Origin of the sequence: Mycolicibacterium canariasense (assembly GCF_002101555.1) — a bacterium.
Lineage (GTDB): Bacteria > Actinomycetota > Actinomycetes > Mycobacteriales > Mycobacteriaceae > Mycobacterium > Mycobacterium canariasense.
In genome coordinates this window covers 1-55,508 of the sequence record NZ_LQOL01000064.1, presented here as the reverse complement: position 1 = coordinate 55,508, position 55,508 = coordinate 1, and the positions used below count along the sequence as shown (strand labels likewise).

Sequence of the window (55,508 nt, the reverse complement as noted above, 5' to 3'; positions counted from 1 at the left end):
GGCATCGCCCGTCAACCGCAGGGCATACCGCCACAATGCGCCCGCGTGCTCGTCATACAGCACCCGCATCATTGCGGCCTCCGGATCGTCCACTACCAACCTCCGTCTCTGACACGACGTGGGTGGTGATCCGGTTCAAAGGTACGCGTCTGCCCTGAGATGGCGCGTCAAGCGGGCAGCAAGGTCAGGATGCGCGGTCCGTCCGCGGTGACCGCGACGGTGTGTTCCCAATGCGCGGCGCGGGAACCATCGGTGGTGACGACGGTCCATTCGTCGTCGAGGATCTTGGTCTTGGTGGTGCCCAGGGTGAGCATCGGTTCGATGGCCAGCACCGAGCCGACCGCCAGATACGGGCCCCGCCCCGGTGACCCCTCGTTGGGCAGGAACGGGTCCATGTGCATCTCACGGCCGATGCCGTGGCCTCCGTACCCAGCGACGATGCCGTACCTGCGATCGTGGCGGGCCTCCGCGGCGCGGGTGCCGGTCTCGATGGCGTGCGACACGTCGGTGAGCCGGTTACCGGGAACCATCGCCGCGATGCCGGCCTCCATCGACAGCCGGGTGGCCTCGGAGAGCAGTTCGTCGGCGGCGATCAAGGTACCGACACCGAAGGTGACGGCCGAGTCGCCGTGCCACTTGTCCAGGATGGCCCCGCAGTCGATCGACACCAGGTCGCCGTCGGCCAGCACCTCGCCATCGGACGGGATACCGTGCACGACGCGGTCGTTGACGGACGCGCAGACGGTGGCCGGATAGCCGTGGTAACCGAGGAAGGACGGCACGCCGCCGCCATCACGAATCACCGCTTCGGCGATGCGGTCCAGTTCGCCGGTGGACACCCCCGGCGCCGCGGCCCGCTGAACGGCCTGCAACGCCGCCGCGACGAGCGCACCGGCGGCCGCCATGGCATCGAGTTCACCGGCGCTGCGCTGCGCAACGGTCTTACGCCGTCCGGGCACCGAGATCACGATCGCCTACTTCAGCGGCCGAGCGCGTGCAGCGCCCGCGCGAACACCTCGTCCAGGGAACCCACGGCGTCGACGGTCTTGAGCTGGCCGGCGTAGTAGTCCAACAGCGGAGCGGTCTCCTCGCGGTACACCTTGAATCGGTTGCGGATGACCTCTTCGGTGTCGTCGGCACGGCCGCGGCCCTTGAGGCGCTCGACCAGTTCGTCCTCGGGAACCCGGAACTCGACCACGGCGTCGAGCGTCAGGCCGCGCTTGGCCAGCATCTCCTTGAGCGCCTCGGCTTGTTCCACCGAGCGCGGGAAGCCGTCGAGAATGAACCCGGCCGCCGCGTCGTCATCGTCGATACGGTCGTCGACCAGTGCGTTGGTCAGCGACGCGGGCACCAGGTCACCGGCGTCCAGGTACTTCTTGGCTTCCAGCCCCAGCGGCGTGCCGCCCGAGATGTTGTGCCGGAACAGGTCGCCGGTGGAGATCTGCGGGACCCCAAGCTTCTCGGCCAGCTTCTCTGCCTGAGTGCCTTTACCGGCACCTGGCGGGCCGAGCAAAACGATTCTCACTTTGGGGAACCCTCTCTCACTTCAAGAAACCCTCGTAGTTGCGCTGCATGAGCTGGCTCTCGATCTGTTTGACCGTATCCAGGCCGACACCGATCATGATCAGTACCGCCGTCCCACCGAACGGCAGGTTCTGTACCGACCCGGAGTTACCGATCTCCAGGAAGAGGTTGGGCAGTACGGCGATCACACCGAGGTAGATCGATCCCGGAAGAGTAATACGGCTCAGCACATAGCGCAGGTAGTCCGCGGTCGGCTTACCGGGCCGGATACCGGGGATGAAGCCACCGAACTTCTTCATCTCGTCCGCCCGCTCGTCGGGGTTGAACGTGATGGAGACGTAGAAGTAGGTGAAGAAGATGATCAGGCCGAAGTAGATCGCGATGTAGACCGGGTCGGCAGGGTTGGTCAGGTAGTTGGCCACGAACCGGTCCCACCAGCCGTTACTCGGCTCGGACCGGCCGCTCTGGATCAGCTGGGTGATCAGGTGCGGGATGTAGATCAGCGAGGACGCGAAGATCACCGGGATGACGCCGGCCTGGTTGACCTTCAACGGCAGGTAGGTCGAGGTACCGCCGTACATGCGTCGGCCGACCATGCGCTTGGCGTACTGCACCGGGATCCGGCGCTGGCCCTGCTCGACGAACACCACACCGACGATGATCGCCAGGGCGGCCACACAGACGGCGGCGAAGACGATCCCGCCGCGGCTGTCCAGGATCGTCTTGCCCTCGGACGGGATGCGGGCGGCGATACCGGCGAAGATCAGCAGTGACATGCCGTTGCCGATACCGCGCTCGGTGACCAGCTCACCCATCCACATGACGAGCGAGGCACCGGCCGTGAGCACCAGCACGATGACGATCAAGCCGAAGATCGACGTGTCATCGATGATGTCGAGGTTGCAGCCCTGCAGCAGGCCACCGTTGGCGGCCAGTGCCACGATGCTGGTGCCCTGCAGGATGGCCAGCGCGACCGCCAGGTAGCGCGTGTACTGCGTCATCTTGGCCTGGCCGGCCTGGCCTTCTTTACGCAGCTGCTCGAACCGCGGGATCACCACCGTCAGCAGCTGCACGATGATGCTGGCCGTGATGTAGGGCATCACGCCGACGGCGAACACCGTCAGCTGCAGCAGTGCACCGCCGGAGAACAGGTTGATCAGCGAGTAGATCTGCGCGGAACTGCCACCACTGACCTGCTCGATGCACTTCTGCACGTTGGGGTAGTTGACGCCGGGCGACGGGATCGATGCGCCGACCCGGTAGAGGATCACGATTGCCAGCGTGAACAGGATCTTGCGCCTGAGGTCGGCCGTCCGCAATGACGAGATGAAAGCCGAAAGCACTCTTCCTCCTGCGCAGCCGAGCACTTGTCGCGGCGTGCCAATGGGGCTGGTTGATCCAGCGTTTTGGTCAAGTCGTGCGCGGTGCCCGGTTCAGCTGCTTCCAGCCTGAACAGTCGCGCGTCAAACAGTCTACGAGAGTAACAGTTGGCCGCCGCTGTCCCGTCCCCGGTGGAACGGACGGCACCCGGCCGCACACCTCGTCATCCGGGCGATCATCGGGGCATCTTCGCCTCGATCGCGGCGGCGATGTCGGCGGCCGCCGTGACGGGCTGCTGTTGTTGCGGTTTGCAGGCCTGGACGTCGAGGATCAGGTTGGCGGCGACGGCCAGCGCGCGCTGGCAGGACCGGATCTGGTCGCCGGCCGTGCGGGTGTACGGCATCGCGAGCACGCTGTCCGACTTGTCCAGGGGGCCGCTCACCCACTTGGGCAGCGTCTGTTCGTTGAGCCGGATGTTGACGGTGTGGTTGGTGCACTTGGACCACCGGCCGGCCGAATCGTCGAAGAACGCCCGGGCTGCGTCGGCGGTGCGGTAGGTGACCGCCGACTGCACCACGAGGCTGTCCCATTGGTCGCTGTTGGGCGTGCGCAACATTTGCTGGCGCAGCGACTTGTAGTGGCTGGGGTCGTAGATCGGGGCCTCGTTGACCTGCCACACGCCGAGGCAGTTGAGGTTGGGCAGCAGGTTCCGGCGATCGCCCATCACATCGACCGGGTTCTGCGGTGTCATGCCGGAGGTCCCCATGATCGCGTCCACGTCCTTGGCGCTCAGCAGCAATCCCGGCAGCGCCGAGTCGGCCACGGGCTTGGGGGCCGCGACGGCACCCGACTCCGATCCCGACGAGCATCCTGTCAATCCGAGGGCGAGGGCGAGCGCCCCCACAACGATGATCTTCACCGGGTCAGGCGTGCGTCCCGGCCGCGGCGCAGGCTTCCTGGACTTTGGTGGCCTGGTTGTTCATCTCGGTGGCGGTGCTGTTGAGGCTGTCGCCGGGAATGCGCAACCCCATCTTCACCAGCAGCTTGGTGGCGCCCAGCGACCAGGTCCGCATCGGGTCGGAAATGTCCGGTGTCAGGCCCGGCGTGTTCGCGGCATCCATCGCCGTACCGGCCGCCTGGCGCAACGCCATCCGGCCGGTCGCGTTGCTGCTGGCCACGGCCGGATCGTTGTAGTCCGATCCCTCGAGCGAGTCGGCAAAGTCCCCGTAGTACTGGGCGGAACCATCGAGCACCTGGGCGAACTGCCCGCATGCCGCGACCGCCGCGGGATCGGCATTCTCCGAAGTGACCGCTCCGACCTGAGCCTGCACTGCCTGTGCCGCCGGCCCGGGCGCCGCGGTGTCGGAATCGGCATCGTCGGCGTGTGCGGTGACGGCGCCGGCCAGTCCGATGCCGAACGCGACGATCGACACCACCCCGGCCCTTCCGGTCCAGGCGACCAACCGAGATGACTTCACGACTGTTCCTCCACATACGTTCGGTTCACGGTCCCGGCCGGGTGAACCGGCGCCGAGACGGCAACTCGACACACGGTCCATTCACCACATGTCCGAACGGTGAACGAACACCCAACGGGCAGCTTCCATCTACCGTCCATTGGTTTGCGTCGGTCTGTGGAAATCATTGGGGCATACTGTGATTCCCAAAAGAACCCCAGCTCGAAGACGCTCACTCGACGGGAACAGGGCGTGAATTGTTCGCGCTCCGTTCACCGTTCGGAAACCCGGTCATTGGACGCTTCCTCGCGACGTATTCGTTACACATCCGTTGAACTCTGGATTCGACCACGAGAGGGCGATTTCACCACCATGATGAACCAACTTGCCGCTCTGGCTGCCTGCGTGCTGGTGCCGGTTGCGACTGCACCTCTCGCGCTGGCGGACCCGGTGCCGCCTCCCCCGGCCCCCGACTCTGCAATTGTGCCAGTGGATCCCACCAACCCCCTGCCGCCCGAGGGTGCGGTTCCGTCCGGCGCCCCGGGTGTGCTGAACACCCCGGACGGCTGGCACCTGGAGGTGTCCGGAAGCAACGAGACCCAGCTGCCGGTGGCACCGCTCACCACCGCCGTCTCGTCGCGCGAGTACCTGATTGCCGGCACCTTCACCGGCAAGATCACCGGCGGGGCAAGACCAAACTGAACGGCGGCACCCTTGAGGCCGGTGAGCAGATCGGCTGCGGCATCATCTCCGACGAGACCGAGATCAACCCCGGCGCCAGCCTCAGCCCGGGCATCAACCTCCCGTTCACCAACGCCACCACCGGTATTGGCGTTTCCCTGCAGGGCAAGATCTACCTGAAGCCGGGCACGGTGACCACGGTCGCCATCGACAAGAAGAAGTTCAAGGGCACCACGGCCCGCGTCACCATCACCGGCGTGCGCATCAAGACCGATCAGTGCGCCGGTCAGTCGTTCATCCGCTCGTACGCCACGCTGACGAGTTCGACCGACAACACCGACGACGTGATCACCTATCTCGGTGTCACCAAGGCCGTCTGACCACCTGCCAACCGGAACGGAAGAAAACATGTTGAAGCGTTTTGCCATTGCGGCCACTTGCATGGCGCTCCCGCTCGTGACCGCACCGCTCGCGCTGGCCGACCCGCCGGCCGGGGACGCCGGCCCGCCGCCGGACAACGGTGTCGTGGCATCGGCCGAGCCCGGCGTCGTCACCACCCCGGACGGCTGGGTGCTGACCGTCGCTGCCAAGGACGAGACCCAGCTGCCCGTCGCGCCGCTGACGACCGCCGTCTCGTCGCGCGAGTACCTGGTGGGTGGCACGTTCACCGGGACAGTCACCGGTAAGGGCAAGACCACGCTCAAGGGCGGCACGCTGGAGGCCGGCTACCAGATCGGTTGCGGTATCGAGCTCGGCCAGGTCCGCCTGATCGGCCAGGTCGGTGCCCAGGTCAACTTCGGCCTGGTCACCGGTGTCGTCCCGACCGGTGTCTCGTTCCCGATCTCGGGCACCCTGGAGATCCATCCCAAGCCGGGCACCGTGTCCAACGTCGTCGTCGACAAGAAGGAGTACAAGGCGGCGCCGGTGCGCGTCACCTTGAAGGACACGCACATCAAGGTCGACGGCTGCGTCGGTCAGTCGTTCCTGCGCTCCTACGCCACGCTGACGAGCTCCACCGAGGACACCGACGACATCGTGGCCTACTACGGCGTGACCAAGTCTGTCTGACGTCACCATGACCGTTACGCCAGATCGCTTTGTCCGCAACCGGTTCGCGGTCGCGGTGGCAGCAGGTTTGGCCGGACTGGCAACGGCGGTCGCCTTCCCGGCGGCCGCCGTTGCCGACCCACCGGCCCCGGATCCGCTACCCGCGCCGGGTGATCCCGCGCCGCCGCCACCGCCCGGACCGACGGTGCCCGTGATCGGTGCACCACTGGGCGCCGATGGTTTCAACGTGTTGGCACAGAACGGTCTACCGCCGGCCCCGGTCAGCGGTGCACTCGGTGCACCCCCGGTCACCGGGCTGGATCGGGATACCGTGCTCGGTCAGCTCCCGGTCCCCTCGGCCCCCGGCGCCAACCCGGGCACCCCGCCGAACCTGAACGTGTTCAACAACGCCTATGGACTCCCGCAGTGTCTGGTGCCCTCGGCGCCGGGCAAGTGCGAACAGTTCGATGTCGAACCCGGCCAGGAGAATGCCGATGTGAGCAAGCGGGAATGGTTCGGCCGCTACATCGACATGTACCGCGACGGCAGGCTCCGCGGTGGATTGCTCGGTCAGATGCCGCAGCAGCAGCTCGGCGAGCCACTGCCCGGTACCGCGCCACCCCCGGGCACCAATATTCCGCCCGGCCTCGTGCAGTACCTGCCCGATCCCCCACCGCCGCCGGACGGTGCGCCACCTGTTCCGGCACCGGCACCGCCGGGCTGATACATGACGACGAGAGAGGCCGCGCGCCAACAGCTTCGGCGCGACGGGGCGCGGCCTCCGCGTCGTCGCGAGCGCGACGGTGCCCCACGTCGTCGGCCCCGCCGCGAGACGTCCGGCAAGCGAACAGAATCTGTTTCAGCAAATACCAGACATCACCGATTCGTCATGCGTAAAACTCCCGTTCACCTCTTACCAAGATCATCCAATTCCCATAGTTCACAGGGTAATAACCGCCTCAAGGGCTATCGGTACCGTCGCTGACGACGAGCAGAACTCTTGCTAAAGTCAGCCATCGCAGCAAGTTTTCTTGCGTACATTCATCTCGATCAGTCGAGCAATCAATAAGGGGTTCCGGTGCGAACAGTCCTGCAGTTACCCGTTGCCGCGCTCACCGCGGTGTGCATTTCTGTACCAGCGGCCGGCGTACCGATGGCGCATGCCGCCGGTGCGCCCCCCGGGGCCGCGACACACGTCTCGACGGCGGAGGTCAGCCTCGCCGCGGCGCGTTCGGACCTGAGGCTGGTCTTCGCGAGGGTGGGTGACCAACCGGCCCTCGGCACCGCAATTGTGGAGGCGTCCGCGAAGCCGAAACTGGAGATCCTCGCACTTCCGCCAAGTGCCGCAGCCGAAGTCGCCACCAAGGGCGCGGGCGCCGTTCCCGCCGCGGTGGTCGAAGCCGGCCGGGTCGCCGCCACCAAGATCCTGGCCGACGCCAACGAGGCGTCGTTGACTACCGTGACGGCGAGCGCCACCCCGACCGATAATGTGCTTTCCCGTGCACTCCAAGGTGTTTGGAACTTCGGCCTGTGGACCGGATCCAGCAGCGTCCCACCGCTGCCCACCGGATTCGACACCAAGACCTACACCTCGATCCTCAAGGTGCTCTCGAACCTGGTCAACGTCGGCCTGCTGCCCTTCACCGTGGCCAACCAGGTACTACAGGGCCAGTGGAGCGCCATCCCCACCAACATCACCAACACCCTCAACACGTTCTCCACCTCACTGGGCCGGCTCCCCGGCTCCTTCCAGGAGACCTTGAACTGGATCATCAACGGCACGGTCCCCGCCGCGACGGTGACCACCGCCGGCGCACTGGCGGCCACCCCCGGCGCCACCTCGAGCGCCACCGCCACCCCGACCGACAATGTTCTTTCCCGTGCACTCCAAGGTGTTTGGAACTTCGGCCTGTGGACCGGATCCAGCAGCGTCCCACCGCTGCCCACCGGATTCGACACCAAGACCTACACCTCGATCCTCAAGGTGCTCTCGAACCTGGTCAACGTCGGCCTGCTGCCCTTCACCGTGGCCAACCAGGTACTGCAAGGCCAGTGGAGCGCCATCCCCACCAACATCACCAACACCCTCAACACGTTCTCCACCTCACTGGGCCGGCTCCCCGGCTCCTTCCAGGAGACCTTGAACTGGATCATCAACGGCACGGTCCCGGTCGCCACGGCAGCCACCGCCGGCGCCGTGCTGGCCACACCGGCGGCCAACGCGACGGTGTCGACCAATGCGGCGGCGTCACCCAACGCGACGGCCACCGACAACGTGCTCACCCGCGCGCTGCAGGGTGCCTGGAACATCGGCCTCTGGACCGGATCCAGCAGCGTCCCACCGCTGCCCACCGGATTCGACACCAAGACCTACACCTCGATCCTCAAGGTGGTCTCGAACCTGGTCAACGTCGGCCTGCTGCCCTTCACCGTCGTCAACCAGGTACTGCAAGGCCAGTGGAGCGCCATCCCCACCAACATCACCAACACCCTCAACACGTTCTCCACCTCACTGGGCCGGCTGCCCGGTTCCATCGGGCAAACCCTGCACTGGATCGTCACGGGGACCGCCACCACCGCCCCGACCGTCAAGCCGACCACCCTGGCGGCCGGGGCCATCACTCCCGTCGAGGGCGCGACGACGGCCGAAGCGGTGACCGGCAAGGCCGCCAAGAACCCGACGGCGACGGGCACGGGCGCCGGCACCAAGGAGACCGATACGGGCACCAAGGACGGCACCGAAGGTGCGGGCACCGGAGCCACCGGCGGCGGCACGGATACGGGCGGCACCACCGGTGGCACCAAGGATTCCTCGGGCACCGAATCCGGCTCCACCGGTGATACCAAGGCCGGTGACACCAAGCCTGGCGACACCAAGGCCGGCGACACGAAGGCCGGCGACACGAAGACTGGTGATACCCAGCCTGGTGATACCAAGGCCGGCGACGACAAGGCCGGTGACAAGGACGCCACCGACACCACCAAGGGCTCGACCACCAGCACGCACAGCGCCGGCAGCGCCAACAGCGGGACCTACGGCCGGCACGCCCGCCAGGACGATGGCAGCGGCTCGACAGCATCGGCTTCGACCGGCACGTCGACCACATCCTCGACCGGCGGCCGGCACCGCAAGCCCGAGGGCGGCAGCTCGACCGGCTCGTCGTCGTCTTCGTCGGAAGGTGGCGAACACAGCTCGGCCGCATAAAACCGGCCCTCTGTTCGACGAGGCCCTCAGCGCTGCGCTGGGGGCCTCGTTGCCGTCCGGGTTGCCGCCTGGATGGGCATTCAGTTTCGAGGCGTACAGTCGAGTTTGTTCATTACATCAGCTAACTAAAGTGGGACAGGGGGCTTGTGATGCCACGTGTAGACGGTGACACCTGGGATCTGGCGTCCAGCGTCGGAGCCACCGCGACCATGGTCGCGGCCGCACGAGCGATCGCCTCGGCGGCACCGGAGCCGGTGATCGATGACCGGTTCGCCGCGCCGCTGGTGCGGGCGGTCGGCGTCGACTTCTTCACCAAGCTCGTCGACGGTGAGATCACCGAATCGGATCTGGGCGACGACCCGCAGATGAACATCGTGCGGTTCGCCGACGGCATGGCCGCGCGGACCCGATTCTTCGACGAATTCTTCGAGCAGGCAACGGCTTCCGGGGTTCGGCAGGCCGTCATCCTGGCCGCGGGCCTGGATGCCCGCGCCTACCGGCTGGACTGGCCGGCCGGCACCGTGGTGTTCGAGATCGACCAGCCCGATGTCATCGAGTTCAAGACGCGGACACTGGCCGACCTGGGCGCCGAGCCGACCGCGGAGCGTCGTGCGGTGGCCGTGGACCTGCGTGAGGACTGGATGTCGGCGTTGCGTGCCACCGGATTCGACGCCTCGGCACCGACCGCATGGATCGCCGAGGGCTTGTTCGGCTATCTGCCGTCGGAGGCCCAGGACCGGCTGCTCGACCTGATCACCGAGAACAGCGCTCCGGGCAGCCGGGTCGCCGCCGAGGCCGTACCCGGTATCACCGACGCGGACCACGACGCGGTCCGCGAGCGGATGAAGTCGGTGACCGACAAGTGGGCCGAGCACGGATTCGACCTGGATTTCAGCGAACTCGTCTACCTGGGCGACCGGACCGACGCGGCCGCACACCTGGACAGCTTGGGCTGGGACACCTCGACGGCGACCACCAATGAGCTGCTGGCCCGCTACGGCCTTCCAACCCTCGACGAGGAGAACCAGTTCGGTCAGGCCTGCTACATCGCCGCGGTGAAGTGATGGCCCGGTCGGAAGCCGACAGCTGGGACCTGGCCTCCAGCGTGGGCGCGACCGCGACGATGGTGGCCGCCGCCCGTGCCCTGGCCACCGCGGAACCCGACGCGATCATCGACGATCCGTTCGCCGCGGACCTGGTGCGCGCCGTCGGTGTGGACTTCTTCACCCGTTTGGTCAACGGCGACATCGAGATCCCGGACGACACGGCGGCCGGCGGCATCCGGCTGATCACCGACACGATGGCGGTGCGTACCCGGTTCTTCGACGACTTCTTCGAACAGGCCACCGAAAACGGGGTACGCCAGGCGGTTATCCTCGCCTCCGGGCTGGACACCCGGCCGTACCGCCTGACGTGGCCGGCCGGCACCGTCGTCTACGAGATCGACCAGCCCGAGGTCATCGCGTTCAAGACGCAATCGATGGAGGCGCTGGGCGCCGCCCCGTCCGCCGAGCGCCGGACCGTGGCGATCGACCTGCGCGACGACTGGCCGGCGGCGTTGCGCCAGGCCGGCTTCGACACCTCCGCCCCGTCCGCATGGAGTGCCGAGGGCCTGCTGATGTACCTGCCGCCGGAGGCTCAGGACCGGCTCTTCGACCACATCACCGCGCTGTCGGCGGCCGGCAGCCGGCTGGCCACCGAGTACCACGGCGCCGATTTCGGGCAGTCGCTCGGCGAGCGGGCCAAGGAGATGTTCGACCGCTGGGGCCCGCAGGGATTCGACCTCGACCTCACCCAGCTGTTCTATCCGGGCGAGCGCAACGACGTCGTCGACTATCTGTCCGCCCGCGGTTGGCAGGTGCGCAGCCGCAGCCGCCGCGACGTCTTCACCGACTACGGGCGGGAGTTCCCCGAACTGGCCTCCCCGCTGCGCCAGTCGGTGTCCATCACCGCCATCCGTGACTGAACCACTCACCGAGGATTCTCCATGGCATCCAACACAACTCAACGCTCCGACGGCGACACCTGGGACCTGGCCTCCAGTGTCGGCGCCACCGCCACCGCCGTGGCCGCCGGCCGCGCCATCGCCTCCCAAGGTCCTGAGCCACTGCTGACCGACACGCTGGCCGAACCCCTGGTACGCGCCGTCGGCCTGGAATCCTTCGTCAGGCTCATCGACGACGAGCTTCCCCCGACCGACGATCCGGTGACAGACCGTCAGCGCATGCGCGAACAGATCACGGTGCGCACCCGGTTCTTCGACGACTTCTTCACCCGCTCGACCGCGGCGGGCATCCGTCAGGCCGTGATCCTGGCATCGGGACTGGACACCAGGGCCTATCGGCTGGACTGGCCTGCCGGCACCGTGGTGTTCGAGGTCGACCAGCCCGAGGTCATCGCGTTCAAGACCCAGACCCTGGCCGCGCTGGGCGCCGGGCCCGCCGCAGACCGCCGGACCGTCGGCATCGACCTGCGCGACGACTGGCCTGCCGCGTTGCGCGCGGCGGGATTCGACCCGGGCAAGCCCACCGCCTGGATCGCCGAGGGACTACTGATCTATCTGCCGCCCGAGGCGCAGGACCGGCTGTTCGACAACATCACCGCGTTGTCGGCACCAGGCAGCCGGCTGGCCACCGAGGAGATGGACCTGTCCGCGCTGCCCGACGACTGGGCCGAAAGACTCGCCGAACGGTCCCGGCGGTTCGGCACCGGGATCAATCTCGCGGAGCTGTTCTATCACGGTGAGCGCGCCTCCGCGGCGACGTATCTGGGTGGCCACGGCTGGCAGACGACGGTGCTCAAGGGTGCTGATGCGTTCGCGGCCAATGGGTTCGAGCAACCCGATGACGAATGGCGAACGCTCGGGGCAGACTCGGGCTATCTGTCCGCGACCTTGGGAGGATGATCATGGCCCGCACCGACGACGATTCCTGGGATGTGGCCTCCAGCGTGGGGGCCACCGCCACGCTGGTGGCCGCCGGCCGCGCCATCGCCAGCACCGACCCCCACGGTTTGATCGATGACCCGTACGCCGCGCCGTTGGTACGCGCGGTCGGCATCGATTTCTTCACCAAGATGGTCGACGGGGACCTCGATCTGGCCGATATCGCGCCGGACGCGGCGCAACGAGCCCGCGCCAACATCGACGAGATGGCTGTCCGGACAAGATTTTTCGACGACTACCTGACCACCGCCACGGACGCCGGCATCCGGCAGGTGGTCATTTTGGCCTCCGGCCTGGACTCCCGCGCCTACCGGCTGGCCTGGCCCGCCGGGACGGTGGTCTACGAGATCGACCAGCCGGACGTGATCGATTTCAAGACCCGCACGCTGGCCGGTCTGGGCGCCGAGCCGACGGCACAGCGCCGCACCGTGTCCATCGACCTGCGCGAGGACTGGCCGGCCGCATTGACGGCCGCCGGTTTCGAGCCGGCCGCCCCCTCGGCGTGGCTGGCCGAGGGCCTGCTGATCTACCTGCCGCCCGACGCCCAGGACCGGCTGTTCGACCTCATCGACGAGTTGAGCGCCCCGGGCAGCACCATGGCCACCGAATACGTGCCGGGATTGCGAGACTTCGACGCCGAGCGGGTCCGCGAGGAGACCGCCGCCCTGCGTGCCCACGGCCTGGACCTGGACATGCCGTCACTGGTCTACCCCGGTGAGCGGCATTCCGCGGTCGACTATCTGGGATCCCGCGGCTGGGAGATGACCGGAACGCCCCGGGCCGAACTCTTCGCCCGCTACGGGCTGCCGCTGCCCGAGTATGTCGAGGGCAACCCGATGGCCGAGATCATCTACATCAGCGGTACTCAGAAGCGGTAGTCGCCCAGCCACAGTGCCGTCACACCGGTGACGGCACCGTGCGCCTGTTCCAGCGCCCCGATCATCGACCGGCCCAGTAGCGCGCCCACCGCCTGCGGCAACGATGCCGCTGCCGGCTGCGAGGATGCCTTGGGCCGCAACATATCGAGCACCGACGACCCCGGATAGCCGACCAGTCGCACGGCGGCGTCGGGCGCCAGCCCGGCGAGCACCTTGGCCCGGGTCACGGCGGTTCGCAGACCGCCGAGTTCGTCGACCAGCCCGCGGTCCAAGGCATCGGCGCCGGTCCACACCCGGCCGCGGGCCACCGCATCCACGGCCTCGACGCTGAGGTCGCGGCCGTCGGCGACCCGCTGCACGAAATCGGTGTAGAACAGGTCGGCTTCGGCTTCGACGTGCGCATGCTGTTCCGCAGTGAACGGCGCGTTGACCGACCATGCGTCGGCATTGGCGTTGGTGCGCACCGAGTCCGTGCCCACGCCGAGGCGGCCCTTGAGCTCGCGGGCCACCAGCTTGCCGGTGACGACACCGATGGATCCGGTGATGGTGCCCGCGTTGGCGACGATCTCGTCGGCGGCCATCGACACGTAATAGCCGCCGGACGCGGCCACCGCACCCATCGACGCCACCACCGGCTTGCCCGCCGCCTTGGCCCGAACCACTTCGCGCCAAATGGTTTCCGATCCGGTGACCGAACCGCCGGGGCTGTCCACCCGCAGCACGATCGCCGACACGTCGTCGTCGGCCGCCGCCTCGCGCAGCGCGGCGGCGATGGTGTCCCCGCCCGTGCTGGAATTGCCGATCGGCAGCACCTGCGGTCCCCCGCGTCCGCTCACGATGGGTCCGTGCAGGGTGACCACCGCGATGGTGGGTTTGGGCTTGCGGCCCGGGACATTCGGCACCGGCTTGGTGGCGGTGGCCCGCGCATACCGGGACAGGAACAGTCGCGGCGGCGCGTCCGGCCCGTCGGCAACCGCTGCCCCACCGCTGAGTTCGGCGATGCGGGCGTAGGCCTCGTCACGGAAACCGATGCGGTCGACCAGACCGCCGGAGATCGCGTCGTCGCGTAGCAGCGGCGCCTTGTCGGCCAGTGCGTCGACCGCGTCGGCCTCGAGGTGCCGCGAGGCGGCAACCGCCGCCCGCACCTGGGCGTGCAGGCTCTCGATCATCGCGCTGTCGGCCTCCCGATGCGCGTCGGTGTAGCTGTCCTGGGTGAAAAGGTTTGCCGCCGATTTGTATTCACCACGAGCCACGAACTGCGCTTCGATGCCGGCCTTGTCCAGCGCATCGCGCAGGAACATCGCATTCGTGGCGAAGCCGACCAGCCCGACGGTGCCCGACGGCTGCATCCACACCTCGCGGAACGCCGAGGCCAGGTAGTAGGACATCGTGCCGGGATAGGTTTCGGCCCAGGCCAGCGTCGGCTTCACGGCACCGAACTCGGCAACGGCCGCGCGCAGTTCCTGCACCGGACCCGGTGCGGCCGCCGGGATCTGGACCCGGGCGATGAGCCCGGCCACCCGGTCGTCCTTGGCGGCGCGGTGGATCGCGGCGACGGCCTGCCGCAGGGTGACGGGCCTGCCGCCGGCCGAGATGAGCGCCAGCGGGTCGAATCCGACCGTCTCCGGCGGCACGGCCTGCAGATCGAGTTCGAGCACACACCCGTCGGGCACCCCGTTGTGCCGTGCGGTGTCCACCTTCCTGACGATGGCGCGCAGGTCCGCGGGGCCCGAAAGAAAACCGGGGAGAAAATCGGGGAGAAAACCGAACATCACCCGAGCCTACCGATCACCGCCCGGCACTCATCGGGACGTGATCCGCCGTACCGTGTGTGGGTGCGATTCTCCATCTCTGTGCCGCAGTTCGCCGGCGAGGCGTTCGACACCGTCGGGGTGCAGGACTACCTGGTGCGCGCCGAGGAACTGGGGTTCGACGGCGGCTGGACGCTCGAGCAGACCGTGGGCCCGGCACCGCTGATCGCACCACTGGAACTGCTGGCCTATGCCGCCGCATGTACGACGCGGCTGCGGCTGGGGGTGGCCGTGCTGGTCACCTCCCTGCACGATCCGCTGCAACTGGCGTCGGCGGTCACCGCCGTCGACCGGCTCAGCCACGGCCGCCTGGACCTCGGTGTGGCGCCGGGCGGCGGATTCCGCCAGTTTCCGGCTTTCGGGGTCGACGGTTCGTCGTTCATCGCCAGCTTCACCGAGGGCCTGGAATTGATGAAGGCCGCCTGGTCGGACGAGCCGCGGCTGACCTTCCACGGGCGATTCCGCGACGTGGACGACCTGCAGATCGTGCCGAAGCCGGTGCAGCGCCCGCACCCGCCGATCTGGTTCGGCGGCAGTGCGCCCGCCGCCCTGGCCAGGGCGGTGCGGCACGGGGACGCGTTCCTGGGCGCCGGCTCGTCCACCACCGCCGCGTTCGCCCAGGCGGTCCGCACGCTGCGTCGCGAACTGGACGAACAGGCAAAAGACGCGGCTCATTTCACCATCGGTAAGCGTGTCTACCTGATCGTCGACGACGACAAGTCGGTGGCGTGGGACCGAGTGCTGGCCGGGCTGCACCGGATCTACGGCCGCACGACGGAGCTGCAGGGCGTCGCGGTGGCCGGCACCGTCGATGATGTGGTGCGCGGCCTGAGCGAGGTGATCGCGGCCGGGGCCCAGACCCTGCTGCTCAATCCGGTTGGCGCGACGGTCGCCGAGGACCGTGAACAGATGGAACGCCTTGCTGCAGAAGTGATCCCGCGACTGTCCTGAACGATGACCCGACCCAGCGCACCGAGAGGGTGGTATTGGCCTGCCCGACCCCTCGCCCCCCGGCAGGCCAATACGCACGTATTGTCTCACGATACCGGCGTCCATGTCATCCCGGGCTATACGGTGGGGCGGTGACCCGCTGGCCGCCGGATCGGAAGCCCGATCCGGCCGCGTCGAACGTCGAGAAGATCCGCGATGCGGCACTCGTCAGTTTCGCTGCGCGTGGTGTGGATGCCACCTCGTTACGCGAGGTCGCGTGTGCGGCCGGGGTCTCCATCGGCTTGGTTCAGCACCATTTCGGCACCAAGGCCGGCCTGGTCGAGGCGGTGGACCGGCACGTAGCCGACGTGATCCGAACCAGCCTGGCCACCGGGGCCGGCCCCACCACCACCGAGGCCTTCGGCCGGCAGGTCACCACGCTGCTCGCCGAGCACACCACGGCGATGGACTATCTGGCCAGGGCGCTGGTGGAGGGCACTCCGATCGGGATCACGACCTTCGACGCGCTGGTCGCCGCGGGCGACGCACGCTGGGAACGACGGGCCGAGCACGGCCTGGTCCGCCCGGATCTGGATCGCACCTGGGCGGCACTGAATCCGCTGCTGCTGGTGCTCGGTGCGATCATCCTGCGAGCGCATCTGGACCGGCACCTGCCCGACCGATTCACCTCCGAAACGCAGTTGTCGCGCTGGGAGGACGCCGTCAACGATCTGCTTCGCCGCGGCCAGCTGCGGGCCGAGGACTGACAGACACGGGCGCCTGCCCACCGAACGACGACGGCCCCCGCCGAAGCGGGGGCCGTCGCGGTGGTACTTCGCTTACAGCTCGGTCGCCGAGCCGCCGGCAGCGGTGATCGCCTCACGGGCGCTACCGCTGAACTTGTGGGCGGTGACGTCGACCTTGGCGGAGAGCTTCCCGTCGCCGAGAACCTTCACCAGCACGTTCTTGCGCACCAGGCCCTTGGCCACCAGCTCGTCGACACCGACGGTGCCGCCCTCGGGGAACGCCTTGCCGAGGTCGCCGATGTTGACCACGGCGTACTCGGTGCGGAACCGGTTACGGAAACCCTTCAGCTTGGGCAGCCGCATGTGGATGGGCATCTGGCCACCCTCGAACGTCGCGGGGACGTTCTTGCGGGCCTTGGTGCCCTTGGTGCCACGACCCGCGGTCTTACCCTTGGAGCCCTCACCACGACCGACGCGCGTCTTCGCGGTCTTCTCGCCGGGCGCCGGCTTCAGGTCATGCAGTTTGATAACGCTCATGATCTCCTAGACCTCCTCGACCACGACGAGGTGGTGCACGGTCTTGATGAGGCCGCGAGTCTGGGCGTTGTCCTCGCGGACCACCGACTGGCGGATCTTGCGCAGACCCAGCGTGCGCAGACTTTCGCGCTGCTTCCAGCGAGCACCGATGGTGCCCCGCACCTGGGTGATCTTCAGTTCAGCCATTGTTATGCCGATCCTTCACGCGCGGCCGCAGCGGCCAGCGCTTCGCTCTCGCGACGGGCCTTGAGCATTCCGGCCGGCGCGACATCCTCGATGGGCAGACCACGACGGGCCGCCACCTCTTCCGGACGCTGCAGCAGCTTCAGCGCGGCAACGGTGGCGTGCACCACGTTGATCGCGTTGTCGCTACCCAGCGACTTCGCCAGGATGTCATGCACCCCAGCACATTCCAGCACGGCACGCGCGGCGCCACCGGCGATCACACCGGTACCCGGGCTGGCCGGACGCAGCATCACGACACCGGCCGCGGCTTCACCCTGCACCGGGTGGGTGATGGTGCTGCCGATCAGCGGCACCCGGAAGAAGCCCTTGCGAGCTTCCTCGACACCCTTGGCGATGGCGGCCGGAACTTCCTTGGCCTTGCCGTAGCCGACACCGACCATGCCGTTGCCGTCACCGACTATGACCAGCGCGGTGAAGCTGAAGCGCCGACCACCCTTGACCACCTTGGAGACGCGGTTGATGGTGACGACACGCTCGATGTAGTTGCTCTTCTCGCCGCGGTCGTCACCGCGGCCACGACCACCGCGGTCGTCGCGACGGCCCCGACCGTCGCGATCGCCACGACCGCCGCGATTGTCCTGCGCCGAACCGGCGCCAGCCTGCTCGGCCATCATGCAGTCCTCTCGTTGAATGTCATCAGAACTTCAGCCCGCCCTCGCGCGCGGCGTCGGCCAGCGCGGCGATGCGGCCACCGTAGGTGTACCCACCGCGGTCGAACACCACGGCCTCGACACCGACGGCCTTGGCGCGCTCGGCGATCAGCTGACCGACCCGCACGCTGTGTGCCTTCTTGTCACCGTCGACGGCACGCACATCCGCCTCGATCGACGACGCGGCCGCCAGCGTGGTGCCGGTCAGGTCGTCGATCAGCTGCACGTGGATGTGCCGCGCCGAGCGGTTGACCATCAGACGCGGGGTCTGCGCGGTGCCTTCGACCTTTTTGCGCAGCCGGGCGTGGCGACGCAGGCGCGCGGTGCGCCGGGTCTCGGAGATGTTCTGCCCCACCGGCTTACGGGTGGTGGCTTCGCTCTTCGTGGTAGCCATGGGTTACTTACCTGTCTTTCCGACCTTGCGGCGGATCTGCTCACCCTCGTAACGCACGCCCTTGCCCTTGTACGGGTCGGGGCGGCGCAGGCGACGGATGACCGCCGAGATCTGGCCGACCTTCTGCTTGTCGATGCCGGACACCGAGAACTTGGTGGGCGTCTCCACCGCGAAGGTGATGCCCTCCGGCGCCTCGATCAGCACCGGGTGGCTGTAACCGAGCGCGAACTCCAGGTTGGACCCCTTGAGCGCGACGCGGTAACCGACGCCGAAGATCTCCATCTTGGTGGTGTAGCCCTGGGTCACCCCGGTGACCAGGTTGGCCACCAGCGTGCGCGACAGCCCGTGCAGCGAGCGGTTGCGACGCTCGTCGTTGGGGCGGGTCACCACGATGGCGCCCTCGTCGTTGCGGCTGACCTCGATGGGCTCGGCGATATCCAGAGCCAGGGCGCCCTTGGGTCCCTTGACCGACACCTTCTGGCCTTCGATGGTCACATCGACCCCGGCGGGAACCGGGACCGGCTGCTTTCCAATACGCGACATGTTGTGTTTCCCCCTACCAGACGTAAGCGAGGACTTCGCCGCCCACGCCCTGTCGAGCTGCCTGGCGGTCGGTGAGCAGACCCGAGGACGTGGAGATGATCGCCACGCCAAGGCCGCCGAGCACCCGGGGCAGATTGGTGGATTTTGCGTAGACCCGCAGGCCGGGCTTGCTCACCCGGCGCAGGCCGGCGATGCTGCGCTCACGGCTCGGGCCGTACTTGAGCTGCACCACCAGGGACTTGCCGACGCGGGCGTCCTCGGTGCGGTAATCGGAGATGTAGCCCTGCTCCTTGAGGATCTCGGCGATGTTCGCCTTGATCTTCGAGTGGGGCAGCGTCACCTCGTCGTGATACGCCGAATTGGCGTTACGCAGACGTGTCAAGAAGTCTGCGATGGGATCGGTCATCGTCATGACAGCCGGTTCACCTTCCTCGCGGCGGTTCCACGTCCCAATCCCTTGGGGTGGCCTGCCGTGTTCTGAAATCGGTAATGGATGCTGTGGTTACCAGCTGGACTTCTGCACGCCGGGCAACTCGCCGGCATGCGCCATCTCGCGCAGGCAGATTCGGCACAGGCCGAACTTGCGGAACACCGCGTGCGGCCGGCCGCACTTGTTGCAACGGGTGTAACCGCGCACCGCGAACTTCGGCTTCTTCTGAGACTTGTTGATCAGAGCTTTCTTGGCCATGCTCAGTTCTCCTTGAACGGAAAGCCGAGAGCCCGCAGCAGCACTCGTCCTTCATCGTCGGTCGTCGCCGAGGTGACGACGGTGATGTCCATGCCCCGCGGGCGGTCGATCGAGTCCACGTCGATCTCGTGGAACATCGACTGCTCGTTGAGACCGAAGGTGTAGTTGCCGTTGCCGTCGAACTGCTTGGGGCTCAGGCCGCGGAAGTCGCGGATACGCGGCAGCGCGATCGACACCAGGCGGTCGAGGAATTCCCACATCCGGTCGCCACGCAGCGTCACCCGGGCGCCGATCGGCATGCCCTCGCGCAGCTTGAACTGCGCGATCGACTTGCGGGCCTTGCGGATCTCGGGCTTCTGGCCGGTGATCAGGGCGAGGTCGTTGACCGCACCGTTGATCAGCTTCGCGTCGCGGGCGGCGTCACCGACACCCATGTTCACGACGACCTTCACCACGCCGGGGATCTGCATCACGTTGGCGTAGTTGAACTCGTTGTTCAGCGCGTCGCGGATCTCTTCGCGGTACCGCTGCTTCAGCCGCGGCTGGACCTTGTTTTCTACGGTGGTCATGTCAGATGTCCTTGCCATTGCGCTTGGAGACGCGGATCTTCTTGCCGGACTCCTCGTCGACGCGGTAGCCGATGCGGGTCGGGTTGCCGTCGGAATCGACGACCATCACGTTGGACACGTGGATCGGTGCCTCCTGCGTGACGATGCCGCCCGAGGAGGCGCCCCGCTCGTTCTGCGACTGCGCGGTGTGCTTCTTGATCCGGTTGACGCCCTCGACCAGGACCCGCTCGCGGGTCGGGTAGGCCTCCAGGACCTTGCCCTTGGCGCCCTTGTCCTTACCGGAGATGACCAGCACGGTGTCGCCCTTGTGCACCTTCATTACAAAACCTCCGGGGCCAGCGAGACGATCTTCATGAAGCGCTTCTCGCGCAGTTCACGACCGACCGGCCCGAAGATGCGGGTGCCGCGCGGGTCGTTGTCGTTCTTGATGATGACGGCGGCGTTCTCGTCGAACTTGATGTAGCTGCCGTCGGCGCGGCGGCGTTCCTTGACGGTGCGCACCACGACGGCCTTGACGACGTCACCCCGCTTGACGTTGCCGCCCGGGATGGCGTCCTTGACGGTCGCCACGATGATGTCGCCGATGCCGGCATAGCGCCGCGACGAGCCACCGAGAACCCGGATGCACAAGATCTCCTTGGCACCCGTGTTGTCGGCGACCTTCAGCCGCGATTCCTGCTGAATCACTCGATCTCCTGACCTGGGTTTGTGTGCACGCCAGATACCGACCTGGACGTACGCGGTCTTTGTCACCCGAGGGCACGCAGGGTTTCCTCACGCGGAGATAACCGAGGTCTGCCCCAGGCAACCCCTAGATACTAGGCGACGAGCCCGGCAGCGCCAAATTGCTGCGGTTTTGGCCCAGAATCGGGCCCCGCCGACACCCCAGTTCAACACCCGGGAGGTCAGCAGCACCAGCAGCCCCGGCGAAGTCGGCAGGACCGCCCACTTCGACTCCGCGGTGCGGTTGGCGGCAAGACCGGCCCACAGACCGAATTCGTGATCTCGCCCCCAGCGGCCGCGATGGCGTAGCCGACACGTCACCGAGGACGAACCGCGAACCGGGCGCGCGACGACGCCGACCTTCGGCCAGAACTGGTAGGTCAGCATGTCCGGCCAGAAAATCCGGTGCAGCCCAGCGGTATTCGCGATGATCAGATCGATCGCGATGGCCCACAACACCAATTCGATACGGGCGCGTGCCAGCGGAGCCGCTTACCCGGGGCAAGCCAGCCGATCTCGGCAATGCGCCGGCCAACCGGTCCGCACCTGCTCGTCTGCCACGACGCCAGGTGCCGCAGCCCACCGGGTCCACCCCAGGTATGGAATCTCGCTGAGAAATATTCTCAGCGGCCGTCACACCGCGCGGCGGTGAGTTCCACCTCGACCGGCGCGCCCGATGGCAACGACGACACGCCGACGGCGCTGCGGGCGGGCAGGGCACCGGGACCCAACTCGGCCGCCAGGGCCGCGGAAGCACCGTCGGCCACCGCGCTGAGCGCGGTGAAATCCGGCGTGCACGCGACATACACCGTCATCCGCAGGCAGCGCAGGCCCGCACCGCCGGGTAGCACCGAGCGGACGGCGGCCAGGGCATTGCTCGCGGCGAACCCGGCCGCGGTACGCGCCGCATCGGCCGACATCGTGGCGCCGACGGTGCCGGAGCTGACGAGCACGCCGTCGCGCCGGGGCGTCATACCTGCGGCGTAGATCACGCCGCCGTGTTCGACGACGGCCACGTAGTCGCCCTGCGGAGGGGGCGGGGTCCTTTCAGTCGACACCGATCGCCACTCCTTCCTGACGCGGATCGGCTGCGGCACTCAACAGACCCCGGTCATCGACCGAGATCACCTGCGCGCTGCCGCCCCCACCCCATTCCGGCTGGACCACGACCCGGTGCCCCAGCTCCGCCAGTTCGGCCCGGACCGCGGCGGGCACCCCGGCCTCGACCCGCAATTCGTCCGGCGCTCCCAGCACATCGGCGTCCGAACCCGGGAACACGGTGAATCGCGGTGCTGCCACGGCCTCGGCCGGGTCCAGCCCGTGGTCGAGCAGATGCGAGAGCAGTTGCATGTTCCACTGCACCTGGCCGTCTCCGCCAGGGGTGTTCCCGACATGCCGCAGCGCACCCGCGTCATCGGTGACGATCCAGGCATTCAGGGTGTGCAGGGGTTTGCGCCGCGGTTGCACCATGTTCGGATGCCCGGCCTGCAGATACGCTCCCCGCCCCAGCCGGTTGTTCAGCACCACGCCGGTACCGGGCACGGTGAACTTGGCACCGAAGGTGAAAGCCAGCGAATGGATGAAGCTGACCGCACGCCCGTCGGCGTCCACCGCCACCGTCGATGTGGTGTCGCCGGCGGCCACCGTGAAGGGACCGCGCTGCTCGGCACGCGCGTCGAGATCACGGCGTTGGACATCGAGGCGATCCGCGGCCAGAACGAGTTCGGCGCCGCTGTTATCGCTGCCGCACAGTGCGAGACGATCGGCGAAGGACAGCCTGGCCGCCCTGGCCATCCGGTCGATCGCCTCGGCCGCGAGCCAGCCGGAGGACCCGACCACGCCATCGCACAGGGCCGCCTGCTGTAACACCATCCACCCGGGGGTGGGCAGCGGTGTCTGGTGCAGCGTCGCTCCGGCGTAGCGGCCGGTGACTGCAGGTTCGGCCGTCATTTCGGCCCCCGCGGCCCATTCGTCACCGCTGAACGGCGCACCGCCGGCGCGCAGGGCCTCGACCGCGCGCCGGGCGAACTCACCGGTATAGAAACTCGCCGGATCGCGCGCCAAGGCCCGAATGGAGGCAGCCAGCTCGGGCTGCGCCAGTCGCCGACCGACGGGCGCCGGCCGGCCGTGGGGTGCGTAGATCGCCGACAGCCCAGGATCGGCGGCAACCGCGTTCGCGGCCGCGGCGACGTCACCTGCGGTGCGCGCCGAACAGGGTATGCCGTTCTCGGCGATGTGAGCGACCCGCTCCCAGAGCTCCGGCAGTGACCTGCTGGCCCCGCCGCCGTGCAGTGCGGCCAGCGCCGCGGGTGCACCAGGTACCGCGACGGCCAGCGGACCGTCCAACGGTATGCGTGAAAATCCTTGTGCGGCATAGAACTCCGTCGTTCCGCCGTCCGGTCCGAAGCCGGAACCGTTGACCGTCCAGACCCGCCCGTCGGGTTCCCGCACGACGGCAAAGGCATCGCCTCCGATACCGCACTGCCCGGGCAGCAGCAGCCAGGTCATCGCAGCCATGGCCAGCGTCGCATCGACGGCATTACCACCGTCGGCCAGCACCCGTGCCCCGGCCAGACTGGCGGCGGGATGGCTGCTGCTCACCATCGCACCCGCCGAAAGAGTCGGCGGCCGCTGAACCGTGCTCATCAGGCGCCCCGGCGGGCTCGCCGGGTGGGCCCGGCCGGCAGCTCTCCGGGCTCGACGCCGACGAAGATCTCGCCGTCACGTTCCTGGCACGGGTAGGTCTTGATCGGCACGGTGGCCGGCGGGCTGATCGGCTCACCGGTCTCCAGGTCGAAGGCACTTCCGTGACAGGAGCAGCCGATGCCGTCGTCGCGCAACTTGCCCGACGACAGCAGGCAATCCAGGTGGCTGCAGTAGTTCGACGTCGCGTACGCCCGGCCGTTCAGCCGGGCCACGGCGAACTCGTACTCCCCGGCGTAGAACCGGCGCACGATCCCCTCGGGCACCTGACCCGACCGGGCCACACGTACGAATTCCATTGCTGCACTCCGTGTCTCTGTCGTCATCTCGTGTAGGTCATCTCGTGTATCAGGCGTCCACGTAGACGGTCTTCTCGGCGAGGTAGAACTCCATCATCGAGGCGCCGGCCTGTTCCTTGAACGTCGCCGACGACGACGCCTTGTAACCGCCGAACGGGGCGTTCATCGCCATGCCGGTGGTGGGCTGGTTGATCTTGACCAGCCCGGTCCGCACCCGGCGCGCGAACAACCGGGCGGTCGCCAGATCGCCGGTGACGATGGCAGCGGACAGCCCGAAATCGGTGGCATTGACCAGATCGATCGCCTCGGAAAGGGAACCCGAGCGTTGGAAGGCGATCAGCGGACCGAACACCTCGTCGGTGACGATGCGCATCCCGGGTTCGGCGCCGGTGAACACCGCGGGCGTCACGAAGTATCCGCCCGGGTGACCGGCCACCTCGACCGTGGTACCGCCGTACCGCAGTGTCGCCCCGTCGCCGACCCCGGCGGCGACGTAGTGCATGAACTTCTCCAGTTGTTGCGCACTGGCCAGCGCTCCCATGTCGACTCCCGGGGTCCCACCGGGGCCCACCCGCAATGCCTTGGTGCGCTTGATGACCCGCTCGACCAGCGCGTCGTGGATGGTGTCGGTGACAACCACCCTGCTGGTGCCGGTGCAGGCCTGGCCCGACAATCCGAAGGCGCCCTTGACGATCAGCGCCGCCGCGCGGTCGAGGTCGGCGTCGTCGGCGACCAGCACCGCATTCTTGCCACCCATCTCCAACTGCACGCGCCGGTGCGGCCCCATCCGGCCGTGGATCGCACGGCCCACCTCGGTGGAACCGGTGAACGTGACCGCCGCGACGCGTTCGTCGGCGACCACCGCCGCCCCGGCCCGGCCGTCACCGTGCACCAGCGCGATGGCCGTCGGGGGCAACCCACCGTCCAACAACGCCTCGACCAGACGCTGACCCATCAGCGGGGTGAGCTCAGAGGGCTTGAACAGCACCGGGTTGCCGACCGCCAACGCCGGCCCGAGTTTGCGGGACGGGATGTTCATCGGGAAGTTCCACGGCGTGATCGCGGCGATGATGCCGACCGGCTCACGGACCGTGTACACCAGGGTGTCACCCGCGGACGGCAATGTCACGCCTCCGGATCGGGTCGCCTCGGCAGCGTAGAACCGCAGGTTGGCCGGCGTGCGGCTGACCTCGGTGGTGGCCTCGGCGAGGGTCTTACCCTCTTCCCGGACCAGTTCGGCGATCAGCTCTGCCCGCCTCGATTCCAATTGCGCGGCAGCGGCTTCCAGGATCGCCGCCCGGCGCTCGGGTGCCGTCGCCGCCCACTCCGGCGCCGCCTTCGCCAATCCGTCGACGGCGTCGGCGACATCCTCGGGCCGCGAAGCGGGGAAACTGCCGACGAGGTCGGTGGGGTCGGCGGGATTGGCCCGCACGAAGGTCTCGCCGGACCGGGCCGGCACCCACGACCCGCCGATCAGGTTCAGACCGTCGATCATCGGGTCACCTGCGCTTCTTCGTCGATATCGGCGTAGACCAGATCCCACAGATCGGTGCCCTCGTCGAGCAGCGCATCGACGTCGACGGCGCGATCCAACAGTTCCCGGGCCGCCGTGATGTCCGCACCGCAATCCATGGCAAAGGCGCCGCGGACGGTGGTGCCCTCCAGATAGAAGCCGGTGAACTCGCCTGCGTCCACGTCGCCCCTGACGACGGGGTCGCCGGTGGCGGCCCCCACGAATTGCAGGTTCCGACCGTACTGATCCGACCAGAACCACGGGGCGTCGTCGGAGATCGTGTCGCGGCCGAGCATCGTGTTGGCCACGGCCACCCCCTGCCGGCTGGCATTGTCGAAGTGCTCGGGACGAATGTGGCGGCCCGCGCGGGGTGAGTAGCGCCGCGCCACGTCACCGGCCGCGAAGATGTTGCTGACCGCGGTGCGCCCCGCTGCGTCCACCACGATGCCATCGTCGGTGTGCAGGCCGGACGCCTCGGCGACGGCGGTGTTGGGCGTGATCCCGATCCCGATCACCACGGCGTCTGCCTCGACCGGTCCTGATCCGTCGACATCGATGAGCACGCCCGCACTGGTGGTGCGAATACCGTTGATCCGCATTCCGGTTCGCAGGTCCACCCCAGCCTCGCGATGGAGCCGGCAGACAGCCGCGGCCATCGCCGGACCCAGCACCCGGGCCAACGGGACAGGCACCGACTCCAACACCGTGACGTCGACGCCGAGGGCTGTCGCGGTGGCGGCAAGCTCCAGGCCGATGAAACCCGCACCGACGATCGCCAACCGGCGTCCGGGTCGCAGTGCCGACGCCAGCCGCCGCGCGTCGTCGAGCGTGCGTAGATAGTGCACCAGCTCGGGGCGTGGCCCGGGTACCGCCAGGGTGCGCGGCGCGCCGCCCGTGGCGAAGAGCACCGCGTCGGCCTGCACCGCCGCGCCGCCCTCCAGCTCGACCCTGCGTGACATCGCGTCCACCCGCACAACGGTGGTCCCGGTGACGATGTCGACGTCGTGGTCGGTCACCCAGGTCGGCGGCAGGATCCACAACGAATCCTCGGTATCGGCTCCGGCGAGGAACTCCTTCGACAGCGGTGGTCGCTGATAGGGCAGGTGCGGCTCATCCCCGATGAGCCTGATCCTGCCGTCGTAGCCCTGCCTGCGCAGGTTCCTGGCCGCCACCGCCGCTGCCTGGCCCGCGCCGACGGTGACGATGTTCTGTACCGTCATGCGTTCGCGCCTTCCTCGCGGCCCACCGGTGCATGCCGGACCGCTGCCGTGTCGACATAGACGGTGTCGTCCTGTACCCGCACCGGATAATTCGGTTGGCAGCGGTCCTGGTCGGCCTCGTAGCCGGTTTCCAGGTCGAACTGCCACTGATGTCCCGGACAGATCACCTTGCCGTGCAACAGGGTGCCCTTGAACAGCGAACGGTCTTGGTGCACACAGAGATCCGCGAGTGCGTACACCCGGCCTCCGGCCTGGAACAGCGCAATGGCAAGGCCGTCGACCTCGACGCGCAGCTTGCGCCGCCGCTCCAGATCCTTGGTGGTGGCCACCGCGATCCACATACGCTCCCCTTTCTCGCGATGTCGGCGCGCTCCCGTTCACCGGGCGGACGCGAGCGCGCCGAGTCCACTCAGATGCCGGCCGGCTCCAACTCGGGCGCGACATAGGTGTCGTACAGCCCCTTGGTGTAGGAGAAGCGCATCTCGGCGCCCCATCGCACCATCTGCAGGCAGCGTTGCTGCAGCTGCGGGGTGTCGGCGTGATCGAGCACGATCTGGTAGCCGCGCTCGCCGTGCACCACGTCGGAGGTGATGTGCAGGTCGAAGAACTCGATCTCGTCCTCGGTGAACTTGTACACCTCACGCAGCGGCACGATCTGCTTCGTGTAGATACTGGGCACCTGTGATTCCAGCCCGACCACCAGCGCTGCGGTCGCGACGACGAAGTGCTCGCGTTGCGACACCGCGTAACACCATGACTGCAGACCACGGGTGATGGCGTTCATGTTATTCGGATCCTCGATCCGGTCCTTGGTGGTGCCGCACGCCTCGCCGAACTTGATCAGCAGATCGGTGTGCCGGATGTCGGCCAGCTCCTCCTCGTACATGTTCTGCAGCGTGAAATCTTTTGCGCCGGTGTACTCGTCGGGAGTGTTGGCGTAGATGTTGGCCAGGTAGTCGGCAAAGGGTCCGACATAGTGGTAGTGGTTCTCGGCCCACCGGGCGAAATGGTGGCGCTGCAACCGCCCCTCGGCCCAGGCCTTGGAGAACGACGCGTTCTTGGCCTCGCGGCCCTTGATCGCGTTCTCCAGCTCAGCGCGAAACTCGGTACGGTCCAACAGTTCGGTCATGCTCTTCGGTCCTTTCGATCGGTTTCATCTGCCAAAGCGACTGCATGTCAACGGTTTTCTCGTCGCGATGCATTGCCGCAGATTCGCGGCGCACCGACGACGTTATCCAGTAGGGCGATGTCGCGACAGGGACAACATCACCCGATCGCTCGACGCGATGGGCCATGCTGCACAGCACGTCACCGGCCGATCGCCGCCGTCAGCGCCTCGAACTCGGCGAGGATGGCCGCCCCCACCGCCTTGTCCTGCGCGCCGTTGCCACCGCTGATGCCGATACCGCCGACGATCTGATCGCGGTACACCAGAGGGAAACCACCGACGAATACCGCGAACTTGCCGGGCAACATGTGACTGATGCCGAAGGCTTCGTTTCCGGGCAACGCCGGTCCACCGGGCGCCTCGTTGAACAGGTGGGTGGCGCGCTCGTGCCCTGCCGCGGTGAAGGCCTTGGCGATGGAAATGTCGACGCCGGTCAGTCGGGCACCCGGAAGGCGGTGCAGGGCAATCACATTCCCGCCGTCATCGCAAATGCAGAGCGTCTGCTTGACCCCGATCTCCTCGGCCTTGGCCCGGCCGGCCGCCAGTAAGGGCAGCGCGTCGTCGAGAGTGATCCGATAGATCTGATGCATGGCGAGCATGACTCCTTGCAATTGTGCCGATATGGTCGGCGCCGGCCGGAACCGCTGATCCGCAGGCCGTGCGCCTGATGAGATGTCTACTCGGACACATCGACACCCGCCCTGGTCACAATGTCTGCACTCTGGCCGCCATTCGGGTCAATCTGCACATAGGGTGGGAGCCGAAGCCGGTGTGATCGTGGAGTGTCGAGACGCCGACACCGGCGTCCACACCGCAAAGAGCAGGTCGAACATGGGATCAGAGCAGCGTTCCGCAGACCGGATGACCGTCGCCGGATTGCTCGACGAGTCGCTCATGTCGGGCGCCCGGGTGATTGCGGGCGACGACCACCTCGGTCGCGAATTACGTTGGCTGTTACCACTTTCAGAGGTTATGGCGCGTCCCGATCCACTCGACGCAGTGGCGGTGTACGCGCGTCCTGAGTCGCTGTTGGCCGGGGTCGCCACCCTGGGCGCGCTGGCCGCCAGAGGCGCACGGGCGCTGGTGATCGACGGCGTGGCGCCCGCCGATTTCCCGCCGATACCGCCGAGCGGACTCGTGGTGATCGAGATGGCCTTCCCGGTCGGATTCGCCGCGCTGAACCGGCTGCTCGCCGAGCGGGCACTGAGCCAAGAGGTGCACGTCATGCGCTACGCAACGCACGTGCACGCCTCGTTGGCCAGCTTGTTCCACCGCGGCGCCGGTCTGCAGATACTGATCCGCGAGGTGTCCAATCTGGCACGCAATCCCGCGATCGCGCTGGACGCCCGCGGCAAGGTCGTCGGACACAACGGGCTCGCCGCAGAAGTGGCCACCGCGCTTGCCGAGGCCCTGGTCCCCAAGCTGACCGTCGATCTGCCCGCCGCCGCCCGGCTGTCCGCCCATCACGACACCCGGGTGGAACACATCGCCGACCCGCACGGCGCCGTCTGGACCGCCATCTCCACGGCGATCCGACTCGGCAAGGAGTTCGAAGGCTGGGTCGTGGTGGTGTGCAACGCCGAGCCGGGCGCACACGATCTGGCGCGGCACCTGGTCGTCACCGAACAAGCCACCGCGATCATCGGCTCGGAGATGCTGCGACAACACAGCGTGGACGAAGCCGAGGAACGGGCCCGCGGTGACTTCATCCAGGCCCTGGTGCACGGTCATTTCTCCAGCGCACACGAGATGCGGGCGCGCGCCGAGTACCACGACATCGACATCGATTCGCGGTTCGGTGTCTTCGTCGCCCCCGGCACCGTTCCACGGGGCGTGGACAATCCCACCGCGAGCATGGTCCGGCTGGCACGGTATGCCGCCAATGTGGCGCCGGATCCCGCCGTGCGCTCGTATGTCACCGTGCTCGGCGACGTCCTGGTGGTCGTGCGGTCGCTGCGCGCCGAGGCCGACACCGCGATGAACCAGGAGATGGCGCACTACGCCGAGGCGATGGCCGACGAACTGGGCCATCGCCGCGGTGCGGCCGTGGCGGTGTGCCACAGCAGGCCGGTGTCGGGCGCCCAGGCGGTGTCCGCCAGCTATCGCGAGGCCCGCGTCGCGCTCGGCATCGCACGGCGGCTGGGTCTCACCGGTGCCGTGTCCTACCAGGATCTGCGCAGCTTCACCGTGCTGGCCGAGGTCGCCGAAACCGAGCAGAGCCGCGCCCTCGTCAACGACATTCTCGGGCCCCTGCGCGCGACACCCGACCTGCGTGACTTCCTCACCGGCTACCTCGCCAACGGCGGCAACGTCAACGCCACCGCGCGAGCGCTCAACGTGCACCGCAACACCATGCTGGCCAAACTCGATCGGGTGTCGCGTGATATCGGCCTGGACATCCGGTTGCCCGACAACCAGTTCACCGTCTGGCTGGCCATCCGGCTGGACCTGCTCACCGAGGTGGCGGCCGCCGTCGATCGGGAGGCCAGCTTCCGCTGACAGCGCTACCGGCTCGGGTCGGGTCCGACGAACGATCCCACCAACCCGAGCGCCGCCACCGCGGCGACCACCGCGAACGCCAACGGAAAACCCGCCGACGAGTGGCTTCCCAGGGCGATGGCGACCCACGCGGCGCCCAGCGCCGAACCGCCGAACCGCACCAGGTTGAACAAGCCCAGCCCGGTTCCTTGGGCCCCGGCCGGTGAACGAGTGGCACCGGTGGCCGCCGGGGTCTGCACGAGTGCGGTCCCGATGCCGATCACCGCCAGAATGCACACCAAACCAGCCAATCCCCAGGGCATTTCAACGAGACGGATGGCGGTGGCCACCGACAGCGTGGCGTGGCCCGCCAGCAGCACCAGCAACCCGGCCCGCAACACCCGCCGGGCCCCGATTCGGTCCAGGAATCGGCCCACCAGCGGCCCCAGGATCACCATGGAGGCCGGGACGGCCAGCAACACGACGCCGGCCAGCGCCGGGGTGCGGCCGACTCCGGACAGGTACAGCGGCACGGCGAGCAACGTGGCGCCCAGGCTGAACATGAACGCGAACGCGGCGAACGTGCTGCGCGCGAAGCGAGCCTCGACCACCAGACGCACGTCCACGAACGGTTCGGGCGTCCGCAGCGAGTGCCAGACGAACGCCGCCAGAATCGCCAGCGCGACACCTGCCGCCGTCACCACGAGGGCCGAGACACCCAGCCGCGGAACGAGTGCCGCGGCGAGCATCAGCATTCCGGATCCGACCGTCAAGGTGAGGGCCCCGACAGCATCGAAGTTCATTCTGGTGCCCGGGTAGGGCGGGATATGGCGCAGCGTGCCGACGAGACCGGCCAGTGCCACCGGTACCAGCGGCACGAACACCCACCGCCATCCCCAGGCGTCGGCGACGAATCCACCCATCGTCGGTCCGACCGCCTGCCCGATCCCATTAACCGATGCCCACAGGCCGACCGCCCTGCCCCGTCGCTCCCCGGTGAACAGCCAGGTCAGCAGGCCCATCACCGCGGGACCCAGCGCGGCGGCGGCCGCCCCGCCCACGCAACGCCACAGGATCAGCAGTTCCAGCGACGGTGCGGTCGCGGCCCCGATGGCACACACCGCCGTGGCGACCATGGAAGCACAGTAGATGCGGCGGCGGCCGAAACGATCCCCCATCCAGCCGACGACCGGCATGGTTGCGGTGAAGGTGAGCAGGAATCCCACGACCACGAAGACACCACTGCTCAGCGGCGCATCGAAGTGGCCGAGGATGGCCGGCATCGGCACATTGACCACGTTGTTGCTCACGGTGCCGACGAGAGTGCCGGACAGCAGCGCGGCCAGCGCCGGCGGCGTGCCACCTCCCGATGGGTGGACGCCGGACCCGGTGGGGCGGCTGTCGGTATCAGTCATCGCAGGTCTTTCATGGCCGGTCTGTCGCGCAGGGGTGGTCCGTGCGGAGGCGCCCGCTCCGCCACTGTCTCATTCGCGCCGCGGCGATGGTGCTGCCCGCACGGGTCATGGCGCACCGGAAAGCCACCCCCACGGGGACATGCTGCACAGTCACCGCCGGCCGCTCCGGCCGGTGTGGCGCGAAAGCACCAGATCCCGGCGCAGGGCGTTACTTCGGCGCAACACGCCGACATCAAGATGACAACGTCGGAACACGTTGCACAGGCAGACGAGGCAACCGGTGTGCACTCTGTGCGTTGACCGGCACCGGGAACGCGTCGAGCATTCCCCCATCAGACTGCACAGCCCACGAGCAGTTGTGAATGAAAGATCCGCGATGGACATACATCTCAGCGCAGCCCACTGGATCTACCTGGCCGGAATCGTCGTCATTCTCGCCACGATGGCGATGCGCAAGAACATCCTGGTGCCATCCGTCGTGGCCACGCTGCTGACCGCCTCGGTGTTCTCGGGCAGCATCGTGACGGGCCTGTCGTCGATCTTCAATGCCAGCTTGGTGGCGGCCAACGAGCTGTTCAACATCTTCTTGATCATCGCCTTCGTGACCGCGATGCTCGGCGCCCTGCGCGAGATGGGTGCCGATCGCCTGATGGTGACGCCGTTCCGACGGGTAATGCGGGCGGGCACAAGTAGTTTCATCGTTCTCGCCGCGGTCACCTATGTGATCTCACTGTTCTTCTGGCCGACCCCTGCCGTGCCACTGGTCGGGGCCGTCCTCATTCCGGTGGCCATCCGGGCCGGCCTGAGCCCGCTGTCGGTCGGCATGGTGATCGCGATTGCCGGTCAAGGGATGGCGCTGTCCTCGGACTTCATCATCAAGGTCGCACCGGGTATCTCTGCCACCGCGGCGGGCGTCGACGCCGACCGGGTGGCCGACAAGGCGATGGTGTTGTCGCTGATCGTCGGGCTGAGCGCGTTGCTCATCACCTATCTCACCCAACGCCGGACGTGGCGGGCACCCTCGCCGGATCTGCTCGTGTCATGGGAGGACAAAGCGGACAGGTTCGGCCTCACCGGCGGCAACCAGGCCGACCCGGGCGGATCCGGCGCCGCCCCGACCGTCGACCTACGCGGCACCACCCCGGCCGGCGGTACCGCCACGGCAGCCGCACCGGTCGCGACCGCGGTGCTGGACCAGACCGCCGCCGAGCCGGTCGTCGCACCGAAGTCGTTGGCCGCCAAGGTTTTCGCGATGACAGTGCCACTGGCCTACCTGACCTTCATCGTGTATCTGCTGCTGGGCAAGTTCACCACGGCGGTTCCCCCGTTGAAGGGCGGTGACGCGGCGGGCATCGTCGGTGGCATCGCGGCGATACTGCTGTTCGCCGCCTGCCTGACCAACGACAAGCGCACATTTCTGGAGAGCTCGTCGACGCATATCGTGGACGGCCTGGTGTTCGCGTTCAAGGCCATGGGCGTCGTGTTGCCCATCGCCGGCTTCTTTTTCATCGGCAACGGTGACTTCTCCGCCCGCATCCTCGGCATGCCCGAGGGCGCCAAAGGGCCCGCGTTGTTGTTCGATCTGATCAACGCCGCGCTGGCCCACGTCGCGCCCAATCCCTTTGTCGTCGCGTTCACCGTGCTGGTGGTAGGCGTGATCGCAGGTCTGGAGGGCTCCGGGTTCAGCGGTCTGCCGCTCACCGGCTCGTTGTCGGCCGCGCTCGGCACCGCCGCCGGGATGGACCCGGCGACACTGGCCGCCGTCGGTCAGATGGGCAATATCTGGTCCGGCGGCGGCACGCTGGTGGCGTGGTCGTCGCTGGTCGCGGTGGCCGGCTTCGCCCGCGTCCCCGTGCTCACCCTGGCCCGCAAGTGCTTCGTGCCGGTGGTGACCGGGCTGGTGCTGTCCACGGTGTTCGCCATCCTCGTGTTCTGAGGCGTGTTCTGAGGCGTGTTCTGAGGCCGGGCGCCGCCGCAGAAGGCGGCGGCGCAACAGGCCATCACACCGCGCAGCGAAAGCCGATGTGCGTGGTCGCGGTGTCCCGTGACTGCGGTGAGCGGGCCGCCGGCCGGTAACGGTGGCAGTACTCCGGTGCGCACAGGTGCGATCCGCCCTTGAGCGCCTGGCTGACCCCGGGATCGTCATCCGGCAGGCAGCACGGGTTGGCCAGCCGGCCGGTGAACTCTGTGGCCGTCCACTCCCACACGTTGCCGATCATGTCGACCAGCCCGAATCCGTTGGGCGGGAAGGTGCCCACCGGGGATGTCCCGACCCAGCCCGCGGCCCCGTCGTTGCGGTACGGGAACGCACCCTGCCAAGTGTTGGCCATCAGCGTGCCCCCGGGTGTCATGTCGTCACCCCACGCGTAGGTGGAGTCCGACCCGGCCCGGGCCGCGTACTCCCACTCGGCCTCGGTGGGCAGGCGCCGGCCCGCCCACGCGGCGTAGGCCAGCGCGTCGGCGTAGGCCACCTGGACGACGGGGTGGTCGGGGGCACCCTCCCCGCGCTCCGGCCCGAACGGATACCGCCAGCTTGCGCCGGGCGCCCAATCCCACCACTGCCGCCAGTTCCGCAGATCGACCGGACCGGGCGTCTGCCGGAACACCATGGCACCGGGCGCCAGATCCGCCGCCGGCACACCGGGATACAGTGCCGGGTCCATCGGCCGTTCGGCCACCGTCCGGTAACCGGTGGCCTCGACGAACGCGGCGTACTGAACGGTCGTCACCGGGTGCCGCTCGATCGCGAACGGGCCCACCTGCGCCGTCCGCACCGGCGCCTCCTCCGGATAGAAATCCGAACAGCCCATCCGGAATGTCCCGCCCGGCAGTTGAACGAGATCGGTCAGGGTCATGGGATGCGGATCTGGAAGTCCCCGGCGAGCAGTTCGGCCGCACCGTCGAATCCCGTTGTCCCGGTGGGCGCGGTGGTGTGCACCGATACCAGGTAGTTGCCCGCATTGGTCCAGACGTGCACCACCCGGTCCACGAACTCGACCGCATTCTGCGGGGTGTCCGACCACGCGCCGAGCAGTTTCTGCCCGCTGTAGCCGCACAGCTCGGCGGGCAGCACGCTGATCGAGCTGACCGCCGCCTCGGCCATCATGCGGTCGGCGTACTCGTCGAATGCCTTCGCCGGCTCCAGCGAGGTGGCCGCGATGGTGATGGTGGCGTTCATGCCCTGCGGGCCGGTGAGATGCCCGGCGATATCGCCGCTGCCGCCCTGCATCGACCAACCGTCCGGCACTGGCACGGTGACCACCGGTGCCGCCGCATCTGCCACCTTCGCCACGAAGCCGATCTGTGGTTTGCTCTCCGGCTCACACGTCACCGCCTGCGCGGGCAGCTGGGCGCGGCTGGTGGGGACCACGCCGTAGGGGGACGGGTCCGGGTCACCGGACGTGGACGTGCCGGGCGCACCGGCGACTGCGGGTGCGCCCTCGGCGGCGATCGGAATTCCGGTGCTGGTGCGGACACATCCGGCGGCGACGACGAGGACCGCAGCGGCCCCGGCGACCGCCACGGCGCGCGTCAACGTGTCAAAACGTGTCATCAGTCCTTCGCGAACGCTTGGGCCAACTCCCTCTCCACATCACGGTACGGCGCACCGGAGATGTCGACCACCACCTTGGCGATTGTCCCACCGGTGAACGCGAAGGGTGCCCGGTACGCACCGCATACCGCCTGGCCGTTGTTGCGCCCGACCGCGATCCCGCTGCCGGACAGACCGAAACTGCCCGGGTGGGTGCGGACACCGGTGCGGGTGGCCACCACGGTGTCGTCCACGTGCAGGGTGATGTCCCCGAGCGGCGTGTGGCTGCCCTCGACGGTGCCGGTGCGGTCATAGCGCACCCCGAAGACGTGGATGCCCAGCGGCGCCGGCGCTTCGGCCGACACCCGTTGTTCGTCTTCGCCCATGAAGTTGTACACGTACTGCAGCCGGCCGTCCTGGATGAACAGGACATGCCCGCCGTGTCCGGCACCGTGTTTGAACAGCACACCCTCGGCATCGGCGGTGTCGACGGTCACCTCCGCCAGCACCGAGAACGACTGGCCGCGCAGTTCGGCGGCGGCACCGGTGCCGACCTCCGCGGTGCCCGGGTAGTAGGTGAAGTTCGTCCGGTCGACCGCCAGGTAGGGCCGCCACCGGCCGAGCGTCTCGAAGATGTTCAGATCGCCCAGCGGCAGCCCGTTGTACTTGGCGGCCTCGGCGAACCACAATGCCTTGAGTTCTTCCAACTTGTCCGGATGTTGCGCGGCCAGGTCACGGCATTGACTGCGGTCGGATTCGATGTGGAACAGCTCCCACCGGTCGGCGTCGAAGTGACTCCACCCCGCCGGCGAAGCGGCGTGCACGGTATTGGCGAACCAGCCGTCGTGCCAGATGCCGCGGGTGCCCAGCATGGTGTAGAACTGCGTGCGCTTACCCGTGTCGGCGCCGGGATCGGCAAGGGCGGCTTTGAAACTCACCCCGTCGAGCGGTTTCTGGGCGATACCGCCGACCTCGGCGGGTGGGGTGATACCGAGCAGGTCGTACACGGTCGGCGTGATGTCGCAGACGTTGACGTAGTGGTCTCTGACCTCACCATGGGCATCGATTCCGTTGGGCCAGCTGATGATTGCGGTGTCGGCGATACCGCCTTCGTGGGAGGCGTAGCGCTTGAACAGCTTGTAGGGCGTGTTGAAGGCCATCGCCCAGCCGATCGGATAGTGGTTGTAGGTGTCCGGACCGCCCAGCTGGTCGTAGAACCGCATGCTCTCTTCGACGGTGTCGATGTAGCCGTTGAAGAACTTGTTCTCGTTGACCGAACCGTTGGGCCCGCCCTCACCGCTGGCACCGTTGTCCGAGATCACCACGATGATGGTGTTGTCCAGCTGGTCGGATTCCTCGAGATAATCCAGGATCCGCCCGATCTGGGCATCGGTGTAGGACAGGAACCCGGCGAACACCTCGGCCATCCGGGCGAACAGCCGTTTCTCGTCGTCGTCGAGGGTGTCCCAAGGCCGCACGGTGTCCTGCAGCGGCCAAGGTTCGCCGCCCGGCCCCTTGACATCCAGATACGGGTTGACGGGTGAGAGCTCGGTGTCGGGCGGCACGATGCCGAGCTTCTTCTGGTTCTCCAGGACCAGTTCGCGGTAGCGCTCGTAGCCCATGTCAAACGTGCCGGCATAGCGGTCCGCCCACTCGGCGAACACGTGGTGCGGGGCGTGGCCGGCCCCCGGGCACAGGTAGGAGAACCACGGCTTGTCCGGGGCGATCACCTTGGAATCGCGGATGAACTCGATTGTCTTGTCGGCCAAGTCCTTCGACAGGTGATAACCCTCGTCGGGCGTCGCCGGCGGGGTCACCGGGTGGTTGTCGTAGACCAGGTCGGGATACCACTGGTCGGTCTCGCCACCCATGAACCCGTAGAAGCGCTCGAACCCGCGGCCCAGCGGCCAATGCCGCTTGGTGGCGGCCAGGTTGGATTCCTCCAGCGGGGTCAGGTGCCATTTGCCGATCGCATAGGTGTTGTAGCCGCGTTCGGCCAGCACCTCGGACAACAGCGCGGTGTCGGCCGGGATGCGGCCGTTGCAGTTGGGGAAGCCGTCGGTGAACTCTTCGATGGTGGCCATCCCGACGGTCGTGGGGTTGCGGCCGGTGAGCAACGACGCCCGGGTCGGCGAGCACAGCGCCGTGGTGTGGAACTGGGACAGCCGCACCCCCTTGCCCGCGATCCGGCGCATCGCCGGCATCTGCACCAATCCCCCGAAGCAGTCCCACGTCGCGATGCCGGTGTCGTCCCACACCAGATACAAGATGTTGGGTGCGCCGGGCGGGGCGGTGGGAGCGGCATAGGGTGTCCAATCGGGCTCGGAATCCCGGATATCCACTGCGATCTTGCCGTTGAACTCAGCTGCCATGGCAACCCCATTGCGGTCGTCGGACCCGCCGTGCACTCGACGGTCGCCCGGGAGATTACACCTGCCGGGTAGGACACGCCTGAGAAAATTGACGCTCGCGACACCCGAATTCGTCACGCCATCGGGTCGGCGTGTTCGTTCACCCTGTCGCAGGCGACCCACTCAACCGATGAGCAACTGCGGCAACAGAGTCCGGGTATCGGGCACGAACGGCCAGTCCGGGTCGGCCAACCGGGCGCGCAGCTGCGCATCGGTCCACCACCAGCCGTCGGCGATCTCCTCCGGTTGATGGCGAATGGGCCCGTCGTAGCGCACCTGGTAGGCGAACAGGTGACACCGCATCGGTCTGCCGGCCCATCGTCCGTCCCAGGCCAGGGCCGCCACTTCGGTGAGCGGCACCCCGGTGATGCCCAGTTCCTCGCCGAGCTCGCGGGCGGCGGCCTGCGGCGGTCGCTCCCCCGGCCCGACGACGCCCCCGGCCAGACAGTCGTGCATGCCGGCGAACACGGCCTTGGTGTCGGTCCGCCGGTGCACGTACAGCCGGCGCCCGTCGAGCGACCGGACCAGCACGCCGGCACTGGCGTGCCAGAGGCCCTCGGCGTACACCCACGATCGCGGCGCTTGGCCGAGCACGGCGCCGGCGGCGTCGTACACCGCGATCGACTCGTCGCCCGCCGCACGCAAATGTCCCCCAGCACCGCGTGGGTTCTGGGGGACATTCACGACTGCTCGCGCAGCGAGGTTACTTGGCGCGCTCGAGCACCTCGACCAGCCGCCACCGCTTGGTGGCCGACAGCGGCCGGGTCTCCATCAGCGAGACGCGGTCGCCGACACCGGCATCACCGTTCTCGTCGTGCGCCTTGACCTTGCTGGTGGTCCGGATGATCTTGCCGTAGAGCGCGTGGCTCTTGCGCGACTCCAGCTCGACCACGATGGTCTTCTCCATCTTGTCGCTGACCACGTAGCCGATGGCGGTCTTACGACGGCCGCGCGGCTTCTCGGTGGCCGGCGTGTGCTTGGAGCCGGCCTCTTTCTTGGTTGCGTCTGCCATTTTTACGAATCCTCACCGACGGGTCCGGCGGCCAGACCCAGTTCACGTTCACGCAGCACGGTGTAGACCCGTGCGATCTCCTGGCGGACGACACGCAGCCGCCGGTTGTTGGCCAGCTGCCCGGTCGCCATCTGGAAGCGCAGGTTGAACAGCTCTTCCTTCGACTCGCGCAAACGAGTGGTGAGCTCCTCGTCGGTCAGCTCACGCAGTTCGCCCGGCGAAACTCCAACTGCCATCAGAACTGCTCCTCTCGTGTCACGATGCGTGCCTTGATCGGCAGCTTGTGGATGGCGCGGGTCAGCGCGTCCCTGGCGATCTTCTCGTCCGGGTAGCTCAGCTCGAACAGCACGCGTCCGGGCTTCACGTTGGCGACCCACCATTCCGGCGAACCCTTACCCGAACCCATGCGGGTCTCGGCGGGCTTCTTGGTCAGCGGGCGGTCCGGGAAGATGTTGATCCAGACCTTGCCACCACGCTTGATGTGGCGGTTGATGGCGATACGAGCCGACTCGATCTGCCGGTTGGTGATGTAGGCGTGCTCCAGTGCCTGGATGCCATAGTCACCGAAGCTGACCGAGGTGCCGCCGCTGGCAATGCCACGCTGCTCCGGGTGGTGCTGCTTGCGGTGCTTGACCTTGCGGGGAATCAACATGATTAGCCCTCCGTGCTCTCAGCGGTTGCCTCGGCGGCATCCGCTGCACCCTCGTTGGCGGCGCGGCCGGCGTCGGTGCTCGTCGCCGTGGTACCCGACGCACCGCTGCGGCGCGGGCGGGTGCCCGACGGACGATCCCGGCGCGGCCGGTCGGCGGCCGGCGCCACGGCGGTCAGCTCACGCTTGCCACCGACGATGTCGCCCTTGTAGATCCACACCTTCACGCCGATCCGGCCGAAGGTGGTCTTCGCCTCGTAGAGGCCGTAGTCGATGTCCGCGCGCAGCGTGTGCAGCGGGACGCGACCTTCGCGGTAGAACTCCGAGCGGCTCATCTCCGCACCGCCGAGGCGGCCGGAGCACTGCACCCGGATGCCCTTGACGTTGGGCTGACGCATGGCCGACTGGATCGCTTTGCGCATCGCGCGGCGGAAGGCCACCCGGTTGCTCAGCTGCTCGGCGACACCCTGGGCCACCAGCTGCGCCTGGCTCTCGGGGTTCTTCACCTCGAGGATGTTCAGCTGAACCTGCTTGCCGGTCAGCTTCTCCAGGTCGGCACGGATGCGGTCGGCCTCGGTTCCGCGGCGGCCGATCACGATGCCCGGGCGCGCGGTGTGGATGTCCACGCGGACCCGGTCACGGGTGCGCTCGATCTCCACGTCGGCGATGCCGGCGCGCTCCAGGCCGGTGGCCAGCAGGCGGCGGATCGCGACGTCTTCCTTCACGTAATCCGCGTACTGCTTGTCGGCGTACCAGCGGGACTTCCATTCGGTGGTGATGCCCAGGCGGAAGCCGTGCGGGTTGATTTTCTGGCCCACTACTCCGAGCCCTCCTTCGAATCGGTGGCCTTCGCAGCAGCAGCCTTGCTGCCCTGCGCGCGACGGGTACGCGCGGTCGAACCCGCAGAACCCTTCTCGCTGCCGTTCCGCGGCGGACGGCTCTCCACGATCACGGTGATGTGGCTGGTGCGCTTGCGGATCCGGAAGGCACGCCCCTGGGCGCGCGGACGGATGCGCTTGGCGGTCGGGCCACCGTCGGCGTGGATGGTGGCGACCACCAGGGTCGCGGGATCCAGGCCGTCGTTGTTCTGCGCGTTGGCGGCCGCACTGGCGATCACCTTGGCGACGGTGGTGCTGGCGTCCTGGGGAGCCCAGCGCAGGATGTCGAGCGCCTCGGTCACGGACTTGCCGCGGACCAGGTCGATGACCCGGCGCGCCTTGGTCGGCGAGAACGGCACGAAACGCGCCACCGCCTTCGCGGACGGGTATTCAGTCGTCGTCGTCATGGCCTACCGCCGCTTCGCTTTCCGGTCGTCCTTGATGTGACCCTTGAACGTGCGGGTCGGGGCAAATTCGCCGAGCTTGTGCCCGACCATCGCCTCGGTGACGAACACCGGCACGTGCTTGCGGCCGTCGTGGACGGCGAAGGTGTGGCCGATGAAGTCCGGGATGATGGTGGACCGGCGCGACCAGGTCTTGATGACCTGCTTGGTGTTCTTCTCGTTCTGGACGTCGACCTTCTTGAGCAGATGGTCGTCGACGAACGGGCCCTTCTTCAGGCTGCGTGGCATCGCTATTTACTCCTAGCGCTTCTTGCCGGTGCGCCGGCGACGGACGATGAGCTTGTCGCTGGCCTTGTTCGGCTTGCGAGTGCGGCCCTCGGGCTTGCCCCACGGGCTCACCGGGTGACGACCACCGGAGGTCTTACCCTCACCACCACCGTGCGGGTGGTCGACCGGGTTCATCACGACACCACGGACGGTGGGGCGCTTGCCCTTCCATCGCATACGGCCGGCCTTGCCCCAGTTGATGTTCGCCTGCTCGGCGTTGCCCACCTCGCCGACGGTGGCGCGGCAGCGCACGTCGACGCGACGGATCTCACCGGACGGCATACGCAGCGAGGCGTAGGCGCCTTCCTTACCGAGCAGCTGGATGCTGACACCGGCCGAGCGGGCCAGCTTGGCGCCGCCGCCGGGCCGCAGCTCCACGGCGTGGATCACGGTACCGGCCGGGATGTTGCGCAGCGGCAGGTTGTTACCCGGCTTGATGTCGGCGTTGGGGCCCGACTCGATGACGTCACCCTGCTTCAGGCCCTGCGGCGCGATGATGTAGCGCTTCTCGCCGTCGAGGAAGTGGAGCAGCGCGATGTTCGCGGTGCGGTTGGGGTCGTACTCGATGTGCGCGACCTTGGCGTTGACGCCGTCCTTGTCATTGCGACGGAAGTCGATGACGCGGTAGGCCCGCTTGTGGCCGCCACCCTTGTGCCGCGTGGTGATGCGGCCGTGGGCGTTACGTCCACCGGTCCCGTGCAGGGGACGGATGAGCGACTTCTCCGGAGTGGAACGAGTGATCTCGGCAAAATCGGAGACGCTCGAACCGCGACGACCCGGGGTCGTCGGCTTGTACTTGCGAATTCCCATGTCTCTGTATCTCTCTCCCGGACTACGCCGGGGCTCCGAACAGGTCGATCGGCTTGCTGCCCGGCGCCAGGGTCACGATCGCGCGCTTGGTGCTCTTGCGCTGGCCGTAGCCGGTCCGGGTGCGCTTGCGCTTGCCCTGCCGGTTGGCGGTGTTCACCGAATCGACCTTGACGGAGAAGATCTTCTCGATGGCGATCTTGATCTGCGTCTTGTTCGAATCCGGGTGCACCACGAACGTGTACACGTTGTCCTCGATCAGTCCGTAGGACTTCTCCGAGATGACCGGGGCCAGGATGATGTCGCGGGGGTCAGTCACGGTTGCCATCAGGCCGACACCTCTTCTTTCTGGTCCTTCGCGGCCTTGGTGTTCGCGGCGATGTAGGCGTTCAGGGCCTCCACCGAGAACACGACGTCATCGGCACGCAGCACGTCGTACGTGTTCAGCTGATCCGGCGAGAGCACGTGCACACCGGGAAGGTTGCGCACACTCTTGGCGCCGACCTCGTCGGCACGGCCGATGACCACCAGGACACGCTTGCGATCGGTGAGCGAGCCGAGGAAACCCTTGGCGCTCTTGGTCGACGGGACCTGGCCGGCCACCAGTTCGGTGACGGCATGGATCCGGTCGTTGCGGGCCCGGTCCGAGAGCGCCCCGCGCAGGGCGGCGGCGATCATCTTCTTCGGCGTGCGCTGGCTGTAGTCGCGCGGCTTCGGGGCGTGCACAGCGCCACCGCCGGTGAACTGCGGCGCGCGGGTCGAGCCCTGGCGGGCCCGGCCGGTGCCCTTCTGGCGGTACGGCTTCTTGCCACCACCGGACACCTCACCGCGGGTCTTGGCCGAGTGCGTGCCCTGGCGGGCGGCCGCCAGCTGCGCGTTGACCACCTGGTGCAGCAGCGCGATGTTGGCCTCTACGCCGAACAGCGCGGAGGGCAACTCGACGGAGCCGTCCTTCTTGCCGTCCGGGGTATGGACGTCAATCTTCAAAGAAGTCATTACTTCTCACCTCGTTTGATCGCGGTGCGGACCACGACCAGTCCACCGGTGCGTCCGGGGACGGCACCCTTGATCAACAGCACGCCGTTCTCGGCGTCGACCTTGTGCACCTTCAGGTTCTGGGTGGTCACGCGGTCGTTACCCATCCGGCCCGACATCCGGGTGCCCTTGAAGACACGACCCGGGGTGGCGCAGCCACCGATCGAACCGGGACGGCGGTGCACGGCCTGGGCACCGTGTGCGGCGCCCTGACCGGCGAAGCCGTGGCGCTTCATGGTGCCGGCGAAGCCCTTGCCCTTGCTGGTGCCGGTCACGTCGACGTACGCGCCGTCGGCGAAGATCTCGGCGGTCAGCTCCTGGCCGACCTCGTACTCGGCGGCGGCAGCCTCGTCGTCGAGCCGCAGCTCGGCCAGGTGCCGGCGCGGGTTGACGCCCGCGGCGGCGAACTGACCGGTCACCGGCTTGTTGACCTTGCGGGGGCTGATCTCGCCGTAGGCGAGCTGCACGGCGCTGTAACCGTCGCGCTCGGTGGTGCGGATGCGGGTCACCACGTTGGGGCCGGCCTTGACGACCGTCACCGGGACGACTTTGTTGTTCTCGTCGAACACCTGCGTCATACCCAGCTTGGTGCCCAGAATGCCTTTTCTAGCCATTTCTCTGGTTTCTCCTACTGGGATGCCTATTGGATGTTGACGTCGACGCTGGCCGGCAGGTCGATGCGCATCAAGGCGTCAACGGTCTTCGGCGTCGGGTCGAGGATGTCGATAAGGCGCTTGTGGGTACGCATCTCGAAATGCTCCCGCGAGTCCTTGTACTTATGGGGGGACCGGATGACGCAATACACGTTCTTCTCGGTCGGCAGCGGCACCGGGCCGACCACACTGGCGCCCGTACGGGTGACTGTCTCGACGATCTTGCGCGCCGAGGCGTCGATCGCCTCATGGTCGTAGGCCTTGAGCCTGATGCGGATCTTCTGTCCCGCCACGCTTCTCCTACCTCACTACTAGCGGGCTTCCGCGCGCCTGGGCGCGAAAAAACCTCTGTGTTCGTGCGCCACGCACATGTGCGTGACGCTGGCTATGCCGCCGCTGTTTACCTGTCTCTGGTTCACCGGCCCCCGCGCTCGGGTGTGTCGCCCTCGCGCACACTCGCCCGCGCCTGAAATAAGGTCACGATCGAGGTGGGGACCGGGTGCGCCCATACGAGCGCGGGTCGGATGCCCTGGCGGGCAGAACCCGGCTCAAGGCAACCCGAACAGTATGCCCCAGATCGGGGCGTCCGCCAAATCCCGGCCCGACCGGGAGCTGCCGCGATCGGCGCTGCCGGCGAGGCTGAAGCCAGGACCCCTCGTGAGACGAAAATCGTTCCTGGCCTCAGCCTCGGGCCATGCCCCTATCTTACTGCACAGTAAGGTGATGCCATGCCGGCTTTCAGCCCGACCTATCGCGCCTGGCAACAGCTGTCCGGACGGCCCGGAGGCACCCGCATCTTCTCGGCCGCGGCGATGCTGCGGGTCCCGTACTTCGCCTCGGTGCTGCCGCATGTGCTGCGGATGGAGCCGGGCCGCGCCGAGGTGGCGGTACCCAAGTGGTTCTTCGTGCACAACCACCTGCACACCGTGCACGCGATCGCGTCGTGCAATGCGGCCGAGGTGGCGATGGGCATGGCCATGGAGGCCACCGTGCCCACCACCCACCGCTGGATTCCCAAGGCCATGACCGTGCAATACCTGGCCAAGGCCACCACCTCACTGCGCGCGGTCGCACAGTTCGACGTGCCGGACTTCGCCGCCATCACGGAGGGGACCGAGATCCTGGTGCCGGTGCGCATCACCGACCGCGACGGCACCGAGGTGGTGCACGCCGAGATCACCACCTGGGTGACGGTCCATGCGGCGGGTGGTCAGTCGAGGTAGGTGCCGTGCCCCTCGCGCACCAGGTCGCCGTCGAAGATCAGCACCTCGTTGACCAGCTGACCGCGGTGGTTGCGGTAGTTGATGACGACGCTGGAGACGCCGCGATAGACGGCGACGAACTCGAAATGCAGGTCCGGCAGCTGCGCCAGCCCACGGGTCCAGTAGGCGCGCAGGGCGGGCTTGCCGTGCACCACTCCCCTACTGCCGGGCACCACCCGCTCGGCCACCGGCGAGGTGAACACCACATCGTCGTGGAAATGCGCGAGCACCGCCTCGACATCGTGCCGGTTCCAGGCATCCACCCAGGCCTGCGCGAAGCCATCCATGCCGTCCATGTCGTCAGCCTTTCAACCCGGCCCAGAACGGGCACTGGTGCGCGGCGGCGAAGTCGGTGACCATCCGACTGCCGTCGGGCCGCAGTTGCATCCACGGGTCGGATCCCTCGTTGACCGGCGGCCAGATCGGCCCACCGGGCGCAGCCGGGACACCGGTGGTGATGAATTGCGTCCAGTACGACAGCATCTGGTCGGACAGCCGCTGCTGTGCGGCATCCAGCGGCGGAGCCCCGCCGATCTCGAACAGGTACCGCAGTTCCAACGAGTGACTGGCCCCGACCGGAAAAGGCAACTGCCGCAACGGGTCCGGAGTTGGCGGAGCGGGATCGTCGAATTCGTAGCCGAAGACCGGCGCCGCCCTTGCCAGGTCGGTGGCCATCCGGTGCGCGACGCAGGCGAACACACCGTCGGTGACCGCGGCGGCGTACGCCAGCGACGTGCTGCCACCGAACCGGGCCAGCGGATAGCGCTCGCCGACGGCGGGCCCGTCGGCACCGAAGGTGTCGGCGAGCAGGCCCGGATAGTCGGCCGGCGTCGACACGTGCCGGGTACGCAGGTACTGCAGCGCGACGAACAAGGTGAACTCGTCGCGGTTGGTGCCGATCAACACCGGCACCTTGGCGGCCTTACCGTCGCGGATCAGCGTGACCGGATCGCCCGGCAGCACCGGGGTTCCCGTCGTCGGCCCGGTCAGCCAGTCATTGCCGATCCGGTAGAACCACGGCGGCTGATCGAGTTCGGCCGCCGGTAGCGCGCGCAGGCAGCGCGCGGCGTCGGCCGGGTCGGCGCAGCCCACCCGCGCGGCGTAGCGCAGGCTTTCCCGGTGTGCGGTGGCCAGATCGGCCTGGGCCTGGCACGGCCCGCTCTGGATGATCGCGGCCCGGAACAGGCCGGCCGACCCGGGTGCGACCAGGTGGTCGCACACCGACATCGCGCCGGCGGATTCCCCGGCGATGGTGACCTTGGCCGGGTCGCCGCCGAAGGCACCGATGTTCTCGTGCACCCACCGCAGCGCGGCCTGCTGATCGGCCAGCCCGTAGTTGCCGTCCCCCACACCGGGATGGGCCAGGAATCCGGGCGCACCGAGCCGGTAGTTGACGGTGACCACGATGACCCGGCCCGTGGTGGCCAGCCATCGCGATCCGTACAGGTCACCGCTGCCGTTGAGGAATGCACCGCCATGGATCCAGAACATGACCGGCAGCCCGGCCGCGCCGGAGGGCACCCACACGTTCAGCGTCAGGCAGTCCTCCGCGGTCTTGCGCCCCCAGCCGGGATCTCGGGACGTGTCCTGCACACAGCGGGGACGCGGCAGCGTGGCGTCGCGCACCCCCGTCCACGGCCGGACCGGGGCGGGCGGCTGCCAACGCAGGGCTCCCACCGGCGGCGCCGCGTACGGAATTCCTTGGAACAGAACGTAGCCCGAGGCAACCGCACCCTGCAGTTGCCCATCGGCGAGGTGCACGACGCCGTTGTCCAGGCGCGGGTCCGGGGTGGGCACCTGGCTGGTGTCGGCGGTCTGGCCGGCGCCACGTGCGCAGCCGCCCAACACCACCACACCGATGGCCAAGACCGCCAACAAGCGAGCGACGGCGCCTGACCAACGGCGCCGAACCGGACCGGACAGCATGATCTGCGAGCCTACGGCAGCCGATCGGCGCAAAGCCGCCCGCGCGAGGGCGTGCATCGTCGACACTGAGAGCGACCGGAAACCTGACACCTGTCAAGTCGACCGCAAGGAGCCGCCGATGAGCACCCCGACCACCGATCGCCCGGTCAGCCCGGACAACCGAGTGCTGGCCGATCCCGGTGCCTACGCCGATGAACCGCGGCTGCATGCCGCCCTGCGCCGGTTGCGTGCCGAGCAGCCGGTTTCCTGGGTCGACACCCGGCCGTACCGCCCGTTCTGGGCGATCACCAAACACGCCGACATCATGGCGATCGAACGCGACAACAACCTGTTCATCAGCGAGCCGCGCCCGCTGCTGGCCACCGCCGACGCCGACGACATGGCCAAGGCGCAGTTGGAGGCCGGCATGGGGCTGCGCACGCTGATCCACATGGACGATCCGCACCATCGCAAGGTGCGCGCCATCGGGGCGGACTGGTTCCGGCCGAAGGCCATGCGCGATCTCAAGGTGCGCGTCGACGAACTGGCCAAGCGCTACGTGGACCGGATGCGCGAGATCGGCCCCGAATGCGATTTCGTCACCGAGATCGCGGTCAACTTCCCGCTGTACGTGATCATGTCGCTGCTGGGCCTGCCCGAATCCGATTTCGGCCGGATGCACATGCTCACCCAGGAGATGTTCGGCGGTGACGACGAGGAGTACCAGCGCGGCAAGTCTCTGGAGGACGGCCTGGAGGTGTTGCTGGACTTCTTCTCCTACTTCTCCGCGCTGACCGCATCGCGCCGGGCCCAGCCGACCGGGGACCTGGCATCGGCGATCGCCAACGGCACCGTCGACGGCCGGCCGCTCTCCGATGTCGACACCGCCTCCTACTACGTGATCGTGGCCAGCGCCGGCCATGACACCACCAAGGACGCGATCTCGGGCGGCCTGCACGCACTCATCGAGAATCCCGGCGAGTTGGACCGGATCCGCGCACAACCGGACCTCCTGGGCACCGCGGTCGAGGAGATGATCCGCTGGACCACACCGGTCAAGGAGTTCATGCGCACCGCCACCGCCGACACCGAGGTGCGCGGCATCCCGATCGCCAAGGGGGAATCGGTCTACCTGGCCTATGTGTCGGGCAACCGCGACGAGGACGTGTTCACCGACCCGTTCCGGTTCGACGTCGGCCGGGACCCCAACAAGCATCTGGCCTTCGGGTACGGCGTGCACTTCTGTCTGGGTGCCGCACTGGCCCGGATGGAGATGACCAGCCTGTTCGGTGAGCTCCTACCCCGCCTCGACTCCATCGAACTGGCCGGACCCCCAGAGCTTTCCCGCACCGTGTTCGTCGGGGGCCTCAAGCACCTGCCGATTCGGTACGCGTTGCGCTGATCGCTTGAGTGGCCAGGAAACCGTCGACCGCCGCCCGCGCGATCTCCGCGTAGTCGAAATCGGGCAGCGTGCTCAGCTTGCCGAGCACGACGGGGCCGAGCAGTAGTGCCGCGGCCCTGGTGCGGTCCACGTCGCCGAGCACGGCCACCGCCTCGGGACTGGTCAGCACCGACTCCAATGGGGCGGCGTACTGTTCGGCGACCCGCGCGCGCAGCGTCTGCACCTCGGGGCTGCTCGAGTGCCCCGCGGTGCCCAGCCAGGGCGGCGTGGTCATATCGCCACCCAGCGCCAGCCAGGACATGGCGGCCACCGTGATCGGCGCCTCCGCGATCAGCGCGGCCTGCGCCTGCACCAGGGCCGTCAACCGATCTCGCAACGGCCCGTCCGGCGGTGGTTCCGGCGCGGGCGGGATCAACGCGTGAAAAGCCGCCGCCAGCAAGTCGTTTCCGCTGGGGAAATGCCGGTACAGCGTGGCCCGGGCGACATTCGCGCCGCGCAGGACGGCGTCGACGGTCACCGCGCTGGGACCACCCGATCGCAGCAGCGCCGTCGCGGCGTCGAGCAACCGCGCCCGGGACCGGGCCGGCCGCGGGTCCGATTCGGCCGCCATGCTCGAAACACCTCCCGCAAAGAAACGAGACTGTTAGTCTCGTAGCAAGACCATCGGTCTCATTATGTCGCATCCGGGGAGGAGTCGAGCGTGGTCGACACCCCCGTGCAGCCCGCCGTCTCGGCGCGCGCCCGGGCTTGGACGCTGTGCATCGCCTGCCTGGGCGTGCTGCTGGTCATCTCGTCGATGGTGGCGCTCAACACCATGCTCGGCGATATTGCCGTCGCAATGTCGGCCAGTCAGACCCAGCTGACGTGGATCGTGGACAGCTACACCCTGACATTGGCCTGCCTGCTGCTGCCCGCCGGTGCGATCGGCGATCGGTTCGGCCGGCGCAGTGCACTGCTGGCCGGACTGGCAGTGTTCGCGGCGGCCTCGGTGGTCCCGGCACTGAGCCCCGACCCCGGCCTGGTGATCGCGGCCCGCGGGGTGGCCGGCGCCGGAGCCGCGTTCATCATGCCCGCCACCCTGTCGCTGCTCACCACGGCATATCCAAAAGACCAGCGCACCAAGGCCATCGCCATCTGGGCCGGTGTCGCCGGCTGCGGTGCCATCGTCGGCATGCTGGGCTCCGGCCTGCTGCTGCACATCTGGACCTGGCACGCGGTGTTCTGGGCGTTCGCCGCGGGCGCGGCACTGACCTTTGTGCTGACGCTGACCATCCCGGAGTCCAGGGATCCGGACTCCGCGCCGCTGGACGCCGTCGGCGCGGTGCTGATCGGCGCCGCCGTGGCGGTGCTGGTGTTCGGCATCATGGAGGCCCCGGTGCGCGGCTGGGGGCACCCCGTCGTGCTGGGCGGTATCGGCGCTGGCGTGGCTTTGATAGTGGCCTTCGGCATCGTCGAGCTGCGCAGGCGTGCACCACTATTGGATGTACGCCTGTTCCTGGTGCCCGAATTCGCCACCGGCGCAGCGGCTATCACGACGATGTTCATGACCATGTTCGGTTTCTTCTTCCTGCAGATGCAGTTCCTCCAACTCGCGCTCGGCTATTCGCCTTTGGGCACCGCCGTCGCGCTTTCCCCGTTGGCGGTGCCCGTGCTGATCCTGTCCCCGCTGTCGGCCTGGTACCTCCCGCGGTTCGGCCTGCGCTTGGTGGTCTTCACCGGGCTTACGCTGATGGCCATCGGACTGCTGTGCATGCGCGGCGTGGGCATCGATGCGTCCTATTGGGAGCTGGCCTGGCCGTTGATGGTGATCAGTGCCGGTATCGGGTTGCTCACTGCGCCGACGACGTCGGCGATCATGACCTCGGCGCCCGACGGCAAGCAGGGGGTGGCCTCGGCGGTCAACGACACCACACGGGAGATGGGGGCGGCGCTGGGCATCGCACTCGCCGGGTCGATGCTCGCCGGCCGCTACACCGCCGAGATCGCGCCCGCGCTGGGTCGCTATCCCGAACCGGTACACGCCCCGGCAGCCGGATCACTCGGCGAAGCACTCAACGTCGCAACACGATTGGGGCCGGCCGGCGGGGACCTGGCGGATGCCGCGAGAATGGCCTTCCTCTACGCCATGCACAGTTCGTTGACGGTCCTGGCCGTCGTGACGACCGTCGTCGCCGTGCTCGCCGCACTGTGCGCACCGGGCCGTGACGGCCGGTTGCTGTTCAGGAGATGAACTCGGCCGCCCGATGTCCGATCATCGCGATGCTGGCGTGCGGGCCACGGCTGGTCAGGCTCGGCATGATCGAGCCGTCCACCACCCACAGTCCCTGCAGGCCGCGCACCCGGCAGCGCTCGTCGAGCACCGGCCCCATCGGCGCCGTGCCGCTGAGATGCTGCGTCGTGGACCAATGTGCTTGTACCCCAGCCATTCCGGATAGTGCCGTGGCGAGCTCGGCGCCCGCATGCAGCGCGGCCACATCGGCGTCCTCCCGGTCGTAACGATGCTCGAGGACCGGGGCATCGGTGATCCGCGGTGACAGCACCGACAGCCGCCCGCGGGAGCGCGGCCGCATCAAAGCGATACCGATATGCGGGTCGTCCGCCCGACCGGCTCCCGTCATCTCGCTGAAACCCGAGGTGTAAAGCCGTATTTCGACGTCATCGACGGACAGCGCGGCCTCCACCGGAGGCCGACCGCCGGTGGCCGGCCAGCCCACCGGAAGCACCCATTCCGGGTGATCGCAGAAGCCGACCCCGACCGGGAGGTCGGCACGCACCGCGATACCGGCCCACTCGAGCATCCGGGCCGGCCCGATCCCCGATACCAGCAACAGGTGGGCTGAGCCGATCGCCCCGGCGCACAACACGATTCGATCCGCGGCCAGCGTCTGCGCACCCGCGGGTCCGAGCACCTCGACACCGACGGCCCTGGTACCGTCGATCAGCACGCGCAGCACCGGGACATTGGGCCGTACAACGAGATTGGAACGACCCATCGCCGGTGCCAGGAACGCCGCCCCGGGCCCGAGCCGGATGCCGTGGTCGATGTTGAGCGGAACCGCCCCCACCCCGTCGGGACCCGGCGCACCGTTGAGATCGTCGATCCACGGATAGCCCATGCCGAGCGCCCGCTCGACGAACGCCGAGGTGCCCGGGCTGAAGTGCGCCGTCCGGCGGACCCGGATGGGCCCGCGGGTGCCGTGCAGCGGACCGTCGTGGTCGAGGTCGGTCTCGATCGCCCGGAAGTGTGGCAGCACATCGTCCCAGCGCCACCCCGGCACGTCCCAGCCGTCGAAATCGGCGGGGCGGCCGCGGCAGAAGTAGCCGCCGTTGATGGCGCCGGAGCCGCCCACCACGGCACCGCGCAGCACGTCGGCGGACCGGTTCGGGCGGTCGGTCAGTGTGGTGGTGTACCGCCGCACGACGGGACTGCCCGGTCCGATGGGAAGCCGGCCGGCGTCGCGCAACTGCGCCGACACCGCGGGATCGTCGGCACCGGGGCCGGCCTCCAGCACCGTGACCCGACACCGATCATCGGCCGAAAGACGTTCGGCCAGAATCGAGCCGGCGCTGCCCGCACCAACGATCAGGACGTCAGTCAACGGCGGGTGTCACGACCGGAGCTGCGGTTTGAGCGCGCCGACATGGCGTTCGCGCACCACGCCGGTCCACAGCCCGAGCCCGTAGGCGATGTCGTCGAGGCGTTTGAGCAGCAGATAGCTCAGCACGCCTACCCGCTGCGCGTCCTGTTCGGCGTTGTGGTTGCGGGCGGCCCAGTCGGCCAGCCCGTCGACGATCGCGGCGACCAGCACCACCTGCCGGCACCGCCGGAAGAAAACGGCCGCCAACAGCGCCACCGGCCAGTAGTGCCGGCAGATGGCAGAAGCGGTCTGCAGCGCAGAACCCCACAACCCGCGCGCGGCCATCACGGCGACCTCTTTGGGTTCGGTCTCCACCGCGCCCAGCGCCGTCGCGACGCGGCGACCGAACAGCACGGTGATGACGGCGGCCGCGAAGTAACCCATGGTGGAACCGGAGGCCAGCAGGATCCAGACCAGCAGCATCCACCGATGGACCACCATCGGTGCCGTCTTGCCGGGGTGGCGAACCGACAGCGGGGCGGCGGACTGACCGTAGAAGGCCTTGCGCCCGAACCACTCCCGCAGTTGGGTGCGGTGGTCATGACCCACCAGGGCGATGGGTTCGTAGCGCAACCGGTGTCCGGCCTCGACGAACCGCCAGCACAGGTCCACGTCCTCACCGGAGCGCAGCGTCTCGTCGAAGCCACCCACCTCGAGCAGTAGGCTGCGCCGGCAGATGATGGCGGCGCTGGGCACATAGGACACCGGCCCGTACGGCACCACGGGAGCTTCCCGCATGCCCAGGTCCAACGAGGATCGCACCGACTCGTACCGCGCCACCAGATTGTCCGGCTCGTGCAGGCTCACGATGCGCGGCGCGACGAGGGCCACCGCCGGGTCGCAGAAGTGGCCCAGCAGCGATTCCAGCCACCCCCGGCGGGGCACCACGTCGGAATCCAGGAATGCCACGAAGTCGGTGGTGCACGCCGCCAGCCCGGTGTTGCGTGCGGCGGCGGGCCCGCGGCTGCGCTCATGCCGCAACACCAGCACGTCGCAGTACATGCCCTCGAAATCGGAGTCCCGCACGGGCACCGCCGAGCCGTCGTCGACCACGATGACCCGCATCCCGCGCAGCGAGCGCACCAGCCGGCACAGGCCAAGGGTGTTGTCCCGTACCGGCACAACCACTGTGACATCGCGGTGCGACGGCCCGCTGGCCGGGCGCGGATGGGCGACGGTGGCATCCAGCAGCGTACGGGCCAGCTGCGCCGACAGCGCGTCGTGCACCTCGAGGCGGCCGCCGTCGAGCAAGGTCCGCGCCGCCGGCGCCAGCCGCAGCAGCCTGGTCGGGGACCCGCCCAGCAGCGCGGCGCCCTGGCCCAGCACCTTGACCCGACGGTCGACCTGGACGGCGAATCCGTCGGGCAGCCGTGGGCCGGTCATCTGAGCATCCCGTGCGCGTCCGGGGACCAGGCCGACACCCGGTGCACGCATCCGTCGACCATCGCGGTGAACAGCTCCCCACCGTCCCGCTCGGTGGCCGTGGTCGGATCTCCCAGTACCCCGATCTCACTGACCGCGGCCACCCCGCCGCGGCGCATCGCCGGCATCAACTCCGACAACGGTGCTCTGTTACCCGGCACGCGTTCCTCGATCCGCACGTTCTCTGGTGAAATATGTAGCAATACAGAAGTTTCGGTATGTCCGGCATGAGCATCGGCGCCCCGCACCGTACACGACGTCCAGGCGACGTCGCGCCCTTCCGACCGCAGCAGCGTCACGGCGCCGGTCAACGCGTCCACGTTGCCACCGTGCCCGTTGACGAACACCACCCGGGAGGCCCAGCCACACGCCGACCGGCCGAACTCCGTGAGCACCAGCCGCAGTGCCTCGGTGCCGATCGACACCGTCCCGGGGAATCCCTCGTGTTCACCGCTGGCGCCGTAGCTCAGCGGCGGGGCCAGCAACCACGCCGGCCCGATCCGGCCGGCCGCCGCACGGGCGACCGCCACGGCGATCCTGGTGTCGGTGTCCAGCGGCAGGTGGGGTCCGTGCTGTTCGGTGGAACCCAGCGGGACGATCAGCGCCGGCGGCCCGGCGGGCGACGCACCACGCAACCGATTCGACGTCACGGTGCCGAGATCGGTGGGGAAGGCCACCGGACGATGGTAGGCCGAATTCACCTGGTGTGCGCCGATTGTTGGCGCATGCGCAGCAATTGATTTCCATACCGGGCCACGATCGGCCGGCCCCGGGTCACGTCCGCCACGTCAGCCACGTCCGTATCAGCCGGCAGGAACCCCGAGCGCGCGGGTGAAGCCCTCCGGGATCAAGATGTCGTCGGCTGACAGATCGTGGATGGAAGCCTTGCCGAGCCCGCGCAGTGCCGAGTCGATCCCGCCGTGCAGGATGTCGAGGACGTTCTCCACCCCGGTTTGCCCCTCGGCGGCCAGACCCCACAGATAGGCCCGGCCGATCATGACCGCCCTGGCTCCGAGCGCCACGGCCTTGATCACATCGCTGCCGCGGCGGATGCCACCGTCGAGCAGCACCTCGATCTGGTCGCCGACGGCGTCGGCGATCGCAGGCAGGCAACGGATTGCCGCCGGCGTGCCGTCCAGGTTGTTACCGCCGTGGTTGGACACCGTGATGGCCGAAACCCCGGCATCCACAGCACGTTTGGCGTCGTCGACGCGCACCATGCCCTTGAGCAGGAACGGGGCATCGGGCCACTGCTCACGCAGCCAGGCGATGTCCTCCCAGGTGGGCGGCGGGGTGCCCATCCACTGGCCGTAGGCCTCGAAGAAGGTCGGGCCCGGCTCGCCGCGTCGGCCCTGATTCGGAACGCGCAGGTCAGGCGGGCGCAGATGCTTGCCGAAACTCCACAGCCACCGGGGTTTGGCGATCACCTCCGGGGACATCTTGATCATCGTCTTGAGATCCATGCGCTCCGGGATCTTGGGGCTGCCCCAATCCCGCCCGTGGCTGAAGCTCCAGTCGGTGGTGGCGATCAGGCCGACCGCCCCGGCATCCTTGGCGCGCTGAACCCGCTCGGCGATCTCCTCGCGGCTGCCCAACCAATAGATCTGGAAGAAGATCTTGTCGTTGACTGCGGTGACTTCCTCGATGGGCTTGCTGGCGAACGAGGACAGTCCCATCGCCGTGCCACGCGCGGCCGCCGCCCGCGCGACCGCCACCTCACCATCGGGGTGCACCGCCTGCACACCCGTCGGCGAGATGATGACCGGCAGCGAAATGTCTTGCCCCATCACGGTTGTCGCCATATCGCGCTTCTCGGTCGCACCGATCACGTGCGGAGCGAAGCCGAGTTCGGCGAAGGCCTCGACATTGTCGGAGACCGAAACGCCCTTTTCGCTCGCCGAGATCAGCGAGGAGTAGGCGGAGCGGGGCAGCCGCTTCTTCGCGCGCTGCTGGGCGATGGCGACGGTTTCGAACCAGGTATCGCGGGCCATGATCAGATCGGGCTTTCGTTGCAGAACTTCTTCGGAGGCGCGCCGGCGCCGACATGGGACGTGCGAGGCGCGCCGGCGCCGACATGGGACGTGCGAGGCGCGCCGGCGCCGACATCGAGCGTCGGAGGCGCGGTGAGGAGTGTCAGTGGGATGGCACCCCGGGGCTTGCTACGGCCACCGCTGCGGGAATGGTCGATGCTCGACTTGGGCTTGTCCCGCTCGCGCGCCAGCGCCGGTTCGCCGTAGCCCTGCACGCACTCGGGATCCGGGCCGTCCATCGGCAGCCCGGTGAAGAACTTCGCGGCCATGCAGCCGCCCCGGCAGGCGTCGTAATGCCCGCACCCGGTGCAGGCACCGGCGGACTGCGGCTCGCGTAGCTCACGGAACAGTTCGGAGTTCTGCCAGACGTCTTGGAACCCGTTGCTGGTGAGCACGTTTCCGGCCAGGAACTTCTCGTGGATGGCGAACGGGCAGGCATACACGTCGCCGAC

General features: G+C 68.0%; 64 protein-coding genes and 1 pseudogene (1 of these 65 running past the window's edge). 15 read left to right on the top strand and 50 right to left on the bottom strand.

Annotated features, from left to right (window positions below):
- The 6 genes from AWB94_RS23225 to AWB94_RS23200 all read right to left on the bottom strand — a co-directional run.
- Positions 1-93, bottom strand: the 5' portion of a protein-coding gene (locus AWB94_RS23225; protein WP_024449900.1) for a sigma-70 family RNA polymerase sigma factor. Its footprint begins 423 nt before the window's first position; only the first 93 of its 516 coding nucleotides appear in the window; its start codon is at positions 91-93; its stop codon lies beyond the left edge, outside the window.
- Between the two features lie 74 nt (positions 94-167).
- Positions 168-968, bottom strand: a complete 801-nt coding sequence (map, locus tag AWB94_RS23220; RefSeq protein WP_062658215.1) for a type I methionyl aminopeptidase — start codon at positions 966-968, stop codon at positions 168-170.
- Between the two features lie 11 nt (positions 969-979).
- On the bottom strand, positions 980-1,525 hold the full coding sequence (locus AWB94_RS23215) for an adenylate kinase (RefSeq protein WP_062658216.1): 546 nt from the start codon (positions 1,523-1,525) through the stop codon (positions 980-982).
- Between the two features lie 16 nt (positions 1,526-1,541).
- Positions 1,542-2,867, bottom strand: a complete 1,326-nt coding sequence (gene secY / locus AWB94_RS23210; protein ID WP_062658217.1) for a preprotein translocase subunit SecY — start codon at positions 2,865-2,867, stop codon at positions 1,542-1,544.
- Positions 2,868-3,079: 212 nt separating this feature from the next.
- Positions 3,080-3,763, bottom strand: coding sequence for a sensor domain-containing protein (locus AWB94_RS23205; RefSeq protein ID WP_062658218.1), 684 nt, complete (start codon positions 3,761-3,763; stop codon positions 3,080-3,082).
- A 4-nt stretch (positions 3,764-3,767) separates the two neighbouring features.
- Positions 3,768-4,322 (bottom strand): Rv2240c family protein, encoded by a 555-nt coding sequence (locus AWB94_RS23200; RefSeq protein ID WP_234811857.1) that lies wholly within the window; start codon positions 4,320-4,322, stop codon positions 3,768-3,770.
- A gap of 351 nt (positions 4,323-4,673) precedes the next feature.
- Between AWB94_RS23200 and AWB94_RS23195 the strand changes: the two are divergent.
- The 8 genes and pseudogenes from AWB94_RS23195 to AWB94_RS23160 all read left to right on the top strand — a co-directional run bounded on the left by AWB94_RS23195 (position 4,674) and on the right by AWB94_RS23160 (position 13,056).
- Positions 4,674-5,362: pseudogene (locus tag AWB94_RS23195) on the top strand (MspA family porin).
- Between the two features lie 28 nt (positions 5,363-5,390).
- The gene (locus AWB94_RS23190) at positions 5,391-6,050 is read left to right on the top strand and encodes an MspA family porin (RefSeq protein ID WP_062658219.1); all 660 of its coding nucleotides are present in this window, start codon (positions 5,391-5,393) and stop codon (positions 6,048-6,050) included.
- 7 nt (positions 6,051-6,057) lie between these two features.
- The gene (locus tag AWB94_RS23185) at positions 6,058-6,753 is read left to right on the top strand and encodes a hypothetical protein (protein ID WP_234811856.1); all 696 of its coding nucleotides are present in this window, start codon (positions 6,058-6,060) and stop codon (positions 6,751-6,753) included.
- Between the two features lie 354 nt (positions 6,754-7,107).
- Entirely contained in the window at positions 7,108-9,234 is a 2,127-nt protein-coding gene (locus tag AWB94_RS23180; protein ID WP_133058224.1) for a hypothetical protein, read from the top strand.
- 149 nt (positions 9,235-9,383) lie between these two features.
- Positions 9,384-10,298, top strand: coding sequence for a class I SAM-dependent methyltransferase (locus AWB94_RS23175; protein WP_062658221.1), 915 nt, complete (start codon positions 9,384-9,386; stop codon positions 10,296-10,298).
- Positions 10,298-11,200 (top strand): SAM-dependent methyltransferase, encoded by a 903-nt coding sequence (locus AWB94_RS23170; RefSeq protein ID WP_062658222.1) that lies wholly within the window; start codon positions 10,298-10,300, stop codon positions 11,198-11,200. The genes AWB94_RS23175 and AWB94_RS23170 overlap by 1 nt, the downstream gene beginning before the upstream one ends.
- A 21-nt stretch (positions 11,201-11,221) precedes the next feature.
- The gene (locus tag AWB94_RS23165) at positions 11,222-12,139 is read left to right on the top strand and encodes a class I SAM-dependent methyltransferase (protein WP_062658223.1); all 918 of its coding nucleotides are present in this window, start codon (positions 11,222-11,224) and stop codon (positions 12,137-12,139) included.
- A gap of 2 nt (positions 12,140-12,141) precedes the next feature.
- Complete coding sequence (locus AWB94_RS23160) at positions 12,142-13,056, top strand: class I SAM-dependent methyltransferase (protein WP_062658224.1); 915 nt, start codon at positions 12,142-12,144, stop codon at positions 13,054-13,056.
- Here AWB94_RS23160 and sppA read toward each other — a convergent pair.
- Positions 13,044-14,828, bottom strand: coding sequence for a signal peptide peptidase SppA (gene sppA, locus AWB94_RS23155; protein WP_062658225.1), 1,785 nt, complete (start codon positions 14,826-14,828; stop codon positions 13,044-13,046). The genes AWB94_RS23160 and sppA overlap by 13 nt on opposite strands.
- Before the next feature lie 63 nt (positions 14,829-14,891).
- Here sppA and AWB94_RS23150 point away from each other — a divergent pair, with 63 nt between their 5' ends.
- Entirely contained in the window at positions 14,892-15,818 is a 927-nt protein-coding gene (locus AWB94_RS23150; protein WP_062658268.1) for an LLM class flavin-dependent oxidoreductase, read from the top strand.
- 131 nt (positions 15,819-15,949) lie between these two features.
- Positions 15,950-16,564 (top strand): TetR/AcrR family transcriptional regulator, encoded by a 615-nt coding sequence (locus tag AWB94_RS23145; RefSeq protein ID WP_062658226.1) that lies wholly within the window; start codon positions 15,950-15,952, stop codon positions 16,562-16,564.
- Between the two features lie 72 nt (positions 16,565-16,636).
- Here the strand turns inward: AWB94_RS23145 and rplO are convergent, their stop codons facing one another.
- The 19 genes from rplO to AWB94_RS23050 form a co-directional block, all read right to left on the bottom strand.
- Entirely contained in the window at positions 16,637-17,080 is a 444-nt protein-coding gene (gene rplO / locus AWB94_RS23140) for a 50S ribosomal protein L15 (RefSeq protein WP_062658227.1), read from the bottom strand.
- A gap of 6 nt (positions 17,081-17,086) precedes the next feature.
- Positions 17,087-17,266, bottom strand: coding sequence for a 50S ribosomal protein L30 (gene rpmD, locus AWB94_RS23135; RefSeq protein ID WP_024453893.1), 180 nt, complete (start codon positions 17,264-17,266; stop codon positions 17,087-17,089).
- Positions 17,267-17,268: 2 nt separating this feature from the next.
- Complete coding sequence (gene rpsE / locus AWB94_RS23130) at positions 17,269-17,937, bottom strand: 30S ribosomal protein S5 (protein ID WP_084395335.1); 669 nt, start codon at positions 17,935-17,937, stop codon at positions 17,269-17,271.
- Between the two features lie 25 nt (positions 17,938-17,962).
- Positions 17,963-18,370: a 50S ribosomal protein L18 gene (gene rplR / locus AWB94_RS23125; protein ID WP_062658229.1), complete on the bottom strand. Its 408-nt coding sequence runs from the start codon at positions 18,368-18,370 to the stop codon at positions 17,963-17,965.
- 3 nt (positions 18,371-18,373) lie between these two features.
- A complete protein-coding gene (gene rplF, locus AWB94_RS23120; RefSeq protein WP_024453890.1) occupies positions 18,374-18,913 on the bottom strand; it encodes a 50S ribosomal protein L6 in 540 nt (179 codons plus the stop codon).
- 13 nt (positions 18,914-18,926) lie between these two features.
- Positions 18,927-19,325, bottom strand: a complete 399-nt coding sequence (gene rpsH, locus AWB94_RS23115; RefSeq protein WP_062658230.1) for a 30S ribosomal protein S8 — start codon at positions 19,323-19,325, stop codon at positions 18,927-18,929.
- Positions 19,326-19,415: 90 nt separating this feature from the next.
- Positions 19,416-19,601 carry a type Z 30S ribosomal protein S14 gene (locus tag AWB94_RS23110; RefSeq protein WP_024453888.1) on the bottom strand — a complete coding sequence of 62 codons (186 nt, stop codon included), beginning with the start codon at positions 19,599-19,601 and terminating at the stop codon, positions 19,416-19,418.
- A gap of 2 nt (positions 19,602-19,603) precedes the next feature.
- Positions 19,604-20,170 carry a 50S ribosomal protein L5 gene (gene rplE, locus AWB94_RS23105; RefSeq protein WP_024453887.1) on the bottom strand — a complete coding sequence of 189 codons (567 nt, stop codon included), beginning with the start codon at positions 20,168-20,170 and terminating at the stop codon, positions 19,604-19,606.
- Position 20,171: 1 nt separating this feature from the next.
- Complete coding sequence (gene rplX, locus AWB94_RS23100; protein WP_062658231.1) at positions 20,172-20,489, bottom strand: 50S ribosomal protein L24; 318 nt, start codon at positions 20,487-20,489, stop codon at positions 20,172-20,174.
- Positions 20,489-20,857, bottom strand: a complete 369-nt coding sequence (gene rplN / locus AWB94_RS23095; RefSeq protein WP_024453885.1) for a 50S ribosomal protein L14 — start codon at positions 20,855-20,857, stop codon at positions 20,489-20,491. The genes rplX and rplN overlap by 1 nt, the downstream gene beginning before the upstream one ends.
- An 87-nt stretch (positions 20,858-20,944) precedes the next feature.
- A complete protein-coding gene (locus AWB94_RS36335; RefSeq protein WP_131805359.1) occupies positions 20,945-21,349 on the bottom strand; it encodes a hypothetical protein in 405 nt (134 codons plus the stop codon).
- A 167-nt stretch (positions 21,350-21,516) separates the two neighbouring features.
- Positions 21,517-21,951 (bottom strand): RidA family protein, encoded by a 435-nt coding sequence (locus tag AWB94_RS23085; protein WP_062658233.1) that lies wholly within the window; start codon positions 21,949-21,951, stop codon positions 21,517-21,519.
- Positions 21,941-23,539, bottom strand: coding sequence for a gamma-glutamyltransferase family protein (locus tag AWB94_RS23080; protein WP_062658234.1), 1,599 nt, complete (start codon positions 23,537-23,539; stop codon positions 21,941-21,943). Before AWB94_RS23080 ends, AWB94_RS23085 begins: the two co-directional genes overlap by 11 nt.
- Complete coding sequence (locus tag AWB94_RS23075; RefSeq protein ID WP_062658235.1) at positions 23,539-23,895, bottom strand: Rieske (2Fe-2S) protein; 357 nt, start codon at positions 23,893-23,895, stop codon at positions 23,539-23,541. The genes AWB94_RS23080 and AWB94_RS23075 overlap by 1 nt, the downstream gene beginning before the upstream one ends.
- A gap of 49 nt (positions 23,896-23,944) precedes the next feature.
- Entirely contained in the window at positions 23,945-25,390 is a 1,446-nt protein-coding gene (locus AWB94_RS23070) for an aldehyde dehydrogenase family protein (RefSeq protein ID WP_062658236.1), read from the bottom strand.
- Positions 25,387-26,628, bottom strand: a complete 1,242-nt coding sequence (locus tag AWB94_RS23065) for an NAD(P)/FAD-dependent oxidoreductase (RefSeq protein WP_062658237.1) — start codon at positions 26,626-26,628, stop codon at positions 25,387-25,389. The genes AWB94_RS23070 and AWB94_RS23065 overlap by 4 nt, the downstream gene beginning before the upstream one ends.
- Positions 26,625-26,969, bottom strand: a complete 345-nt coding sequence (locus tag AWB94_RS23060) for a Rieske (2Fe-2S) protein (protein ID WP_062658238.1) — start codon at positions 26,967-26,969, stop codon at positions 26,625-26,627. The genes AWB94_RS23065 and AWB94_RS23060 overlap by 4 nt, the downstream gene beginning before the upstream one ends.
- A 68-nt stretch (positions 26,970-27,037) precedes the next feature.
- Entirely contained in the window at positions 27,038-27,757 is a 720-nt protein-coding gene (locus tag AWB94_RS23055) for an iron-containing redox enzyme family protein (RefSeq protein ID WP_062658239.1), read from the bottom strand.
- Between the two features lie 179 nt (positions 27,758-27,936).
- Positions 27,937-28,386 carry a GlcG/HbpS family heme-binding protein gene (locus AWB94_RS23050; protein WP_062658269.1) on the bottom strand — a complete coding sequence of 150 codons (450 nt, stop codon included), beginning with the start codon at positions 28,384-28,386 and terminating at the stop codon, positions 27,937-27,939.
- Between the two features lie 241 nt (positions 28,387-28,627).
- On the opposite strand from AWB94_RS23050, the gene AWB94_RS23045 reads away from it, so the two are divergent.
- Complete coding sequence (locus AWB94_RS23045) at positions 28,628-30,295, top strand: PucR family transcriptional regulator (protein WP_062658270.1); 1,668 nt, start codon at positions 28,628-28,630, stop codon at positions 30,293-30,295.
- A gap of 5 nt (positions 30,296-30,300) precedes the next feature.
- Here the strand turns inward: AWB94_RS23045 and AWB94_RS23040 are convergent, their stop codons facing one another.
- Complete coding sequence (locus tag AWB94_RS23040; protein ID WP_062658240.1) at positions 30,301-31,689, bottom strand: MFS transporter; 1,389 nt, start codon at positions 31,687-31,689, stop codon at positions 30,301-30,303.
- 376 nt (positions 31,690-32,065) lie between these two features.
- Here AWB94_RS23040 and AWB94_RS23035 point away from each other — a divergent pair, with 376 nt between their 5' ends.
- Positions 32,066-33,625 (top strand): hypothetical protein, encoded by a 1,560-nt coding sequence (locus AWB94_RS23035; RefSeq protein WP_062658241.1) that lies wholly within the window; start codon positions 32,066-32,068, stop codon positions 33,623-33,625.
- A gap of 64 nt (positions 33,626-33,689) precedes the next feature.
- On the opposite strand, the gene AWB94_RS23030 is transcribed toward AWB94_RS23035, so the two are convergent.
- The 15 genes from AWB94_RS23030 to rpsJ all read right to left on the bottom strand — a co-directional run bounded on the left by AWB94_RS23030 (position 33,690) and on the right by rpsJ (position 43,690).
- Positions 33,690-34,544 (bottom strand): formylglycine-generating enzyme family protein, encoded by an 855-nt coding sequence (locus tag AWB94_RS23030; protein ID WP_062658242.1) that lies wholly within the window; start codon positions 34,542-34,544, stop codon positions 33,690-33,692.
- Complete coding sequence (locus tag AWB94_RS23025; protein WP_062658243.1) at positions 34,541-35,242, bottom strand: hypothetical protein; 702 nt, start codon at positions 35,240-35,242, stop codon at positions 34,541-34,543. Before AWB94_RS23025 ends, AWB94_RS23030 begins: the two co-directional genes overlap by 4 nt.
- Complete coding sequence (locus AWB94_RS23020; RefSeq protein ID WP_062658244.1) at positions 35,242-37,593, bottom strand: arylsulfatase; 2,352 nt, start codon at positions 37,591-37,593, stop codon at positions 35,242-35,244. The genes AWB94_RS23025 and AWB94_RS23020 overlap by 1 nt, the downstream gene beginning before the upstream one ends.
- A gap of 162 nt (positions 37,594-37,755) precedes the next feature.
- Positions 37,756-38,316 carry an NUDIX hydrolase gene (locus AWB94_RS23015; protein WP_234811855.1) on the bottom strand — a complete coding sequence of 187 codons (561 nt, stop codon included), beginning with the start codon at positions 38,314-38,316 and terminating at the stop codon, positions 37,756-37,758.
- A 19-nt stretch (positions 38,317-38,335) separates the two neighbouring features.
- A complete protein-coding gene (gene rpsQ, locus AWB94_RS23010) occupies positions 38,336-38,644 on the bottom strand; it encodes a 30S ribosomal protein S17 (RefSeq protein WP_062658246.1) in 309 nt (102 codons plus the stop codon).
- Between the two features lie 2 nt (positions 38,645-38,646).
- Positions 38,647-38,880, bottom strand: coding sequence for a 50S ribosomal protein L29 (gene rpmC, locus AWB94_RS23005; protein ID WP_062658247.1), 234 nt, complete (start codon positions 38,878-38,880; stop codon positions 38,647-38,649).
- Positions 38,880-39,296: a 50S ribosomal protein L16 gene (rplP, locus tag AWB94_RS23000; protein WP_024453873.1), complete on the bottom strand. Its 417-nt coding sequence runs from the start codon at positions 39,294-39,296 to the stop codon at positions 38,880-38,882. Before rplP ends, rpmC begins: the two co-directional genes overlap by 1 nt.
- 2 nt (positions 39,297-39,298) lie before the next feature.
- Positions 39,299-40,111: a 30S ribosomal protein S3 gene (gene rpsC / locus AWB94_RS22995; protein ID WP_062658248.1), complete on the bottom strand. Its 813-nt coding sequence runs from the start codon at positions 40,109-40,111 to the stop codon at positions 39,299-39,301.
- The gene (gene rplV, locus AWB94_RS22990; protein ID WP_062658249.1) at positions 40,111-40,578 is read right to left on the bottom strand and encodes a 50S ribosomal protein L22; all 468 of its coding nucleotides are present in this window, start codon (positions 40,576-40,578) and stop codon (positions 40,111-40,113) included. The genes rpsC and rplV overlap by 1 nt, the downstream gene beginning before the upstream one ends.
- A 3-nt stretch (positions 40,579-40,581) precedes the next feature.
- Entirely contained in the window at positions 40,582-40,863 is a 282-nt protein-coding gene (rpsS, locus tag AWB94_RS22985; protein ID WP_010908582.1) for a 30S ribosomal protein S19, read from the bottom strand.
- Between the two features lie 12 nt (positions 40,864-40,875).
- On the bottom strand, positions 40,876-41,712 hold the full coding sequence (rplB, locus tag AWB94_RS22980; protein WP_062658250.1) for a 50S ribosomal protein L2: 837 nt from the start codon (positions 41,710-41,712) through the stop codon (positions 40,876-40,878).
- A 22-nt stretch (positions 41,713-41,734) separates the two neighbouring features.
- The gene (gene rplW / locus AWB94_RS22975) at positions 41,735-42,037 is read right to left on the bottom strand and encodes a 50S ribosomal protein L23 (protein ID WP_024453869.1); all 303 of its coding nucleotides are present in this window, start codon (positions 42,035-42,037) and stop codon (positions 41,735-41,737) included.
- On the bottom strand, positions 42,037-42,705 hold the full coding sequence (gene rplD / locus AWB94_RS22970) for a 50S ribosomal protein L4 (protein WP_062658251.1): 669 nt from the start codon (positions 42,703-42,705) through the stop codon (positions 42,037-42,039). The genes rplW and rplD overlap by 1 nt, the downstream gene beginning before the upstream one ends.
- Complete coding sequence (rplC, locus tag AWB94_RS22965) at positions 42,705-43,358, bottom strand: 50S ribosomal protein L3 (RefSeq protein ID WP_024453867.1); 654 nt, start codon at positions 43,356-43,358, stop codon at positions 42,705-42,707. The genes rplD and rplC overlap by 1 nt, the downstream gene beginning before the upstream one ends.
- Positions 43,359-43,384: 26 nt before the next feature.
- Positions 43,385-43,690 (bottom strand): 30S ribosomal protein S10, encoded by a 306-nt coding sequence (rpsJ, locus tag AWB94_RS22960; RefSeq protein WP_003883485.1) that lies wholly within the window; start codon positions 43,688-43,690, stop codon positions 43,385-43,387.
- 435 nt (positions 43,691-44,125) lie between these two features.
- On the opposite strand from rpsJ, the gene AWB94_RS22955 reads away from it, so the two are divergent.
- On the top strand, positions 44,126-44,620 hold the full coding sequence (locus AWB94_RS22955; RefSeq protein WP_062658252.1) for a hotdog fold domain-containing protein: 495 nt from the start codon (positions 44,126-44,128) through the stop codon (positions 44,618-44,620).
- Here the strand turns inward: AWB94_RS22955 and AWB94_RS22950 are convergent.
- Together AWB94_RS22950 and AWB94_RS22945 are read right to left on the bottom strand one after the other, a co-directional pair.
- Entirely contained in the window at positions 44,608-44,955 is a 348-nt protein-coding gene (locus tag AWB94_RS22950) for a nuclear transport factor 2 family protein (protein ID WP_062658253.1), read from the bottom strand. The two genes, AWB94_RS22955 and AWB94_RS22950, sit on opposite strands and share 13 nt — an antisense overlap.
- A gap of 4 nt (positions 44,956-44,959) precedes the next feature.
- Positions 44,960-46,585, bottom strand: a complete 1,626-nt coding sequence (locus tag AWB94_RS22945) for a carboxylesterase/lipase family protein (protein ID WP_062658254.1) — start codon at positions 46,583-46,585, stop codon at positions 44,960-44,962.
- A 118-nt stretch (positions 46,586-46,703) separates the two neighbouring features.
- On the opposite strand from AWB94_RS22945, the gene AWB94_RS22940 reads away from it, so the two are divergent.
- Positions 46,704-47,966: a cytochrome P450 gene (locus AWB94_RS22940; protein ID WP_062658255.1), complete on the top strand. Its 1,263-nt coding sequence runs from the start codon at positions 46,704-46,706 to the stop codon at positions 47,964-47,966.
- On the opposite strand, the gene AWB94_RS22935 is transcribed toward AWB94_RS22940, so the two are convergent.
- Entirely contained in the window at positions 47,932-48,576 is a 645-nt protein-coding gene (locus AWB94_RS22935; protein ID WP_062658256.1) for a TetR/AcrR family transcriptional regulator, read from the bottom strand. The two genes, AWB94_RS22940 and AWB94_RS22935, sit on opposite strands and share 35 nt — an antisense overlap.
- A 90-nt stretch (positions 48,577-48,666) precedes the next feature.
- Here AWB94_RS22935 and AWB94_RS22930 point away from each other — a divergent pair, with 90 nt between their 5' ends.
- Positions 48,667-50,196, top strand: a complete 1,530-nt coding sequence (locus AWB94_RS22930; RefSeq protein WP_062658257.1) for an MFS transporter — start codon at positions 48,667-48,669, stop codon at positions 50,194-50,196.
- Here the strand turns inward: AWB94_RS22930 and mftG are convergent.
- The 5 genes from mftG to AWB94_RS22905 form a co-directional block, all read right to left on the bottom strand.
- Positions 50,186-51,565: a mycofactocin dehydrogenase MftG gene (gene mftG, locus AWB94_RS22925; protein ID WP_062658258.1), complete on the bottom strand. Its 1,380-nt coding sequence runs from the start codon at positions 51,563-51,565 to the stop codon at positions 50,186-50,188. The genes AWB94_RS22930 and mftG overlap by 11 nt on opposite strands.
- A 9-nt stretch (positions 51,566-51,574) precedes the next feature.
- A complete protein-coding gene (gene mftF, locus AWB94_RS22920; RefSeq protein WP_062658271.1) occupies positions 51,575-52,987 on the bottom strand; it encodes a mycofactocin biosynthesis glycosyltransferase MftF in 1,413 nt (470 codons plus the stop codon).
- Positions 52,984-53,727 carry a mycofactocin biosynthesis peptidyl-dipeptidase MftE gene (gene mftE / locus AWB94_RS22915; protein WP_062658259.1) on the bottom strand — a complete coding sequence of 248 codons (744 nt, stop codon included), beginning with the start codon at positions 53,725-53,727 and terminating at the stop codon, positions 52,984-52,986. Before mftE ends, mftF begins: the two co-directional genes overlap by 4 nt.
- A gap of 102 nt (positions 53,728-53,829) precedes the next feature.
- The gene (gene mftD, locus AWB94_RS22910; protein WP_062658260.1) at positions 53,830-55,017 is read right to left on the bottom strand and encodes a pre-mycofactocin synthase MftD; all 1,188 of its coding nucleotides are present in this window, start codon (positions 55,015-55,017) and stop codon (positions 53,830-53,832) included.
- Positions 55,018-55,019: 2 nt separating this feature from the next.
- On the bottom strand, positions 55,020-55,508 hold a 489-nt coding region (locus AWB94_RS22905), incomplete at its 5' end, for an SPASM domain-containing protein (RefSeq protein WP_133058223.1).

Coding starts and splice junctions, on each gene's coding strand:
- AWB94_RS22945 (WP_062658254.1), bottom strand. CDS start 46,585: ATGCTGTCCGGTCCGGTTCGGCGCCGTTGGTCAGGCGCCGTCGCTCGC.
- rpsE (WP_084395335.1), bottom strand. CDS start 17,937: ATGGCCGAGCAGGCTGGCGCCGGTTCGGCGCAGGACAATCGCGGCGGT.
- AWB94_RS23165 (WP_062658223.1), top strand. CDS start 11,222: ATGGCATCCAACACAACTCAACGCTCCGACGGCGACACCTGGGACCTG.
- AWB94_RS23020 (WP_062658244.1), bottom strand. CDS start 37,593: ATGGCAGCTGAGTTCAACGGCAAGATCGCAGTGGATATCCGGGATTCC.
- AWB94_RS22935 (WP_062658256.1), bottom strand. CDS start 48,576: ATGGCGGCCGAATCGGACCCGCGGCCGGCCCGGTCCCGGGCGCGGTTG.
- AWB94_RS23170 (WP_062658222.1), top strand. CDS start 10,298: ATGGCCCGGTCGGAAGCCGACAGCTGGGACCTGGCCTCCAGCGTGGGC.
- AWB94_RS23050 (WP_062658269.1), bottom strand. CDS start 28,386: ATGCATCAGATCTATCGGATCACTCTCGACGACGCGCTGCCCTTACTG.
- AWB94_RS23185 (WP_234811856.1), top strand. CDS start 6,058: ATGACCGTTACGCCAGATCGCTTTGTCCGCAACCGGTTCGCGGTCGCG.
- AWB94_RS23110 (WP_024453888.1), bottom strand. CDS start 19,601: ATGGCCAAGAAAGCTCTGATCAACAAGTCTCAGAAGAAGCCGAAGTTC.
- rpsQ (WP_062658246.1), bottom strand. CDS start 38,644: ATGGCAGACGCAACCAAGAAAGAGGCCGGCTCCAAGCACACGCCGGCC.
- rplB (WP_062658250.1), bottom strand. CDS start 41,712: ATGGGAATTCGCAAGTACAAGCCGACGACCCCGGGTCGTCGCGGTTCG.
- AWB94_RS22950 (WP_062658253.1), bottom strand. CDS start 44,955: ATGGACGGCATGGATGGCTTCGCGCAGGCCTGGGTGGATGCCTGGAAC.
- rplC (WP_024453867.1), bottom strand. CDS start 43,358: ATGGCTAGAAAAGGCATTCTGGGCACCAAGCTGGGTATGACGCAGGTG.
- rplP (WP_024453873.1), bottom strand. CDS start 39,296: ATGTTGATTCCCCGCAAGGTCAAGCACCGCAAGCAGCACCACCCGGAG.
- mftF (WP_062658271.1), bottom strand. CDS start 52,987: ATGACCGGCCCACGGCTGCCCGACGGATTCGCCGTCCAGGTCGACCGT.
- AWB94_RS22955 (WP_062658252.1), top strand. CDS start 44,126: ATGCCGGCTTTCAGCCCGACCTATCGCGCCTGGCAACAGCTGTCCGGA.
- rplD (WP_062658251.1), bottom strand. CDS start 42,705: ATGACTTCTTTGAAGATTGACGTCCATACCCCGGACGGCAAGAAGGAC.
- rpsH (WP_062658230.1), bottom strand. CDS start 19,325: ATGACGATGACCGATCCCATCGCAGACTTCTTGACACGTCTGCGTAAC.
- AWB94_RS23190 (WP_062658219.1), top strand. CDS start 5,391: ATGTTGAAGCGTTTTGCCATTGCGGCCACTTGCATGGCGCTCCCGCTC.
- rplR (WP_062658229.1), bottom strand. CDS start 18,370: ATGGCTACCACGAAGAGCGAAGCCACCACCCGTAAGCCGGTGGGGCAG.
- rplO (WP_062658227.1), bottom strand. CDS start 17,080: ATGAGCGTTATCAAACTGCATGACCTGAAGCCGGCGCCCGGCGAGAAG.
- rplF (WP_024453890.1), bottom strand. CDS start 18,913: ATGTCGCGTATTGGAAAGCAGCCGGTCCCGGTTCCCGCCGGGGTCGAT.
- AWB94_RS23045 (WP_062658270.1), top strand. CDS start 28,628: ATGGGATCAGAGCAGCGTTCCGCAGACCGGATGACCGTCGCCGGATTG.
- rpmC (WP_062658247.1), bottom strand. CDS start 38,880: ATGGCAGTTGGAGTTTCGCCGGGCGAACTGCGTGAGCTGACCGACGAG.
- AWB94_RS23160 (WP_062658224.1), top strand. CDS start 12,142: ATGGCCCGCACCGACGACGATTCCTGGGATGTGGCCTCCAGCGTGGGG.
- AWB94_RS23075 (WP_062658235.1), bottom strand. CDS start 23,895: ATGGAATTCGTACGTGTGGCCCGGTCGGGTCAGGTGCCCGAGGGGATC.
- rplE (WP_024453887.1), bottom strand. CDS start 20,170: ATGACCACCGTAGAAAACAAGGTCCAGCCGCGGCTGAAGCAGCGGTAC.
- AWB94_RS23030 (WP_062658242.1), bottom strand. CDS start 34,544: ATGACCCTGACCGATCTCGTTCAACTGCCGGGCGGGACATTCCGGATG.
- mftD (WP_062658260.1), bottom strand. CDS start 55,017: ATGGCCCGCGATACCTGGTTCGAAACCGTCGCCATCGCCCAGCAGCGC.
- AWB94_RS23060 (WP_062658238.1), bottom strand. CDS start 26,969: ATGTGGATCGCGGTGGCCACCACCAAGGATCTGGAGCGGCGGCGCAAG.
- AWB94_RS23035 (WP_062658241.1), top strand. CDS start 32,066: ATGGACATACATCTCAGCGCAGCCCACTGGATCTACCTGGCCGGAATC.
- rpmD (WP_024453893.1), bottom strand. CDS start 17,266: ATGGCTGAACTGAAGATCACCCAGGTGCGGGGCACCATCGGTGCTCGC.
- rplW (WP_024453869.1), bottom strand. CDS start 42,037: ATGGCAACCGTGACTGACCCCCGCGACATCATCCTGGCCCCGGTCATC.
- AWB94_RS23065 (WP_062658237.1), bottom strand. CDS start 26,628: ATGACGGTACAGAACATCGTCACCGTCGGCGCGGGCCAGGCAGCGGCG.
- rplV (WP_062658249.1), bottom strand. CDS start 40,578: ATGACGACGACGACTGAATACCCGTCCGCGAAGGCGGTGGCGCGTTTC.
- AWB94_RS23055 (WP_062658239.1), bottom strand. CDS start 27,757: ATGACCGAACTGTTGGACCGTACCGAGTTTCGCGCTGAGCTGGAGAAC.
- AWB94_RS23070 (WP_062658236.1), bottom strand. CDS start 25,390: ATGATCGACGGTCTGAACCTGATCGGCGGGTCGTGGGTGCCGGCCCGG.
- AWB94_RS23040 (WP_062658240.1), bottom strand. CDS start 31,689: ATGACTGATACCGACAGCCGCCCCACCGGGTCCGGCGTCCACCCATCG.
- rpsS (WP_010908582.1), bottom strand. CDS start 40,863: ATGCCACGCAGCCTGAAGAAGGGCCCGTTCGTCGACGACCATCTGCTC.
- AWB94_RS22940 (WP_062658255.1), top strand. CDS start 46,704: ATGAGCACCCCGACCACCGATCGCCCGGTCAGCCCGGACAACCGAGTG.
- rplX (WP_062658231.1), bottom strand. CDS start 20,489: ATGAAGGTGCACAAGGGCGACACCGTGCTGGTCATCTCCGGTAAGGAC.
- AWB94_RS23080 (WP_062658234.1), bottom strand. CDS start 23,539: ATGAGCACGGTTCAGCGGCCGCCGACTCTTTCGGCGGGTGCGATGGTG.
- AWB94_RS23025 (WP_062658243.1), bottom strand. CDS start 35,242: ATGACACGTTTTGACACGTTGACGCGCGCCGTGGCGGTCGCCGGGGCC.
- sppA (WP_062658225.1), bottom strand. CDS start 14,828: ATGTTCGGTTTTCTCCCCGATTTTCTCCCCGGTTTTCTTTCGGGCCCC.
- AWB94_RS23175 (WP_062658221.1), top strand. CDS start 9,384: ATGCCACGTGTAGACGGTGACACCTGGGATCTGGCGTCCAGCGTCGGA.